Here is a 54248-nt window from a genome sequence, read left to right on the forward strand (position 1 = left end):
CGCTGCAGGCGCGCATCACCGCCGACGACAAGCTGCTGTTCATCACGGACACACGCTATCAGGTCGATCCGCTGAGCGATGCGCGGCAGACCATCGTGCTGAAAATGGTGGCGCCCAGCGGCACGCCGACCTCCGCCTCGCTGGTCGATCAAAGCTGGCTGGTCGAATATATCGACGGCATCGGTGTGATCGCGCAACCGAAGGCGACGTTCAGGGTCAGCGAAGCCGGCAAGGCCGGCGGCAGCGGCCCTTGCAACGCCTATTTCGCCACCGCCAAGGTCGAGGGCTCGACGATCGCCGTCAGCGACATCGGCTCGACCTACAAGGCCTGTGCGCCGGAAGTAATGGCCGAGGAAAAGGCGCTGTTCGAGGCGTTGGTCAAGGCGGCGTCGTACCGTATCGATGCTGGCAAGCTCACCATCGCCGACAAGGACGGCCGCGAGATTCTGCGGTTCAACGCGGCAAGCTGACGTCGACGGACCGGGCGTGGCGGCGGCGCGGGAATCGTCTTCGCGGCTTTTCCGACCCGGATTACGCGACAGCCGGGAATAGTCCGGCCGCGCGAAGCGTTAACTTCCCATATGGCGGGTAGGCAAAAGGGACATGTCCCTTCACTGAAGCCGCCAGACCGAATGCGGCTCGATCTGGCCACTCAAAAGGAGTCCAGACATGAAAAAGCACGCGCTTATCCTTGCCGCCATAGGCGTATCGCTGATTACCTTCGCTGGCTTTGCCAGGGCCGACGACCATTTGTTCAATGCACTTCAGCATGGTCTCAGTCCTGACAGCCAACCCTTCCAGACCAACAAGGCCGGCCATAGTGGCGACCTGGCGCCTGGGCAGGGCAGTCCGTTTGTCGGCGCCGACACCAAGACACCGGCCACCGACACCGAAGCGGCGAACGATCATGCAAATGTGAAAGAGCGCCAAGCGAAGTGACCGCAAACCCGCCGCGAGGGGCGGCGGGAACTCTTGTTCGTCCAATACGCCGCGCCGCGAGTTGACCACTTTGGAGAGCATCACGCCTGCGGTTGCGGCGGTGCCGGCGTCAGGCCGAACCGGCGCATCAGGTCCATGAGCCTGGCGCGGTCGGGCGGGCCGCCGGCGCCAAAGATGGCGAAGGCCTCGCGGAAATAGTCCGGACCGATCGCCGCCGGCGTCACCACGCAAAGCACCTTGGCGTTCTCGGCGGTGTCGTTGTCGAAGCGGTGAACCGCGCCGCGCGGAATGCACAGTGCCTGGCCGGGCCCGATATCGTGCCGGTGTCCGTCGACGGTCAGCGTCAGCATGCCTTCGATCCCGTACATCGTCTCTTCATAGTGGTCGTGGCTGTGTGCCGGGGCGGGCAGGCGCTGCGAGCCGGCGACCGTCAGTTCGAAGGCGGCGATGCTGCCGTTCGACTGGTCGCCGGTCAGCAGGAAGCGGACGGCAAGGCCGCCATGGCTGATTGTCTCCTCCGCAGGATTGACGCGAACCTGGCCGGCTTTGTCTAGCATTCCATCCTCCTATGTGGTAAATCGAATTTACCGAAATGAGTAAACTCAATTTACCCGAGTGTCAATGCCGTCATCCACGGAAGATCCACCAAGGAAGCCACCGTTGATCGGTGCGCTGCTGCGCGTGCCGGCCATGGCCATTCACCGCAAGCTGATTAGGGATCTCAGGGCATCGGGATTCGACGATCTCAGCCCACCACACATGGCAGTCATACAGTATCCTGGTCCGGATGGGATGCGTCCTAGCGCGCTTGCCGAGCGCGCCGGGATGAGCAAGCAGGCTATGAACCAGCTGCTCAAGACACTGGAAGCGATGGGTTACATCATCCGCTCGGCGGCACCCGACGAGAGCGGCGGGACCATCGTCCATTTCACCGACCGCGGTCGCGCCGCCTACCAGAAAATGGCCGACATCTTGCTAGACGTCGAGCGCGAATGGGCCGAGGAGCTTGGTCAGAAGCGTTTCACGGAACTGAAAACGCTGCTCGGCGACCTCTGGGACACGCCGCTCATTCGTTGAGCTCAGACCGGCTTCGCCTTCTCGAACCGCGCCCCATAGTGATAGGGCGGCACCTCGACCAGTTTAACCAGCTTCAGGCCGCCGGCCTCGACATCCGCGCTGGTCTGTCGCGGCGACAGCCTGAGTTCGGTTCGCGGGCCCCGCGGCTCGCCCATCACCGTGGTCGTCTCGCGCGGGTGCCGGTGCCAGTTGACGATGGCAAAGTGTCCACCGGGGGCGAGTGCTTCGCGCACGGCACGTGCCAGCCGCGGCCGGTCGGGCACGCCGTGGAAGGCGTTGGCCATGAAGACGAAGTCGACTGGCCGGGACACCAGGCTCGCGAGTTCGTAGGCGTCGCCGGCAACGAATTCGCAATTGGTCACGCCGGCGCCGATCAGCCGTTGTTGCGCGGCCTCCAGCAGGTCGGCATCGATATCGATGGCTATGACACGGCGGGCGACGGCGGCGATCGGCAGCGTAAACCAGCCGTCGCCGCAGCAGAGGTCGACCACCTCCATGCCCGGCTTCAGCCCGGTTGCCGCAAGCACGCCAGCGGGATCAGGCCACAGCGCCTCCCACCAGCCGCTCGACGGCATCTCGGTGCCCTGGAAGAAACCGGGGATGGCACTGGTCATGGTCGGTCGGATCCGCTGGTGCGCGATCCGACCTTAGCGCAGGCCGATCTTCGGGGGCAGTGCAGCGAGGTCCGACGCCAAAGAAAAAGGCCGGCGAAACGCCAGCCTTTTGCATGCATTCCGTTCGCGTCGGCTCAGCCGACGATCTCGGTGTCGGAGAACCAGTACTTGATCTCCTGTGCGGCGGTTTCCGGCGCATCGGAGCCGTGCACCGAATTCTCGCCGATCGACAGCGCGTGGACCTTGCGGATGGTGCCCTCGGCGGCGTTGGCCGGGTTGGTGGCGCCCATCACTTCGCGGTTCCTGGCAATGGCGTTTTCGCCTTCCAGCACCTGCACAATGGTCGGCGCCGAAGACATGAACTCCACCAGCTCGCCAAAGAACGGGCGATCCTTGTGGACGGCGTAGAAGCCTTCTGCCTCACGGCGGCTCATCCACACACGGCGCGAGGCGATGACGCGCAGGCCGGCCTCTTCCAGCATCCTGGTGATGGCGCCGGTGAGGTTGCGCCGGGTCGCGTCCGGCTTGATCATGGAAAAGGTGCGTTCGATCGCCATTGGTCGTCCTTGTGATGAAGAGAGGAATTGGGTGATGAAGAGTGGAATTGGGAGTGGCGGGCTCTATACAAGCCGCCCGGCCCATTGCCAAGGGGAGGCGCTCGACCGCGCTATTGCGCCGCGACCGGCGCCCTGGCGGCGCCGACGTCGCGCAGCGGCGGCAGGCCGTGGAGCCGGCTGTATTCGCGGCTGAACTGATCGGGTCGCCCCATGTCCTGGTGCGGTGTCGCCGTCGAAGGGCGACAGATCGTCCGGGGCGAAGATGGACGGGTCGCAGGGGCGGGGGTATCATCTCCAGGGAAATCAGTTGGATGGGAAGCCGGATAGGACCTTCGGCGAGATGAACTGGCACGATCTGAGACCCGGCGATATCAAGGGGATCCTGCTGATGGTTGCCCTCTTCGGCGGTCTGGTCGTTGCCATGCTGCTCGGGCTCGGGAAGAATACCAACTTCGGCTTCGGCCCGGAATGGCAATGTACGCCGATGCCGAAGGGCGACCCGATCTGCGTCAGGCTCATCGCCAAGGATGAGGCGAAGTGACTTGTCGCCAAAGAAAATGATCGGCCCTACCGCCTGATCACCACGAGCGGTTGCCGGCGCTCCCAGCCTTCACGCTCCAGCGTCGGCACATCGTGCTCCTCGCTGGGATAGCCAAGGCAGAAATAGCCGATCAGTGTCCATTCGGGCGGTGTGTCGAGGATCTTGGCCATCTCGGCCGCGTCGAGGATCGACACCCAGCCCATGCCGATGCCTTCTGCCCGCGCCGCCAGCCACAGAGTGTGCACCGCCATGACGGCCGAATAGTCGATGGTCGCCGGCATTGTCATGCGGCCGAGCCTGTGGCCCTGTTGCGTTGTGCGGTCGGCGAAAACCGCGAACTGGCAGGGTGCTTCGTTAAGACCGGCAAGCTTCAGCCGGGCATAGAGCGCTGCGCGCTCGCCCGAAAAGCATGTGAGCGCCTCGGCATTGCAGCGCTCGAACGAGCCTCTCACGGCCGCGCGCCGTTCGGCGCTGTCGACGACCACGAAGCGCCATGGCTGGCTGAGCCCGACGGACGGCGCGATGCTGGCAAGCTCCAGCAGCCGTTCCAGCGTCCCCTCGGGCAAGGCCGTCCGCTCGAAGCGCCGCACATCCCTGCGCCAGCGCAGCAGCGTAACGAGCCCGGCGCGAAAATCGGCGGTGAAATCGGGAGGTGACGGCATGGCGGTCTCGCTAGGGGAGTAAGGCAGTAAGGCAGTAGGGCAGTAGGGCAGTAGGGCAGTAGGGGAAGATTTAGTTGAGGCAGTCCGAGCACCGTAACCTACTGTCCTACTGCTTTATTGCCCTATTGCCTTAACGTGCCGCCTCCACCCTACGGCCGAGGCCGTCATGAAGGTCGAGGCAGCGTTCGAACCATTGCGCAACGAGGTCGCTTTCGTCGAGCAAGCGATAAGGCGAGGTAATGCGCGCCCATTGCAGCGCGCCGAAGACGATGTAATCGGCAAAGAGCGGCAAGGCGCCGCCGATGAACGGCTGATAGCTGAGCATCGAACGCAGCGGCTCCAGCGCGGCACGGAAGCCGGCGAGCCCGGCATCGCGGGCCGCCGTCACCGCTTCCAGCGGCTTGCCGAAGCGCTGCTCGCGGCTGGAGCGGAAATAGGCGGCGTTCTCGTCGTCCTGCATGGCGTGGATGTCGAGCAGCGCGGCCGTGGTGACATAGGGATGGATGGTGAGCTGCGACCAGCGCTCGATGAAACGCGCCGTTGCCTTGCCGCCGTCGCCGGCAAACAGCGTCGGCCGCTCGGGATAGGTCTCGTCGAGATAAAGCGCGATGGCGAAGGAATCGGCCACCACACGCTCGCCGTCGCGGATCACCGGCACGGTCTTCGAGATGCCGCCCTCGACCCTGGGTACGTCGAGGAAGCGCGTCGGCATGCTGGATCCGACCAGACCTTTATGTGCAAGCGCCATGGCAATCTTCCAGCAATGCGGGCTGAACGGACGGGCAGCGTCGCGTCCGACGAGTTCATACAACAGAATGGTCATTGGCGGCTGCGTCCTCGCGGTCTAATTAGGCGCCTGCGGCTGAAGCGGAACTCGTCGGCGGGAAGAAAAGATGAAACAGCATTTCATGATGTTTGCGGCCTACAATCAATGGGCCAATGGCCGCATCTACGATGCCGTCGCCGCGCTTGACGAAGAAGAGTTCAACCGCGATGTAGGCGCGTTTTTCGGCTCGATGATGGGCACCCTCAACCATCTGCTTGCCACCGACCGCATCTGGATGAAACGCTTCACCGGTGAGGGCGATGCACCTGCAAAGCTCGACGCTATCCTGCACCGCGCTTTGCCTGGCCTCCGGCTGGCGCGCGAGGCCGAGGACAGACGGATCGTCGACTGGGTCGGCGGTCTGACTGAAAAGGCCTTGTCCGGCCGCTTCTCCTACATGACCGTTTCCGACATGCGCACCGTCTCGCAACGGCTGGCGCCGGCGCTGGGCCACGTCTTCAACCACCAGACCCATCACCGCGGCCAGGCGCACGCCATCCTGACCATTCTCGGCCGGCCTTCGGTATCGCTTGATCTGGCACTTTTCCAGCGCACGGACGAAGGCCGCGCCTACGCCTGATCTCCTGGCCGCGTTTCGGGTTTGAAGACACTGGAGCGACACTGGAGTGGTTCACCGTTTCACGGAACCGATGGCCGTGCTTTCGACGGGCTGTTAACCACATTACAATTGAAAGCAAGGTTTTAGGGTTTCATTTGTGTTCCTACCGCAAAATGGCGGACACGGTGGAGAATGGCATGCGGATCGATCTGTCGCCCACGAGTTGGGGCAGGGTCATAGCAGTCACAGTTGTCGGCACGGCGATCTGTATCGCGGCTGCCTTCTTTGTCGATTCCTACAATTTTCCGTCGCTGTCGCCTGATGCGTTGCGCTGGGCCCAACTCACCGACCTGTTGCTGCCGCTTGTGCTGGGTGGATCGTTCTTCTCTTTCCTGATGTACAAGATGCGTCAGCTGGCCATAGCCCAGAGAGAGCTGAGCATCGTCGCGGCGACCGACAGCCTGACAGCGGTGTTCAACCGCGGCGCGTTTTCAATGCTGGTCGAAGCCTATCTCGACCAGGCGCGCAGCCAGGCAGTCGTCAACGCCGGCGCCTTGCTGATCGTCGACGCCGACCATTTCAAGACCATCAACGATCGGCTGGGTCACGATTGCGGCGATCAGGCGCTGAAGCTGATCGCCGCGACGATCAAGGCCCAGCTGCGCGGCGCCGACATTGTCGGACGCATCGGCGGCGAGGAGTTCGCCGTTTTCCTGCCCGGCGCCGACCCGTCGCAGTCCTGGCTGGTTGCCGAGGGGATCCGGCGGCGCATTCGCGAGGTCGAATTTGCCCCGGGTGGACGACCTTGTCCGCTCTCGGTGAGCATCGGCGGCGTCGCCTTCAGCGGGCCGACAACCTATGCCGACATGTTCCTGACGGCCGACCGGCACCTCTACAAGGCCAAGTCGAACGGGCGCGACCAGGTCAGTTTTGCGACAACCGGGCCGCGCGGCCTGCTGACCGGCGATCCGGCAACGTTCCATTGAGACTGAGCGATAGCGTCGGAGCAGGCCTGATCAGGCGGATCGCTGCAACGCCGACCTGACAAAGCGCAGTGGAGCTGTTACCGTCCACGATGTCGACTGCAGCAGGGCCTCATTCCTTGTCGTGAGCGTCTGAATCTGCCGGTTCACGGCGCGGCCCGTCAACAATCCGTTCATCCCTTGGCTATTAATCTCTGGCGAGCCGATCTCCGGCTGCAGCGAGGGCAGGGGTGTCCGATCTCGTAGACCTCAAGGCGGTGCTGGTCATCGCGCTTATCTTCATTCCGCTGGAGCGGCTGTTGCCGCTGCATGCGGAGCAATCATCGACGCGCCGGCATTGGCTGAACGACGTCGTCTACCTGCTGTTCAACGGCATTATCATCAAGATCGGCCTGCTCATCGTGATCGGCACAGCCATGCTGGTGCTCCACCAGTTTGTTCCGGCCGGGCTTACGCAGGCGGTGCAGTCGCAACCGGTCTGGCTGCAGGCGGTGGAGGTTCTGGTGCTGGCCGATACCGGCTTCTACCTGGCGCATCGCGCCTTTCACGCCGTCCCGTTCCTGTGGCGCTTCCATTCGATCCACCACAGCATCGAGGAGATGGATTGGCTGGCCGCGCACCGCGTCCATCCTGTCGACCAGATCCTCACAAAATCGGCCTCGTTCGTGCCGGTTTTCGCGCTCGATTTTTCGAGCACCGCCATACTGATCTTCACACTGATCTATCAGTGGCAGTCGCTGTTCATCCATTCCAACACGCGTATCAAGGTCGGACCGTTGAAATGGCTTCTGGCGTCACCGCAGTTTCATCATTGGCATCATGCCAATGAGCGTGAAGCCTGGGACAGGAATTTCGCCGGGCAGCTGCCTTTGCTCGACATGCTGGGAGGCACGTTGTTCATGCCCGACAGGATGCCGCAGAAATACGGCACCGATGATCCGGTCCCGCCGCTCTATCATCAGCAGCTTGCCTATCCCTTTGTCGGCAACGCCGATCAACTCTTTGTCGGCAGCACCGAACAGCTCGCGCAAGCTGCAAGGCTGGCCCAAGCCTCACCGACGTCGGCCGGCAAGTCCGATTGATCTTTTCGGCAGCCAGGTTTGATCCGCCGTCTCAGGCAGCGTAGCCGCCATAGCCACGCGCCACCGGCTTGACCGAGATGATCGGCTGGACAGGTGGCCAGAGGATGCCGGCCGTCACCGCAAAGGTGATCAGCGCATCGCGCGCGGCCTCAGTCGAGATTTCGCCGGCGCGTGCCGCCTCGCAGGCCCTCACCGCGGCGCCATAGCTCAAGCGCCGGCGCGACGGCGGAAATTCGGTCAGGAAATCATGCATTTCGGACAGCGAAGCAAGCATGCGTTTGTGGCCGGCGCCAACGGTGACGGCAACCGGGGTGAAGAATATCGCGTCGTGCATTCTGGCCTCTCTGGATGGGCGGAAGGGCGACGGTAGCCGCTCTCCGATCAAGGGTTGGACGCCGAAAAACGCGGCTGGCGGCCCGAGGTTCCCTGAGAGATGCCATGACAGGGAGATTTGCTTTTTGAGGTCGCTCCCCGGTCGGCATCCGCGGCTGCGGCCGGCGGCTATTTCCACATGCCGCGCATGCGGGCGCCAAGGTCGACCCTGACTTCAGGTCTGTGGCGCGGATCGTCCTTTGCGTGGACGCTCGCCCACGAGGTCTGCTCGAAGGCGCCGAGGATCGAGGCCGGGATGAAGCGGCTGCGTGAGGCATAAACGTTGCGGTCGCCGCGCGCCGGCTGGTTGTGCGGATAAAAGCGCTGCGGCGTCACCAGGTGCAGGCCGTCCTTGGCCCGCGTCATTGCGACGTAAAGCAGCCGGCGCTCCTCCTCGATGTCTTCCTTTGTGCCGACGCCGAGATCGGCCGGGATGCAGCCATCGACGGTGTTGAGCACGAAGACGTTCTTCCATTCCTGGCCCTTGGCCGAATGGATGGTCGACAAGATCAGATAGTCCTCGTCGCGATGCGGCAGGCCGGCCTGGTCGCTGGTCGCATCCGGTGGATCAAGCGTCAGTTCGGTCAGGAAGCGCTCGCGCGAGGCGTAGCCGGAGGCGATTTGCTCGAGCTGCATGAGGTCGGCTCGCCGCGTCGTTGCATCCTCATGCATGCGCTCAAGATGCGGCTCGTACCACAGCCTGACCTGTTCGAGATCGGCCGGCCATTTGCCTGACCTGGCGCGCAGGCCGGAAAACAGGGAAACGAAAGCTGGCCAGTCCTCCGCAGCGCGTTGCGGCGGCCGGTAGCGGGCCAGCCCCATCGCTTCATCGAGCGATGTCGCCATGGTCTCGACGACGGCGCTGGCCGCCGAAGGGCCGATGCCAGGCAGAAGCTGCAGCACGCGAAAGCCAGCGACACGGTCGCGCGGGTTCTCGGCAAAGCGCAGCACCGCCAGCACGTCCTTGACGTGGGCAGCGTCGAGGAATTTCAGCCCGCCGAACTTGACGAACGGGATGTTGCGGCGCGTCAGCTCGATCTCCAGCGGCCCGCTGTGATGCGAGGCGCGAAACAGCACCGCTTGCGATTTGAGCACCGTGCCGGCCTCGCGCTCGGCAAGGATCGCCTGGCAGACATAATTTGCCTGTTCGGCCTCGTCGCGCACGCTGACCAGTTTCGGCTTTTGCGAGGATTTGCGCTCCGACCACAGATTCTTGGTGAAGCGCTCCGACGCCTCGGAAATCACCGCATTGGCCGCCGCCAAAATGGTCTCGGTCGAGCGGTAGTTGCGCTCGAGCATGATGACGTCTGCGGCTCGCGCGAATTGCTGGGGGAAATCCAGGATGTTGCGCACCTCAGCGGCGCGGAACGAATAGATCGACTGCGCGTCGTCGCCGACCACCGTCAGTCCGGCGCCGTCCGGCTTCAGCGCTGAAAGGATCGAGGCCTGCAGCCGGTTGGTGTCCTGGTATTCGTCGACCAGCACATGATCAAAACGGGAAGAAAGATGCGTGGCGATTTCAGGCTCAACCGCCATCTGCGCCCAGTAGAGCAGGAGGTCGTCGTAATCGAGCACGTTCTGCGCCTGCTTGGCCTCGACATATCCGGCGAACAGCTTTTTTAGCTGTTCGGCCCACCCCGAGCACCAGGGAAACGCCGCGCCCAGCACCTCGCCGAGCGGCGCCTGCGCGTTGACAGTGCGCGAATAGATCGCCAGGCACGTGCCCTTGGTCGGAAAACGGCTTTCGGTCTTGGAAAAGCCGAACTCATGTCGGGCAAGATTCATCAGGTCGGCGGAATCCTCCCGGTCGTGGATGGTAAAGGCCGGATCGAGGCCGATCGTCAGCGCATAGTCGCGCAGCAACCGGGCGCCGATGCCGTGAAACGTGCCCGCCCAGGCCAGCGCGTCGGCGATGACGGACGCGTCGCGGCCCAGCACCTCGCCGGCAATGCGTTCGACCCGCCTGGCCATTTCGGTGGCGGCGCGGCGCGAGAACGTCATCAGCAGGATGCGCCTCGGATCGGCGCCCTTGACGATCAAGTGCGCAACCCGGTGGGCCAGCGTGTTGGTCTTGCCGGAGCCGGCGCCCGCGATCACCAGCAACGGTCCCGCGATCTGGCCATCGCCATGTTCGACGGCCAGCCGCTGCTCGGCGTTGAGCTTGGCGAGATAGGCGGGCTGCAGGGTCGAATCATTGATGGCGATGGTCATCGCCCATCAAGCATCGTTTCTGCTTTGTTCGCAACGGGCTAGCGCAGCCCGGCCTCTACCGGGCCTTTATCCCTGTGGGGATGGCTGGCCTACCTCCGCGGAGCGACTCCCATTGCCGCCGACTGGCGTCGCAAGGTGCGTTCATCGCCGGGCATCGGCAGCGGATCGAAATCGTCAGGCACCTCGTCGATGACTTTTCTGACGGCACGATAGGCCGCATAGGCGACAAGGCCGGTTATGAGCAGACGGATCATGGCGCGATCTCCTTCGGGCAACCAACCCCGGGGGGCGGCATTTGGTTCCAGCCGGCGGGAGGCGTCGCCTGCGGGCGTGCAACCAAAGCCGAACCACCTCGTTGCCTTTACGAAGGAGAGGGCAGACCCAGGAGGATGCCATGAAGAGGCTTCTGATTCTGTTTGCCGCAGGCCTGGCGCTCGCGGCCTGCGACAGCGACATCCAGCCAACCAAAGCCCCGGTGCTCGATCAAACGCCGCAGACGGATTCGGCGCCAAAGCCGGCAACTGGTGGCGAACAACCGTCACCGGCGCAATAATCGTCTCAAAATAGGGTGAAGCGAAACGGCGCCTGAGTGAAGAAGGCCGGCGCTGCTCGGGAGGAAGCTGAAAGCGCCGGCCAAGCGGGAAAACAGGCCCGCCGCACGACCGAAGATAGCTGAGTCTTTCCTCTGCGTCATGAGGTGGCCCGCATTGACCTGCCTCATGACGGCGCTCCTGCACAAAATCAGCAGAAAACCCTGAAATCCTGCAGCATCTCGCCACGGCTGGTCCGCTATGCACCGGTACAGCCGGAAAGATGAAAAAGCTTCTGCCCGGTGCCCTCATATTCGCCTCGATCACAATCGCGGCGCTGGTCTTGTGGACCGTGGTCTACAACCATTGGGAACGGCTGAGCGACCGTCAGCTGATCGCGATAGCGGTTGCCGATGCTGTAAAATCTGCACATGGCCCGATCAAATACAGTTCCGCTGACGAACTGATGAGGCTCAATCCGGGATGCTGCATTGTCCGGCATTCGGGCCATGAATGGTTGGGGTTCCCGGCGAGGCTGTACGAGGACGACCTCTCGGTGGTGCAGATGAGCTACATGATCGGCGGAATATCCCAGACGTATTATTTGGAAGAATTCGCAATCGACGCCGATGGCAAAATACTGGAGACCAGGGGCATTGAGGAAAATACCCGAAGCCGCTGGGAGGCAACTACGGTGACGCGCGAAAGATAGCAGCGCTGGGCAAGAACTCTCAGTAGGAGCGACCTCAGGCCATAGCCTGCCGCAGCACCGGGCCGCTGGCGATCTCGGCGTCCAGCTGGCACTGCGTCAGCGCCGCCTCGGCCATGATCCACTGCTTGAACAGTTCCACTTTGCGCGCATAGGGCGCGGTGACCGGGCTGACGAAATACCAGCCGGCGGTGTTGGGGTGATGTACGGCAAACGGCGCCACCAGCCGCTCGGCGCGGATGTCACTGGCCATATAGGCGCGGTTGGCGACTGCAAAGCCCATTCCGGCATTGGCCGCCTCATAGGACATCATGCAGGAATCGAAATAGATGCTCTTGGCCTCGCCGAGTACCGAACTCGCGCCGGCAAAACCCAGCCACGACTGCCAGTTCTGCGTGCAGGTGTCGGAATGCAGCAGCGTAAAATGCCTGAGGTCGTCCGGCGTCACCTTTGACACCGGCTTGCCGCCGAGAATCTCCTGGAACAGCTTCCTGCTGCATACCGGCGTCAAATCCTCCTTGAACAAGAGGTCCGCCGCCAGGTCCGGAAAGTTCCCGTCTCCATAGCGGATCTCAAGGTCGAACTCGGAAGTGGCGAACTCATTGGTGGCGTAGGAGGTCGAGACGCGCATCTCGATTTCGGGATATTGCCGCTGGAACAGCGGCAGCCGCGGAAACAGCCAACGCGCGGCGAAAGTCGGCAGCACCGAAATCTTCAGCACATGCGCCTGCGACTGTCCGGTCGCTTCCATGCTGGCCGCCACGATCCGCTCCAATGCCTCGCGAACGCGCGACACATAGGTCTCGCCCTCGGGCGTCAGCGAAACGGCATTGCCGCCACGCTGGAAGATCTTGAAGCGCAGCTGATCCTCGAGGCTCTTGACGCGCTGGCTGACCGCGGAGGCAGTAATGAACTGCTCTTCGCCGGCGCGCGTAAAGTTACGGTGCCGGGCGGCACTTTCGACAATCTTCAGCGAATTGAGGTTGACCTGACTGAGCAGACGCACGTGTTTCGACCTTAAGCTGGGCTTACACTAGCACCAGCATTCCTAATTTTACAGGGGTGGGGAAATTAATCGACTGTTTACCAAGTGATGCCCCCACCCTGGAGAAGTAGAATGAACGCCCATACCATTCCCGATTTGCGCTATGCGATGAGCCGTGAAGCCATTATCGGTCACGAAACAGCCTGGAAAGTGTCGAGTTTTGGCGTTGCGCAGTATCTGCACGGCTACGACCCGGCGTTGCTGGCGGCGATCGAGGAGGCGGCGTTGAAGCTCAAGGCCAGCCACGCCGTGCACAAGCATCTCGATCTGACCTTCATCACCGGCGCCGATCGCTTCATTCCGGAGATCAAGGAACTGCTGCATGACAAGCTGCGCCTGGAGCGTCTGTCCGACATGATGGGCACCAAGCTCGAGCCTTACCCGCTGTCGATCGTCGGCTCGACCGTCACCTTTATGAATCCCAAGGATGGCGCCGTCGATTGGCATTGCGACGGTGTTCCGGTCACCGAACTCATTCCGCTGTCGATCAGCAATCCGCTAGTTGGCGGCCATCTCGAAATCTACTGCGACGATTCCGAGACCGGCCGCGCCATCCTCGAATCCGGCCGCGAAATCCCGCGCAACCGTATCATGCGCATCGACCACAAGATGAACTACGCGACGCTCGGGCAGTTTCTCGGCGTTCTGCACCGGACGGCACCGATCCAGTTCGGTGACCGCGTCACGCTGGTGCTCAACCAGCGCTCGGTGGCCAAGCCCTATGTCGATGACAACCGCATGTTCTATCTCGCAGCCGACAATGATCATGATCGCGAATGGGTCAACGAGCTGGCCGAAGACGTCTGGACAAACCAGTTGCCGGCCTATCGCCGCTTCGAGGAAGAGCGTTCGGTTGCGGCGGCGACCGATGCGCCGTTCCCGGGCGGCTCAAGGGAATCATGGTAGCCAGTGTATAGAAGTGGACACCGGTTTGACCGTCGGTTCGGAAGAAATCATGGTCGGCGACAGGGACAGGGCGCCGTCCCGGCCTTCCCGGGACGGGTCGGGCTCGCCCTCGGCCCTGGTCTTCGCCGCCGGCGCGGTCGCCCTTTGGTCGACCAACGCGCTGGTCGGCAAATCCCTGCTGGCCAGCCATCCGGTGTCGCTGGTTCAGTTGCTGCAGTTTTGCGGAGCGGCGCTGGTGTTCGCCGTTATCCATTTGGCGAGCCGCAAGAACGCGACGCCGGAAAACGCAGCCACAGGCGCCCGGGCGGTCGCGGTCGGCATCATCGGCCTGGTCGGCACCATGGTGCTGCAATACATCGCCTTTGCCTCCATGCCGGTGATCGAGGCCAATCTCGTTGCCTACACCTGGCCGCTGATGGTTGCGGCGGCGGTCATCGTGCTGGCCAAGCCGCAGCGCCCTGTGCTTCTCGGCTTGACTGCCGTGCTCGGCTTTGTCGGCGTGGCGCTGGTGATCTCGGGTGGTCGCGGCCAGCCATTTCTCCAGGGCAGTATCGTCGGCTATCTCGCCGCCTTCGGCTCGGCGCTGTGCATGGCGTTCTATTCGATCGCGGTCGCTCGCCTGGCCATTCCGTCGGAACGTTTGCTTTTGCCTTCGGCACTGGTCGGCGTCGGCCTGACCTTGCTGTGGTGTGTTCACGACGGCACGGCCTGGCCAACTGGCGCGGACCTCCTGCTTGGCCTCTATCTCGGCGCCGGTCCGATGGGGCTGGGCTATTATTTCTGGTCACGCGCCTTGAAGCTCGAAGGCGGCGGCAAGGTTGCGATTGTCGCCTATCTGACGCCGATCGCCTCGACGCTGCTGCTGACGCTGTCTGGTGAAAGGCTGACGCTGACCGCGATAGCCGGTGCGGTCCTCGTCATCGGTAGTTGCATTGCGGTGGGCATAGAACGCTCGGAGGCTGAAAACCATGCTTGACGACGATGAACGCCTCGCCAGACAGGAAGCATGCTGGCTGATCAAGGAGTTCGGCGCCGAGGCGCCGCTCTATGCCGCGATGAAAGCCGAAAAGGCGATCGAGCAAAAAGACTTCGGGCGGTGCGCCCGCTGGAAACGTATTCTAGAGATATTGGCCGACTCCGGACCCGTCAGTTCCGCAACGGCGAAATCAGCTGCTTCGAAGTATTAGATTTTCTAATTTGCAACGTTGCAACCTGATGTGGAAATATCCTCCTGCACCGATTCTTGATGATTTACTGACGCTTAACGACCCGCTGGGGGGGCTGTTAAGTGGATACATCGAGAACACTCTTCAAAAAAAGCCGGCAACTGCATCACCGGCGGGAGAAAAACAAATTGCAAACTCTCGACAATAAGACTGCTATTGAACTGACCGCCGACATTGTATCGGCCTATGTCGGCAACAATCCACTGCCAGCTTCTAGTCTACCGGACTTGATCGCAAGCGTCAGCGCTTCGGTTCGTAAGTTGGGCAGTGCCGCCGCCGTGGAGAGCCCTGTGCTTAACCCGGCCGTCAATCCGAAGCGTTCGGTGTTTCCCGACCACATCGTCTGCCTCGAGGACGGCAAGAAATTCAAGTCGCTGAAGCGCCACTTGATGACCGATCATGGCCTCAGCCCGGACGGGTATCGCACCAAATGGAGCTTGCCGCCGGACTATCCGATGGTGGCGCCGAACTATTCCGCGACCCGTTCGGCATTGGCCAAATCCTCGGGCCTCGGCCGCAAGCCGGCCACGCCTGCGGCTGCAGCCAAGGTGACGAAGCGCAAGACGAAGGCCTGACCTAGGTCGTCTCTGAAAGTTAGCAGTTTGCAGTCATGGACGGCGCGCTTCAGGCGCGCCGTTTTCATGCCTTATGCCCCCGCCGGCCCTCCAAGCCCTTGCGAAGCGCCGCCCTCCCGTGCAAAAGCCCCGGCATGCTTATCATCAACGACCTTTCGCTCCGCATGGCCGGACGCTTGCTTCTCGACCATGCCTCGCTGACCTTGCCGGCCGGCACCAAGGCCGGCCTCGTCGGCCGCAACGGCACCGGCAAGACGACCTTGTTCAAGGCCATCACCGGTGACTTCCCCTCCGAGACCGGCTCGATCAGCCTGCCCAAAAACACCCGCATCGGCCAGGTGGCGCAGGAAGCGCCGGGCACCGAGGATCCGCTGATCGAGATCGTGCTGAAGGCCGACCTCGAGCGCAGCGCATTGCTCGAGGAAGAAAAGACCGCCACCGACGCGCACCGCATCGCCGACATCCACATGCGGCTGGCCGACATCGACGCGCATTCGGCGGAATCCCGTGCCGCGACCATCCTGGCCGGCCTGGGCTTCAACGATGCTGCACAGCGCCAACCGGCTTCATCCTTCTCCGGCGGCTGGCGTATGCGCGTGGCGCTCGCCGCGGTGCTGTTTGCCGAGCCCGACCTTCTGCTGCTCGACGAGCCGACCAACTATCTCGATCTTGAAGGCACGTTGTGGCTGGAAAACTATGTGTCGAAGTATCCGCACACGGTGCTTCTGATCTCGCATGATCGCGACCTGCTTAACCGCGCCGTCAATTCCATCGTCCATCTCGACCAGAAGAAGCTGACCTTCTGGCGCGGCGGCTACGACCAGTTCGAGCGCCAGTACACCGAGCAGAAGGAGTTGCAGGAGAAGGGCCGCGTCAAGCAGGAAGCCGCGCGCAAGCACATGGAATCCTTCGTCGAGCGCTTCCGCGCCAAGGCTTCCAAGGCGAGGCAGGCGCAGTCGCGCATCAAGGCGCTGGAGAAGATGAAGCCGATCGCCGCGATCGTGAACGACACAGTGCGGCCGTTCTCTTTCCCCGAGCCGGTGAAGACGGTGGCGTCGCCGATCGTGGCGCTGAACAACGTCAATGTCGGCTACACCGAAGGCCAGCCGATCCTGAAGAAGATGACGCTGCGCATCGACGCCGACGACCGCATCGCGCTGCTCGGCGCCAATGGTAACGGCAAGTCGACCTTCGCCAAGCTTTTGTCGGGCCGGCTGAAGCAGGAAACCGGCACCATGACGGTTGCGCCCGGGCTGAAAGTGGCGATCTTCGCCCAGCATCAGCTCGACGATCTCAGGCCGGAGGAAAACGCCTACGAGCATGTCCGCCGGCTGATGCCGGAAGCACCGGAATCCAAGGTGCGCGGCCGCGTCGCCCAGTTCGGTCTCACCACCGAAAAGATGAACACGGCGGCCAAGGACCTGTCCGGCGGCGAGAAGGCGCGGCTCCTGATGGGCCTGTCGGCTTTCGAGGGGCCGAACCTGTTCATCCTCGACGAGCCGACCAACCATCTCGACATCGACAGCCGTGAATCCTTGATCCATGCGCTGAACGAGTTTCCCGGCGCCGTCATCCTGATCTCGCACGACCGGCATCTGCTGGAAGCCACCGCCGACCGGCTGTGGCTGGTCAAGGACGGCGCGGTCAATCCGTATGACGGCGACCTGGAGGACTACAAGACGCTGGTCACCGGCGTGTCCGGCGACCGCCGCGGCAAGCGCGAGGCGGAGAAGGCATCAAAAGCCGATCGCCGCCGCGATGCGGCGGCGCGCCGCGCCACCTTCGAGCCGCTGGCCAAGGAAATCCGCGCCACCGAGGCGCTGATGGACCGTATCCGCAAGCGCATCGACCTGATCGAGGACGAACTCGCCAACCCGGCCGTCTATGAGAAGGATCCGTCGACGGCGACCCGGCTGGCCAAGGAACGCTCGCAACTGGCCCAGCAGCTTGCCGGCCACGAGGAAAAGTGGCTGACCATGTCGGCCGAGTATGAGGAAGGCACGGCGGAGTAGGGCAGTTCTTCCCTTCTCCCCCTGTGGGAGAAGGTGGCCGCGAAGCGGCCGGATGAGGGGTGTTCCAGGAAACGCCAACGTCTCACTCCGCTGGAACACCCCTCAACCGTCTCGGCGCTATCGCGCCGATCCACCTTCTCCCACAGGGGGAGAAGGAAGAGGCGCCATCTGGCCCTACACGCCGCGTCCGGAACCGGCTAAGCGGGCGCCATGAACCAGCACGCCAAGCTCCGCATCGGCCATTCGGCCTGTCCTCATGATTGCCCGTCGACCTGTGCGCTCGAGGTCGAACTGCTCGACGGCAACCGCATTGGCCGCGTCCATGGCGCCAGGTCCAACACCTATACTGCCGGCGTCGTCTGCGCCAAGGTCGCGCGCTATGCCGACCGCGTCCACCATCCGGACCGGCTGCTGAAGCCGCTGGTGCGGGCCGGCGCCAAGGGCGACGGCCTCTGGAAGGAATCCAGCTGGGAGGCGGCGCTCGACCTCGTCGCCGAAAAATTCATCGCAGCCGAGGAAAAATACGGCTCCGAGACTGTCTGGCCCTACTACTATGCCGGCACGATGGGACTGGTGCAGCGCGACGGCATTGACCGGTTGCGCCATGCGAAAAAGTATTCCGGCTTCTTCGGCTCGATCTGCACCAATCTGGCCTGGACCGGCTGGATGATGGGGGCGGGTGCCTTGCGCGGGCCCGATCCGCGCGAAATGGCCAAATCCGACTGCGTGGTGATCTGGGGCACCAATGCCGTGGTCACGCAGGTCAATGTCATGACCCACGCCATCAAGGCGCGCAAGGAACGTTCAGCCAAGATCGTCGTCATCGACGTCTACGAGAACGCGACGATGAAGCAGGCCGATATGGGCCTTGTGCTGAAGCCGGGCACCGACGGCGCGCTGGCCTGTGCGGTCATGCATGTGCTGTTCAGGGAAGGCATGGCCGACCGCGCCTATCTCGAAAAATACACCGACGATCCCAAGGGCCTGGAAGCGCATCTGGAGACGCGCACGCCGGAATGGGCCTCCGCCATCACCGGCCTTGCCGTCGCCGAGATCGAGGCATTCGCCTGCCTCGTCGGCACGACGAAGAAAACCTATTTCCGCCTCGGCTATGGCTTTGCCCGCCAGCGCAACGGCTCGGTCAACATGCACGCGGCGTCCTGTATCGCCGCCGTCACCGGCGCCTGGCAATATGAGGGCGGCGGCGCCTTCCATTCCAACTCCGGCATCTTCAAGCTCAACCAGGATGTGCTGGAAGGCACCGCGATGCGCGATCCCAACATCCGCTATCTCGATCAGTCGCGCACTGGCCCGGTGCTGACCGGTGCGGCGGACGCACTCTATGGCGGCCCGCCGGTGACGGCGATGCTGATCCAGAACACCAATCCGGTGAATGTCGCGCCCGAGCAGCGACTGGTGAAGCAGGGTTTCCTGCGCGACGATTTGTTCACCTGCGTGCACGAGCAGTTCATGACCGACACCGCAAAACTTGCCGACGTCGTGCTGCCGGCAACGATGTTCCTCGAGCATGACGATGTCTACAAGGGCGGCGGCAACCAGCACATCACGCTCGGCCCCAAGCTGATCGAGCCGCCGGAAGGGCCGCGCACCAACCATTTCGTCATCGAGCAACTGGCCGAGCGCCTCGGCGTTGCCGACCGCCCGGGCTTCGGCCTGACCGAGCAGCAGCATATCGACATCATCCTGGGCAAGCGCGGGCTGGGCAGTTTCGCCAGCCTGAAGGAAGACAAGTGGGTCGACCTGCAGCCTGATTTCGAAGCCGCGCATTTCATCGAGGGCTTCGGTCACGCCGACAAGAAATTCCACTTCCGCGCCAACTGGAGCGGGCAGGCGGCGCCCAACCGGCCGCCGAAAAGCATGGGCCTGTTCGGGCCGGTGTCAGAACTGCCGGAATTCCCCGACCATGTCGACCTGATCGAGGTGGCGGACGCCGAGCATCCGTTCCGGCTGACGACATCGCCGGCGCGCAACTTCCTCAACTCGACCTTCTCGGAAACGCCGGTGTCGAGGGCCAAGGAGGGTCGGCCAGAGCTCCTGCTGCACCCGGACGATGCCGCTTCCCTCGGACTGGCCGATGGCGACCGTATCGAGGTCGGCAACCGGCGTGGCGAGGTGGTGCTGCACGCAAAACTGTTCGAAGGCATCAAGCGCGGCGTGGTGATCGCCGAGGGCATCTGGCCGAACAGCGCCCATGAGCGCGGCGAAGGGATCAATGTCTTGACCGGCGCCGATGCGCCTGCACCCTATGGCGGTGCGGCCTTCCACGACAACAAGGTCTGGCTGCGACCGGTCGGCTGATATCGGTTATCCCGGCAAAGGCACGGTGAGCCCGACCTTGACGCGGTCCATGGCGACGAAGGTGCGGAATTTTCGCACATTCTTGCTGTCGAAGAACAGTTTGCGCGTCAGCGCCTCATAGGCGCCCATGTCGGCCACGGTGATGACGAGGATGAAGTCGGCCTCGCCGGTGACGTAGTAGCATTGCTGCACTTCGGGCGCCGCCGAGAATTGCCGCTTGGCCGCGTCGATCAGGTCAGAGCGTTCGCTCTCCAGCTCGACCTCGACGAATATGGTGATGGGCTGGCCGACCGCCGCCGGCTCGACGACAGCGACATTGCCGGCAATCACCCCCGTTTGCTCCATGCGCTTGATGCGCCGCTGCACCGCCGGCGCCGACAGGTTGACGGCTTCGCCGATCAGCCGCTGCGGGGTGGTGTTGTCCCGCTGCAGGATGGCAAGGATAGCGAGGTCGAAACTGTCGGGTGAAGGCGATGTAGGCAAAGGCGCTGTCCCGGCGAAACAAACTTGCATTTGGAAGGTCCAATTACAGCGCTCTTTGCGCCTCTGCTGCAATATGATTTCGTCTGACCCTCAAGGAGGCCATCTGTGTTCCTGCTCAACAGCAATACCTTGCACCGCGAACCGCTCGAACCGGTCGATGCCGAAACGCTGGGGGTTGCCGGCGCAGACACGGTCGAGCGCTTTCTGGCCCATCGCGACAATCACCAGGTAACGCCGCTGCATGCCTTGCCGGCGTTGGCCGGCGAACTCGGTCTCAGCACCATCCACATCAAGAATGAAGGCCTTCGCCTCGGCCTCGGCAGCTTCAAGGCGCTGGGCGGCGCCTATGCCGTCTTCCGCCTTGTGCTGGAGGAGGCAAGCCGGTCGCTCGGACGGCCCGTCGACGTGGCTGATCTCGACCGGCCCGACATCCGGGCGATCACTGCCGGCATGACGGTGGCCTGTGCCACCGACGGCAACCACGGCCGCTCGGTTGCGCAAGGGGCGCAGCTCGTCGGCGCCAAGGCGGCAATCTTCGTTCACGCCGGCGTCAGCGAGGAGCGGATTGCGGCCATCGCCCGCTATGGCGCCGAGATGATCCGCGTCGACGGCAATTATGACGACTCGGTGAGGCAGGCCGCCGAGGTGTCCGCCGACAAGGGCTGGACGGTGGTGTCCGACACCTCCTGGCCCGGCTACGAACGCATTCCAGGTCTGGTTATGCAGGGCTATACGGCGATTGTGCGCGAAGCGTTGCACCAGTTGCCGCAGCCGCCAACCCATGTCTTCGTGCAGGCCGGTGTCGGCGGCATTGCCGCAGCGGTGGCAGGCCATCTCGCCATCGTGCTCGGCGATGCCAGGCCTACCTTTACAGTGGTCGAACCCGCCCGCGCGGCTTGCGTTGTCGCGGCCGCCCAGGCGGGTCGCGTGGTCAAGGTCGCGCACGACCGGCCAACCGTGATGGCGATGCTGGAATGCTACGAGGCCTCGGCAGTCGCCTGGCGTGTGCTGGCGCGGGTTGCCGATGCCTTCATGACGGTGGACGAGGATGAGGCCGTCGCGGTGATGCGGCTTCTCGCCCAGCCAAGTGCAGGCGATCCGGCGATCGTTTCAGGTGAAAGCGGCGGTGTCGGTCTTGCTGGGCTAATCCGGGCGGTGGCTGATCACAAGGTCGCTCTGGGGCTCGATAGCCCGTCCCGCGTGCTGCTGATCAATACCGAAGGCGCTACCGACCCGCATCGCTATGCCGAACTGGTCGGCATGACACCGGCCGATGTGCTGGCCGGCAAGATGACAGCCGAGGCAGCATCATGATGGCCATCGATGCGAAGCGCCTGCTAGGCCGCATCCGTGAACTCGGCGCCGTCGGTCGTGACAATGACGGCAGGCTGATCCGGCTCGCCGCGTCCGATACCGACAGGCAAGGCCGCGACCTCTTCGTCGGCTGGCTCAACCAGGCCGGGCTCGATGTCGCGATCGACCGGGTCGGCAATATCTTCGGCATCTGGCAAAGCCCCGACAGTGCCGGGCAGGCGCCCCTGCTGATCGGTTCGCACATCGACACCGTCATCGATGCCGGCATCTATGATGGCTGCTATGGCGTGCTTGCCGGGCTGGAGGTGATCGAGACGCTGAAGGCCTCGGGCTTTTCGCCCTCACGTCCGGTCGCGGCCGCCGCTTTCACCAATGAGGAGGGTGTGCGCTACACGCCCGACATGATGGGCTCGCTGGTCCATGCCGGTGGCGCCGGCGCGGACGCGATGTTGGCCGCCATCGGCACGGATGGCAGCGTGCTCGGCCAGGAACTCGCCCGCAACGGTTATGCCGGCGACCGCGAACCTGGCTTCCTCAAGCCGCACGCCTACCTCGAACTGCATATCGAGCAGGGGCCGGTGCTGGAGCGCGAAGGCGTGCCGATCGGCGCCGTGGAAAATCTGCAAGGCATCTCATGGCAGCGCATCACCATCGACGGCGCCGCCAACCACGCCGGCACCACGCCGATGTCGATGCGCAGCGATGCCGGCCACGCCGCCGCCCGCGTCATCACCTTCCTGCACGATCGAGCCAAGGTTTCGAACACGCCGACGGTCGTCACCGTCGGCACTATGCGCTTCGAGCCGAATGCCATCAATGTCATTCCCGGGCGCGCCGTCTTCACTATCGACCTGCGCGATCCCGATGAACAGCGCCTGCAGGCACATGAGGCGGCGCTTGCCGCATACCTCGAAGAGCTTGCTGTGGTCGAGAACGTGTCGATTTCCGCCGAGCAACTGGCCCGCTTCGAGCCGGTCCTGTTCGATATCGGCATCGTCGAACGGATCGAGGCCGCCGCGAAAAATCGCGGTCTCGGCGTCAGGCGCATGACATCGGGCGCCGGCCATGATGCCCAGATGATGGCCCGCATCGCACCGGCGGCGATGATCTTCGTGCCGAGTGCCGGCGGCATCAGCCACAGTCCGCGCGAACATACCGACGATGCCGAGCTTGTCGCCGGCGCCAACATCCTGCTTGATGTCGCCACCCAGCTTGCGAAATAGGTCGGGGAGAAAAAATGGCTGAACTCGATCGTGATGCGCTGAGACAGGAGATGACGGGCTGGCGGCGCGATCTGCATGCGCATCCTGAATTCGGCTTTCAGGAAAAGCGCACCGCTGCCTTCGTCGCCGCCAAGCTGCGTGAATTCGGCCTGGACGATGTCACCGAGGGTGTCGGCGGCACCGGTGTGGTCGGCACATTGAAGCGCGGCAGCGGCAACCGGGCGATTGCGCTGCGGGCCGACATGGACGCGCTGCGCATCACCGAGCAGTCGACGGCCGCCTATCGCTCGCAAAACCCCGGCTTCATGCATGCTTGCGGCCATGACGGCCACACCACCATGCTGCTCGGCGCGGCAAAACTGCTGGCTACCGAGGGCGGGTTCGATGGCACTGTGCGCTTCATCTTTCAGCCGGCCGAGGAGTGGGGCAAGGGCGCGCTGGCGATGCTCGACGACGGCCTGATGCAGCGCTTCCCCTTCGACGAGATCTTCGGCCTGCACAACATGCCTGGCCTGCCCATCGGGCATTTCGAAACCTGCGCCGGCCCGATCATGTCGGCCGAGGACAATTTCGAGATCATGCTTAAGGGCATCGGCGGCCATGCCGCGCGGCCGCATTCGAGCAATGAAGCCCTGGTTGCCGCCTGCGCGCTGGTCACCAATCTGCAGACCATCGTCTCGCGCCGGCTGAGCCCGGCCGACATATCGGTGGTTTCGGTGACCGAACTGATCACCGATGGCACGCGCAATGCATTGCCCGGCCTTGCCCGCATCCTGGGTGACGCCCGCAGTTTTCGGCCGGAGGTCAGCGCCGAGATCGAGCGGCAGATGCGCATCATCGCCGAGGGTACGGCCGCCGCCTACAATGTATCCGCCGAGGTCACCTACACCAGGGAGTTCGTGCCGCTGCAAAATGATGCTGAACTCGTGGACGAAGCCTTTGCCGCCGCAAAACGCGTGCTCGCTGACGTTGGCGTCGCGGCGGAGCCGATGACCGGTTCGGAGGATTTCGCCCGCTTCCTCGACCACGTACCCGGCTGTTTCGTTTTCCTTGGCAATGGCGAGGCGTCAGTGCCGCTGCACAATTCCAGTTACGACTTCAACGATGACGGGCTGTTGCACGGCACAAATTTCCACGCCGCGATCGTCAGGCAAAGACTGGGCGGCGAGGCCGGCAAATGACGACGGCTTGATTGCCGGTTCGCCTTCGCGGCTGGCCCAAGCGGCTGCGCTGGTCCCAGCCAGCTCCCGGGTTTAGGTCACAAGGCCTGTAGCCGGAGATCGTACGCCAATGGCCAGGGTTTCGCTTCTGGGAATACCGCATGACGAGAACTCGTCCTATCTCAAAGGCGCGGCCGCAGCGCCGGCCCTGATCCGGCGCGAGCTCAAAAGCGACGCCCATAGCTCGTGGAGCGAAACCGGCTTCGATGTGGCGGACAGTTTTCTCGACCATGGCGACATCGATTTTTCAGGCGTTGGCGACCCGTGGGAGCGGATCGAGGCCGAGGCCGGCCGCGCGCTCGATGCCGGCCATCCGCTGATCAGCCTCGGCGGCGACCACGCGATCGCATGGCCGCTGCTGCGCGCCGTGCGCCGCCGCCACCCCAGCCTGACGATCGTCCAGATCGACGCCCATCCCGACATCTACGATGCCTATCAGGGCAACAAACGCTCGCACACCTCGTCCTTCGCTCGCATCCTGGAGGAGGGGCTGGCCGACCGGTTGATCCAGATCGGCTTGCGCACGCTCAACGACGAGCTTCGTGACCAGCTCACACACTTCGGCGTCGAGGTGATCGAGGCGCGCCATTTTAGCGAGGATCTGCGGCTCGACCTCAAGACGCCGGTCTATCTCTCGGTCGATCTCGACGGCCTTGATCCGGCCTGTGCGCCCGGTGTGTCGCACCGCGAACCCGGTGGTCTTACAACCCGGCAAGTGATCGGCCTGATCCAGCGGATCGACCAGCCGATCGGCGCGGCCGATGTCGTCGAGTACAATGCGAGCCAGGACGTCTCCAACCTGACAGCGCTCGTCGCCGCCAAGCTGGTCAAGGAGATCGCCGGCATGATGATCAAGACGCGTGGCGGCTGTTGAATCAATCTGGCAAGGCGGCATGGTAGACAATTGTTCGGACTCGCATTTCCAACGAAAGCCGCCATGCCGCATCCATTGAAGATAGCCATAGCTGGCGCGCTCGGCCGTATGGGCAGGCAGATGGCACTGGCCGTCGAGGCCGATCCCAGGCTGGCGCTCGTCGCGCGATTCCACCGGCCTGGCAGCGCCGGCGGGGGCCTGGTCGAACGCGACGAGGCGCTGGCGATTGCCGATGTCGTCATCGACTTCACCACCCCGGCAGCCTCCGTCGAGCTGGCAAAGGCCTGCGCGGCCCGCGGCGGCCCGGCACTCGTCATCGGCTCGACCGGATTCAATGCCTCTGAACTTGCAGCCATCGCCGAGGCGGCGAAGTCTATCGCGATCATGCGCTCGGGCAGCTACTCGCTCGGCCTCAACATGCTGGCCGGGCTGGTCGAGCAGGCGGCGCGGGCGCTTGGCCCCGACGCCGACATCGAAATCCTCGAAGCGCATCACCGCTTCAAGGTCGATGCGCCGTCTGGCACGGCGCTGATGCTGGGCGAGGCGGCGGCGCGAGGGCGCTGCGTGATCCTCGACGATGTGGCGAGACGCGCTCGCGATGGCGTCACCGGTCCGCGCCCTGCCGACGAGATCGGCTTTGCCGTGCTGCGCGGCGGCAGCATCGTCGGCGAGCACAGTGCGAGTTTCCTCAGCCAAGGTGAGACGCTCACGCTTTCGCACTCAGCCGGCGACCGTTCGATGTTCGCGCGCGGCGCCATTGTAGCGGCACTTTGGGTGATGGAACGCCCGCCCGGCGAATACAACATGCGCGACGTGCTGGGTTTTACCGCCTTTTGAGATGCAGTGGTAACGGCAGCGAAGGGCGGTTGCGATGGTCCTTGAGCCGCCCAATCATTCGAGATACTAAGGAAGCCGAACCGTTCGGTTCGATTCACATTGACGCACTGTATCGTGATCGATGCACGTCGACTCAACGAGTCGGCCGCGCATTATAGCAAGTGCTATAATTTAACTATTTGATATCACCGTAGAAAATTGCCACCGCCGCGTCATTCGGTGGATTTCAAGATCGAACTGAACGGTTCGGTTCACACATTTTAGTGATTGGAAATGGCAGCAAGACAGACCCATCTCGGGGTGGTCCGAGCGACGCGAATTCCTCCCAAGGCACGCCACTAGACGGACAGGACCAGATATCTGGAGTACTTAAAATGACCAAGATCGCTCTTACCGCTGCTGCTCTCCTCGTTGCCACCGGCACCGCTTTCGCAGGTAGCGACCACTATGGCTCTGACGGTGTCAACCAGCCTGCTGTGACCGCTCCGGCCGGCAATATTGACCACAGCTATGGCAATATCGACCACAGCTATACGGCCTCGATCAGCAAGCCCGTCAGCCTCGGCGGCTTCACGATCAAGGGCGACTCTAACCAGCCGCAATCCGGCCAGGGCATCTGGGGCCGCTAAGCCGGCTCCATCCGAATCGATCAGACCGTCAATCTCAGATCAGGAGCATTTAAAAAATGACCAAGATCGCTCTTACCGCCGCCGCCATTCTCGTCGCCACGGGTTCCGCTTTCGCGGGCAGCGACCACTATGGCTCGAACAATGCCAGCCAGCCGGTTGCCAGCCAGTCGACCTCCGTCGACCACATGTTCACCGGCTCGATCCTGAAGTCCGAAAAGGCACAGGCTGACGCCAATGCCAAGGTTCCCGGTGAATCCGGCCAGGGGATCTGGGGCCGTTAATTTCCAGCGAGATCTACGACCACAAAGAGCGGTGGGCTTGGCCCGCCGCTCTTGTTTTTTTGTGCAGCCGGCTGGTTCCGCGAGGTAATCCGTTTCGCCCGGGAATAAAACCCGACCGTTCCGGGTCTTGTTGACAGCGGACCATCCTCCCAAGGCGCCCGCGCAATGAAACGACAGACAAGGAACACTGAAATGACCAGGATTGCATTCGTCGCAGCCGCGATGCTCGTCGCTGCCATGGGCAGCGCCTCTGCCGGCAGCGATCACTATGGCGCCGACAACGCTAACCAGCCGACCGCCGGCGTCGACCGCGGCTTCACCGCCTCGATCCGCAAGCACAGGATGACCAAGCCTGCGGCTAACGTCGATACGTCGACAACGGGATCGGCAGGATCGAAAGCCTCGCCGGATCCTGGCCAGGGCATCTGGGGCAATTGATCATTTGCACCAAAAGCGGCGGGCTGACCCCGTCGCCTTTTTTGGGCAGCGTCAGTTCAAATCCTTCGGCCTGATGCAATGCGTCAGCCGGGCTGTGCCGAAGGCGAGGTCCGCCCAGTTATCGTCGACGACAAAGCGGGCAAGGGCGCCAGTCGGGAATTTCTCTTCAAGCTTCCTGCGAGCCCCGGCATCCGATCGCGGACCGGCAAGCCTGCGCGCAAAATCCTCCAGGCCGGGATTATGGCCAAGCACCAGGAGACAGCCGGCCGATGCGATTGCCTGTTGCACCTCGGCCAGAATGTCGCCGGCTGTGGCGTAGAAGAGCCTCTCGGTAAACTCCACCGGCACTCTCGCCGGCAGTTCTGCCGAGACCAGCCGCCATGTCTCGCGCGTGCGCAGTGCCGGTGACACCAGCGCCAAGTCAGGCAGCCAGTCGCGCCTGGCCAGTTCGCGCCCCATCATCGGCGCTGCCTTCAGTCCGCGCGGGGCAAGCGGCCGGTCGAAATCGGCAAGCGCCGGATCGTCCCAGCTCGACTTGGCGTGGCGCAGCAGAAGCAGCTGTTTCATAGGTTCGGCTCGTTGTGGGTCTAGGCCCTCAAGGCGTGATCCGCGCCAGATGCTCGAGATCGCGCTCTTCGCGCAACGGGTCAGGCGCCATCACAACCGAAGTTGCATTGTCGGCGTCGTCGGCGAAATGGGCGAGAACCGTGCGGCCGCCTTCCATGCGCGCCTTGCCGTCGGCGACGAGGCCGAGCGCCAGCGCGTAGAGCCGGTGTTCGGCCTTCAGCACGCGCGCGGCCAGCGTGTCCTCATTGTCGCCGACCATCACCGGCACCGCGGCTTGCGCTATGATCGGGCCGTCATCCATCTCGGGCGTGACGAAATGCACCGTGCAGCCATGGATGCGCATGCCGGCCCGCAGCGCGCGCGCATGCGTGTCGAGCCCCTTGAAGGCCGGTAGCAGGGCAGGGTGGATGTTGAGCATGCGCCCTTGCCACTTCTCGACCAGGCCGCGGGAAAGGATGCGCAAATAGCCGGCCAGCGCCACGATCTCGGCGTTGAACGCAACCAGTGCGGCGTCGATCGCCGCATCATGGGCTTCCTTGCTGGCATGGTCGGAGCGCACGATGACCTTGGTCGGGATGCCGCCCGCGGCTGCGATGCCGAGGCCGGCGGCGTTCACCCGGTCGGAAATGACGCCGACGATTTCGGCGGGATAGGCCGGATCGCTCGCCGCCGCGATCAGCGCCGTCATGTTGGAGCCGCGTCCCGAGATCAAGACAACCGTGCGTTTCCTGCTCATAGGCCGATCGAGCCCCGATAAATGACGCCGGCGTCGCGGCGCGGTACGATGCGGCCGATCGGCGTCACCGTCTCGCCGGCCTCCTGCAGAACGGCGGCGACCTGCGCTGCCTGGCCGGAGGCGACGACGAGGATCATGCCGATGCCGCAATTGAAGGTGCGCATCATCTCTTCCGGCGCGACGCCGCCGGTTTTCGCAAGCCAGGAAAAGACCGGCGGCACATCGATGGCATTGAGGTCGAGCTCGGCGGAGAAATCCTTCGGCAGCACGCGCGGGATGTTTTCGGGAAAGCCGCCGCCGGTGATATGGGCCAGCGCCTTGATGCCATGGGTGTTGCGGATCGCCTTCAGGATCGACTTCACATAGATGCGCGTCGGTTCCAGCAGCGCCTCGGCCAGCGTCGCCTCATCGTTGAACGGCGCCGGATCGCTCCAGGCAAGCCCACTGACGCCGACGATGCGGCGCACCAACGAAAAGCCATTCGAATGCAGGCCTGAGGAAGCCAGACCCAGGAGCACGTCACCCTCGACAATATCGTCGGTCGGCAGCAACTGGCCGCGTTCAGCCGCGCCCACGGCAAAGCCGGCAAGGTCGTAATCGTTGCCGTGATACATGCCGGGCATTTCGGCCGTCTCGCCGCCGATCAGCGCGCAACCGGCCTGCCGGCAGCCTATTGCGATACCGCCGACGATCGCCGCCCCCTGGTCGGGGTCGAGCTTGCCGGTGGCGAAATAGTCGAGGAAGAACAGCGGCTCCGCCCCTTGTACGACAATGTCGTTGACGCACATGGCGACGAGGTCGATGCCGATCGTGTCATGCTTGCCGGCATCGATGGCGATCTTCAGCTTGGTTCCGACGCCGTCATTGGCAGCAACCAACACCGGGTCCGTGAAGCCTGCGGCCTTCAGGTCGAACAGGCCGCCAAAGCCGCCGATCTCGCCATCGGCGCCCGGCCGGCGCGTCGCGCGCACCAGCGGCTTGATCTTCTCGACCATGAGGTTGCCGGCATCGATGTCGACACCCGCCTCGGCATAGGTGAGCCCGTTCTTGCGCTTGGCCCGGTCGCCCTTGCTCATCGTCGGCGCATCCCTGTTTCCCTTGCGGGCTCTTCGCATGAATGGTTTCGGGGGGCAAGGAGGGTGACAGCCAATCTCCCCCCTTGTGGGGGAGATCAGCTGCTTCGGCGCCTCGCGACTTGCGCCCGCCCGCCATCTCCCTCATCTATCTCCCAACAAGCAAAGCGGGACATGCCTTTTGACGATTCCCAACCTGATCACCATCATGCGCTTCGTGCTGGTCCCGGCCGTGGTGCTGGCGATGCTGAATATGCGGTGGGACTGGGCCTTTGCCGGCTTTCTCGTTGCCGGAATTTCCGATGGCGTCGACGGCTTCATCGCCCGCCGCTTCAACCAGCATTCGAAACTCGGCGCCTATCTCGATCCGATGGCCGACAAGGTGCTCCTGGTGTCGGTGTTCGTGGTCATGGGATTCATTGGCGAACTGCCGCTGTGGCTGGTCGTCACCATGGTTTCACGCGATGCGCTGATCATCTGCGCCGTGCTGTTGTCCACCGTCATGGCGCATCCGGTCGAGATGAAACCGCTCTACGTGTCGAAGGCCAACACCGCCGCCCAGATCGTGCTGGCGGCCGTGGTGCTGGGCGAACTGGCGCTTGGCCTCCACCTCGACCCGCTCAGGCCCGCTCTCATATTGCTGTCCGGGGTCTTGACCGTGGCTTCGGCCGCGGCCTATCTCGTGGCTTGGCTGAGGCATATGAGCGGCTATGGCGAAGGCTCCACCCCGGACACCTGATCGAGAATCCATCGAAGTTGCGGCCGAGGCAGCGGCCGCCGGCGAAGCTGCGTCCCTGGCGTTCCGCCGCCAGATCTTTTTCTGGCTGGGCACGGCCGTCTTCCTGGCGCTGTTCCTCTACATCTTCTCCGGCATCCTCTTACCCTTCGTCGCCGGCATGGTGCTGGCCTATTTCCTCGATCCGGTCGCCGACCGGCTGCAGCGCCTCGGGCTCTCCCGGCTGATGGCGACGGTGGTAATCCTCATTACCTTCATCGTCTTGCTGGTGCTGGCCTTCGTCATCCTGGTTCCGGTGCTGGCGACGCAGATGGCCGACTTCGCCGGCAAGCTGCCGGAATATCTGACCCGGCTGCAGTCGTTGATCACCAGCTTCGACCCGAAATGGCTGGAGCAGAAATTCGGCGTCAACGCCAATGGCCTGCGCGATGGTCTGAATTCGCTGCTCACGTCAGGCTTCGGCCTGCTGAGCACCGTTTTTACCTCGATCTGGAGTTCCGGCGTGGCGCTGGTTGCGGTGGTCAGCCTGTTCGTGGTCACCCCGGTCGTTGCCTTCTACATGCTGCTCGACTGGGACCGCATGGTGGCGGTGGTCGACAGCTGGGTGCCGCGCGATTATGTCGGGACGGTCAGGACGATTTCCAGGGACATCAACACCGCGACCGCCGGCTTCGTGCGTGGCCAGGGCACGCTGTGCCTGGTGCTTGGCGGCATGTACGCCACCGGCCTGACGCTGACCGGGTTGAATTTCGGCATCCTCATCGGCTTGTTCGCCGGGCTGATCTCCTTCATCCCCTATGTCGGCTCGCTGACCGGCCTGGTGCTGGCCGTCGGCGTCGCCTTCGTCCAGTTCTGGCCGGACTGGACCATGGTGGCGTTGGTCGCCGGCGTGTTCTTCATCGGCCAGTTCATCGAAGGCAACATCCTGCAGCCCAGGCTGGTCGGCAAAAGCGTCGGCCTGCATCCGGTGTGGCTGATGTTCGCGCTGTTCGCTTTCGGCGCCCTGTTCGGCTTCGTTGGGCTGCTGATTGCGGTGCCGGCCTCGGCCGCGGTTGCCGTGCTGGTGCGCTTTGCCATTGCCCGCTATCTCGAATCGCCGCTCTACAAGGGGCACGCCACTGAGCCCGTCCCGCCGCTCCCCGCCGATCGTGGCGGGGGCCACCGCTCGCCACGCAGCTGAACGTGGCTGATCAAAAAACCGAACCGCCACGCCAGCTGCCGCTCGATCTCGGCCACGGCACCGGTTATTCGCGCGACGAGTTGGTGGTGTCGGCCACCAACCGCGAGGCGGTGGCCCTTGTCGACCGCTGGCCGGACTGGCCCTCGCCGGTGATCGTGCTGGCCGGCCCGGCCGGTTCCGGCAAGACACATCTGGGGTCGATCTGGCTGGCGCGGGCCAACGCTGTGGTGGTCGATGCCCAGCGCATCGGCAATGCCATCGCCGGGCTCGGCGGCAGGCCGGCGCTGATCGACGATGTCGACAAGACAGCTATCGACGAGGCGGGCCTGTTCCATCTCATCAATGAAGTGCGCGGCGCCGGGTCCACCTTGTTGTTGACGGCGCGGCGCTTTCCTGCCGCCTGGGGGGTGACGCTGCCCGATCTCACCTCGCGCCTGAAGGCGGCGGCGACCGTTGAAATCCACGAACCGGACGACCTGCTTCTGGCCGGCGTCATTACCAAACTGTTCGCCGACCGCCAGGTCGAGGTCGAACAGCATGTCGTGCAATATCTCGTGCGCCGCATCGAGCGCTCGCTGGCCACCGCCATGCGGGTGGTCGAACGGCTGGATCGCACCGCGCTCGAACGCAAGACGCCGATTACAAGGGCACTCGCCGCCGAGATCGTCAGTGCGATGGACGAAGGGCAGGGCGAGTTCGAAATTTAGGCAGTGGAAGGAGAAGACTCCGCTCCTGTCCCATTTCGAGAAAACCTCTGGCATCCATCTTGCAGCACTACGCCTGCCGGCTGACCCCGGTCCTGATCGCGTTCCTCATCGGGTTGTAGGCTCGCCGGGAGTGATGATTGGGGTTCTCGCCCGGCGAGCTTACCTTCAAGCAGAATGGTCGCCAGAGTGCCCAGTAAAAGTTCGCGCGCTCCTGTCACGCCCACAACGGGGCCAGATACCGGACCAGAAGGTAGACCGCTATATGCGCCGCCACGTAACAGGCGGCGACGACGCCAAAGAATGCCAGGCTGGTTGGCCATGAGCGGGGAGCACGCTGCCTCTTGCTCGGCCGGTTGTTCCAGATCCACAGGGCAGCACAGATAATGGCCCAGACGACCACGAACGGAATCGCGATGCCGATATAGGCGAAGTAGGCAGGGCCTATCAGCGACAGCCATGCCTCGAGACCAAGCATCCGGAATCTCCCCTTTTGCCAAGTTCTAGACCGACGGCAGCGATGGAAGCGAGGGGATTATCCGAGCGGGGCACCTTGCGTCAGATCTTCAGCACCACCCGGCCGAACGGGCGCTCCTCGATGAGATACCGCAAGCCTTCGGCGGCATCCTCCAGTGCAAAGACCTTCGCCACGACCGGCTTGACCTTGCCCGATACAAGCAGGTCCGAAATGACTGACTTGACGGCAAGTCTGGCCGACGCGCTTTCGGTGAGCAGCAAAAATCCCTTGATGCCAGTGCGGCGTTCAAAATCTTACGCCGATGCCGTCCATGACGGCGCCATTGCCTTCGCTGATACGATTGAACTCCTCTGCCCAAATGCGGATGCTCGACGGCTTCAATGGGCAGGATCGCGTTCTCGGGAAATGGCAAGCGGACGATCAACGGCGCACCAGCCTTGGCGAAGGTGGTGCGGCCCTCATTGCCGGCGCCTAGGTCAGCCTGGCGCTCCGGCCGGCAACCGACCGGAGCGTGTCTGCGACAACGGATCAACCGCAGACCCTGACCTGCTCGATGACCCTGTGGTGATGGCGCCAGTGCTTGATCACCTCGATATGGCAGCGGTGATGACGGTGGTGGCGGCGCCATTGACCGTCATTGCCCTGATTGTCGCTATATTCATCGTCGTCGTAGACTCTTTGGCGTTCGTGATAACGGCGAATTTGTATTTGATCATTGTCGGGTGAATATTGATCGCCGTCATCCGACTGGATGATCACGCTGGCGGCTTGCGCCGGTGCAATCAAAACTGCCATTCCGGCAAAAGCGATCATGGAAGCGATTATCAGGGTTTTCATTATATCTCTCCTTGGGTCGAATAATACTCAACTCGCGGGAGAGGTTCGCGTTCCAATCCAAATTGCAGGGTAACCCGATGCAGGCCTGCGGGGTGCGAACGCGCACCGCCATGCGCCGGCGGCGAAGCCGCCGTTGGCGACCTTTGACCACAAACAAACTTTGCAGGGAGAAAAATGGTCGGAGTGGAGAGATTCGAACTCCCGACCCTCTGGTCCCAAACCAGATGCGCTACCAGGCTGCGCTACACTCCGAGGCCCTGCGGCGTATAAGGTTCCGGGCCCTGCCGCGCAACCCCTAAAACGTCAAACCGGACTCGGCGGTTTGCGCTCCCGCGCAATCCTGGCAGCGATCGCCTTGGCCTGGATGCGGGCGTTGGCGAAGCAGCCGCGGATGCTCGGCCGCATGCCGGTGAACCACAGGCCAGGCAATTTCGGGTCGCTGTCGGCGCCGTTGAACAGCGGCACGCCCTTTTTGTCGAGCACGCCGAGCTTGCCCAACATGGCCTCGAGACCGGTGCGGTAGCCGGTCGCGGCGATGACGATATCGGGCTGGATCGTCACGCCATTGTCGAAAATGACCGCGTCGCGGGTGAATTCCCGCACCGTCGGCACGACGATGATCCTGCCGTCCTTGATGGCGTCGACGGCGCCGTCATCGGCGGCGATGGCGGTATAATCCGACGCCAGCCGGCTTGCCCCGCCCGAGGGCGTCGGCGGCAGGCCGAAGGCGGCGAGGTCACCGAAGACCAGCCGCTGCGTCGCTGCCATCACTGCATCGGCAAGCTTGAACGGCAGCCGCGCCAGAATCGGCGAAAAGCGGTGGACAGCGATCTGGCCGATGCGCTTGGGCAGCAGCGCCGGGCCGTTTCGCGCTGATAGCCAGATCTGCGCCGTATCCACCCGCGCCAGATGGTTGAGCGCGTCGAAACCGGAATTGCCGGCGCCGACGACCAGTATCTTTCGGCCGGCATAGTCATTGGCGTCGCCGAACTCGGCCGAATGGATGACGCGCCCGGCAAAGGCCTTCATACCTTTCCAGGCCGGAATGACGGGCTGCCGGTCGCGCCCGGTGGCGATGATGACATGGCGCGCCAGTCGCGGCCCGGCGCTTGTCTGCACAAGCCAGTGGTCACCGTCGAGGGCGATCTCATCGACCGAGACGCCGAACTCGACCGGCAGCCGGTGCATGGTGCGGAATTCGTTGAGATGGCGGATGATTGCGCTTCGGTGCGGAAAGGCAGGGGTGCCGGCGGGAAACGCGACGCCCGGAAGTGCCGAGAGATCGCGATGCGTGTTGAGGTGAAGCTGTGGGTGGCGCCGGTGCCATGGCTCGGCCAGCCGGGCCTCCTTTTCCAACACCCTCACTTGTACGCCGGCCTTGAGCAGCGCATGGGCTGCGGTCAGCCCGGCCCCGCCGGCGCCGATGACGATCACGCCGTTGAAAATCGCTTGCTGGCCGGCCTCGGCGTGCAAAATCCCTGCGTCCATGCCTCTATATGTCGCCATCATGACCATGACTTTTGATGCCACGCTAGTGTATCGGGCCTATGCCGCTTCCGAAGCGGCGCGGTTGCAAGCCGCTTCGGCCTTGCCGTCGGCAGTGTTGCACAGTATTGACTGAAATAAGGCGGCGCTACCGCCAACGCAGCCACGAGGTGCCCATGTCCGCGCGTATTTTCAGCCCAGCCAAAACCGCGATGCAGTCCGGCAAGGCCAAGACCGGCCATTGGGTGCTGGAATTCGATCCCGCCCAGCGTAAGAAGATCGACCCACTGATGGGCTACACCACATCGGGCGACATGCTGAGCCAGATCCGGCTCACCTTCGACACCAGGGAAGAGGCGGTGGCTTATGCCGAAAAGCAGGGGCTGACCTTCCGCGTCGAGGAGCCGAAGGAGACCAAGCGCCGGCAGATTTCCTATGCGGAAAATTTCCGCTATGACCGCAGGATACCCTGGACGCATTGACCGGCATCGCCGGGCAGCGTCCGGCACATAGACATCAGCCGGCCGAGATATCAAATGGCTTGTCCGGCCAGCGGTCCCGTAGCTCAGCTGGATAGAGCACCGGCCTTCTAAGCCGATGGTCACAGGTTCGAATCCTGTCGGGATCGCCAATAATTCAACGGTTTAGCTCAGGCGCTGCTCCAAAGTTCCAACATCTCACCTGTTTCCGCGGGGCGCGAAGTGGACGTCAACATCATCTCTGCGTGCTGCCTGAAAGCAGGTCGCCGGCAGATATCGTTATGGTCTTGTAGAAAGAGCGCGGCGCTGATAGTCTTTGGTCTGACATTGGCTAGGACTTTGGTCTGATGATTCTGACTGGAGTCTTGGTTTATGCCGACTGGAACTTGGCGCTGGTTTTCGCCGCATAGGTCGCCTCGGTGGGCGAAATGCGACGAAATCATCGTAACGGTGTATCCAAAGGTCGCGTTTGGCACGGCGCCGGATGAGCGCGAAAGTAAGAGATCTGGAATCGATGATTTCGAGAACACTTGCCGCCAATGCAGAAACTGTCGCCGCCTTTCTCAACTTGATGGGAAATGAGAAGCGGCTTTTGATCATGAACCACCTGGCCGGCGGCGAACTTTCGGTCGGTGTTCTTGCCGAGAAAGTTCTGCTGAGCCAATCGGCCCTGTCGCAGCATCTTGCCAAGCTCCGCGCCTTCGGCCTTGTCGACACCCGTCGCGACGGCCAGATGGTCTACTATTTCTGCTCGTCCGGTGCGGCGCGCGAACTGCTTTCCATGCTGGATGGCTTCCTGGCGACCGAAAGACCGCTCACGGGGCCGGGCCCGCATTACGTCGCCGAAAGGCTGCGCCGGGCGCGAGCAGCCTGAGGGCATCGGCCTGGATTGGTTGACCCTTATGGCCGGACTTCATTGTCGCTAACGCGACGTCGATGTCGGCACCATCCCGGCGCTGATCGCCAGTATTTTCGACGTTTCTGCGCCTCTCCAGCGTTGGGCCGTCCATGCCGGCCAGACCGCACGTCGTTGGGTGCCAACATGGGCGCAGCACCGGTCCGTGCAAAACTTGCGCGAGTTCTAATATAAGCGCACAGTTCGAAGCGTTGGGGGAGAACGGCTCACAAACAAAAAATCGGGAGGAAACAACCATGAACAGCATGAGCCTCACCACGCTTGAACGCGGCAAGACGACCGTCGACGCTGCGGTCGTTGAAGCGCTTTCGGCACAATTGCGCGGCACACTGCTTCAGGCGGGCGACACCGCCTACGACGAAGCGCGCACCGTCTGGAATGCCACGGTCGACCGGCGCCCCGGTCTCATTGTGTGTTGCGTCGGCGCCTCCGACGTCATCAGTGCCGTGAATTTCGCCCGGGAAAACAGGCTTCTCGTCTCCGTGCGCGGCGGCGGCCACAACATTGCTGGCAGTGCCGTCTGCGATGGCGGCCTGATGATCGATCTATCGGCGATGAAATCGGTGCGGGTCGATGTCGCGGCGCGGCGGGCATGGGTCGGGCCCGGCGCCACGCTCGTCGATGTCGACCGGGAAACACAGGCTTTTGGCCTGGTGGTGCCGACGGGTATCAACTCGACCACCGGCATATCAGGCCTGACGCTGGGCGGCGGCTTCGGCTGGATCACCCGCAAATTCGGCCTGACCATCGACAATCTTGTTTCAGCCGATGTGGTCACCGCCGATGGCAAGTTGCTGCGCGCCAGCCAGAAGGACAATCCGGACCTGTTCTGGGCGCTGCGTGGCGGCGGCGGTAATTTCGGTGTCGTCACGGCGTTCGAGTTCCAACTCCACCAGATGGGTCCGCAGGTTCTGTCGGGGCTCGTCGTCCATCCCTTCGCCGATGCCGAAAAGGTGCTGCGGGACTATCGCAAGGCGCTCGAAACCGCGCCCGACGAACTGACCTGCTGGGTGGTCATGCGGCAGGCGCCGCCGCTACCGTTCCTGCCGACCGAATGGCATGGCAAGGAGGTGCTGGTTTTGGCCATGTGCTATTGCGGCGACATCCAGGCGGGCGAAAAGGCGACGCAGAAGCTTCGCGCCATCGGCACACCGATTGCCGATGTCGTCGGCCCCAACCCGTTCACCGGCTGGCAGCAGGCCTTCGACCCGCTGCTGGCGCCCGGCGCCCGCAACTATTGGAAGAGCCATGACCTGACCGGGCTTTCGGACGGCGCGATTGGTGCCACCACTGCGGCGATTACCACGCTTCCCGGCCCCGAATGTGAAATTTTCTTCGGTCATGTCGGTGGCGTGGCGGGCCGGGTGGCGGCAGATGAAACGGCGTTTCCGCAGCGCAACTCGCATTTCGTCATGAATGTCCACGCCCGCTGGCGCGAACCGGCAATGGACAAGGCCTGTATCGATTGGGCTCGTGGTATCTACGAGGCGACCAAGCCCTATGCCGCCGGCACGGCTTACGTGAACTTCATGCCGGAGGACGAAGTCGACCGGGTCGAAGCGGCCTATGGCGGCAACTATCGCCGGCTTCTGGAAATCAAGCAGCGCTACGACCCGCTGAATCTGTTCCGCATGAACCAGATTCTGCGGCCGAAAGAAAGCCAGCGCGCTGCTTGAGATGGCAGCGCGTGATCCCCAACCGGAGATCCGTGCGGGCGAATATCGGAATCGACTTTGCTGCATTGACCTTCAGTTCGGAGCGGGTTGAGGCCTGGTTGTCGCCTATGGCGCCGGCCTGGACGGCCGGCCTCAAAGCCCGGGTCTCAATACCCCTGAGGCAAGCTGATTGTCACAAGTCCGAATCCTGTCGGGATCGCCTTTCCTGCGGCCCTTTTGTCAGGAGCTTCAGCTGACCGCTGGAACGTGGCTCGCGCTCACGTGTTTATGGGAGATGGCACCGACCACTCCGACAATCGCCCGCATCTGGCGCGGCAAGACTCTGCCCGACAGAGCAGACGCCTACGAGCGCTACAATTACGAGGTCGGCATCAAGCCGCTGATCGAGAAAGCGCTCGGCGTGCAGACCTTTCGCGAGGACGCGCCGACGCATTCGGAATTCGTCACGATCTCCTATTGGGGAAGCGTCGAGGCGATGGCGGCCTTCACCGGCGGCGATCCGAGGGATATCCACCATCTCGACCGCGACAAGGAGTTCCTGATCGAATTGCCGAAGGGTGTCCAGGTTCTTCGCATCCGCTCCAGTCATGGCATGGTCGGCGACGACTGATGTTTTCGGGCTTTGGGGCCAGAACCGTTCAAGTGGAGGAGACATCGATCTTCGTCAGGGTCGCTGGCTCAGGGCCGCCTTTGCTGCTTCTGCACGGCTTTCCCGAAACGCATGTGATGTGGCGCGACATTGCCGTGGCTTTGGCACAGCACTTCAGCGTGGTCGTCGCCGATCTCAGGGGCTACGGCCAAAGCGGTTGTCCGGGTTCCGATGCTGATCACACTGCCTACTCCAAGCGCGCGATGGCGCACGACATGGTGCAGGTCATGAACGCGCTGGGCTTCGACCGCTTCATGCTTGCCGGCCATGATCGTGGCGGCCGCGTCGCCTATCGGCTGGCGCTCGACCATCCCGAGACCGTTTCGAAACTCGCCGTCCTCGACATCATTCCGACGGCCGCCGCCTGGGATCGCGCCGATGCCAGGCTGGCGCTTGCCTTCTGGCCATGGAGCCTGCTTGCCCAGCCCGAGCCGCTGCCGGAGCGTCTGCTGGCCGCAGCCCCGGATGCTGTCGTCGACAATGCGATCGCCGGCTGGGGCTCGGCGCCCGATGCTTTCCCCGCCGAAGTGAGAGAGGCTTACATCGAGGCGTTGCGCGATCCCGCCCATGTGCACGCCATTTGCGAGGAATACCGCGCCGCCTCCGGTATAGACCGCGAGCACGACGCGCAGGATCAGGCTGACGGCCGTCGTATCAAATGTCCTATGCTTGCGCTGTGGAGCGGCGAGGGCGGCCTGGAAAACTGGTATGCGGACGAGGGCGGCCCGCTGGCGATCTGGCGGCAATGGGCCGACCGCATCGAAGGCGGCCCGGTCAAGGGCGGGCATTTCTTCCCGGAGGAGCATCCTGGCGAGACGGCGGCTGCGCTCTCGAAATTCTTTGCGGTGGAAACTCAGGTCGGCAATGAGGCGCCCGGTTGAACCATCAGTTCCCGCGCGCCTTCACCACCACACTCCGCAGCGCCAGCACCAGCACGGTAATGATGATCAGGATCACCGAAAGGGCTGCGATCGCCGGGTCGATGTTGTCGCGCAGGCCCATCCACATCAGCCTGGGCAGCGTGATGGCGTTGACCGAGGTGATGAACAAAGTGACGCCGATTTCTTCCCAGGACAGTACGAAGGAGAGCAGGGCAGCGGTGACGATGCCGAACTTGATGTTGGGCATGATGATGCGCGTGGCGCGCTCCCACACGCTGGCGCCGAGGCCACGCGCGGCGAGGTCGATGCGGCGATCGAGCTGGCTGAGCGAGACCAGAATCAGCACCGTGGCGAAGGGCACTGTCATCACCGAATGCGCCATGGCGACGCCGAGCCAGGTGTCGTAGCCGAAGAACGAGCTCATGCCCGAGATCGAGGTCAGCAGGAAGTAGAGCGTGATCGCCGACACCACCGGCGGCACCACCATCGGCAACAGCACGAAGCCAACGAGCGCTGCGGTAAAGCGCGGCTGGAACATCCAGACGCCAAGGCTGAAGCAGAGCGCCAGCACGGTGGAGATGACGCTGCTGACGATGCCGATGCGGATCGACAGCAGGATGGCGTCGAGCCAGCGCGGATCCTCGATCAGCGAGCGGTAGTGGCGCAGCGAGAGTTCTCCCGTCGGCATTGCCAGCATGCGGCTTGGCGTGAGCGACACCGGAATGACCGCGAGCAGCGGCAGCAGCAGGAACAGCGCCACCAGCACGGCCAGGATCAGCGAGACGGGACCGGGGCGATAGGTCGGCATCAGATCAGCTGCTTCGGTCTGACATAGCGGAACAAGAGCGCCATCAGCGCGCCGACGAACAGCACCAGCACGACGCTGATTGCCGCGCCCAGCCCCCAGTCGGGGCTCTGGAAGATCCTGAGATAGATCAGTTCGGCGATCATCACGCTGCGGCCGCCGCCGAGGATCGCCGGCGTGACGAAGAAGCCGAGCGAGAAGACGAAGACGATCATCGCCGAACCGATGATGCCCGAGCGCGTCATCGGCACGAACACGGTCCAGAAGGTGCGCATGCGGCTGGAGCCGAGCCCGCGCGCCGCCAGAAGCACGCGCTCGTCGAGGCTGCGCATGGCCGACGCCAGCGGAAACACCGCGAAAGGAATGAGGAAATGCGTCATGCCGACGATGACGCCGAATTCGTTGCGCACCAGCGCCAGCGGTTCGGAGATGAAGCCGATCGATTGCAGCCAGGTGTTGATCAGGCCGCGGTTGGAGAGCAGCGCCACCCAGCCGAAGGCGCGCGTCAGCACCGAGATCCAGAAGGGGACGAGAATGCAGAATTCAGCGACTATGCGCTGCGCCGGGCTGCCGCGCACCCACACCATGGTGATGGCATAAGCTGCCGCCACCGAAACCACGGTGACGATCAGCGCAATGCGCAGCGTGCGGATGAACACCGACTGCACCAGCGCGTCGGTGGCGAGCGCGCTATACTGGCCGAGGCCAGGCGTCGGCAGCGTGACGCTCCATTTGACGACGCCGAGGAACGGCCAAGCGTACGCCAGCACAAGAAACAGGAGCAGCGGCGCCATCAACAGCGCCGCGCCCATCCTGTCGGAGAGGGTGCCTCTCACCTGAGGGTCACACCCGGCTTGGTCAGGCCGAGATGATCTTAGTGTACTCGTCGAGCGCCGGCCCGTAGTTCTTGGCGTACCAGTCCATGTCGAGCGCGATCTGCTTCTTCATGTTTTCGGGATCGACCGGGTTGATACGCTTCTTGTCGGCGGGGATCAGCGCATCTGCGGCCGGATTGGCCGGACCTTGTCCGAGCTTGTCGAACATCACCAGCTGCTTTTGCGGGTCCTGGGCGCTGGCGATGAATTTCATCGCCGCGTCCTTGCCGCCGGGGTTGCCCTTGAGCACGGCGAGCGCGCCGGGCGAGATCAGGCCCTGGTCCCAGATGAACTTGATCTTGCCGCCCGAGTCCTGCTCGATCAGCGAGGCGCGCGTCGACCAGACGATGGCCATCGAGGCTTCGCCGTTGAGCAGCACGCTCTGGCTCTCGGCGCCGCCGCCCCAATAGGCCACGACGTTTTCCTTGAAGGCGGCGATCTTGTTATGCGCGCGCTTCAAATCGAGCGGATAGAGCGAGGCCGGCGCGATGCCGTCGGCAAGCAGTGCGGCTTCCCAGCTCGACACGCCCCATTTGTAGAGCGAGCGCTTGCCCGGGAATTTCTTCACGTCGAAGAAATCGGCCATGCCGGTCGGCGCGTCCTTGCCGTATTTCTCGGAATCATAGGCGATGACATAGGAGAAGAAATAGGTCGATGCCGCGTATTCCCAGCCGAAGCCCTCACGCATCTTCTTCTTGTCGACGATGGTGTAATCGATCGGCTCGAGCGCGCCCTGGGCGCCGAGCGTGATGGCCGAGAACGGGTCGACGTCGACGAGGTCCCAGGTCGGGGCGCCGCTCTTGAACTGTGCGGCAATCGCGCCTTCGGTCGGACCCGAGCCGTCCATCTTGACGGTGATGCCGGTCTCCTTGGTGAAGGCCTGGCCATAGGCGGCATCGTAAGCCGTGATGGCATCGCCGCCCCAGTTCACCAGCACCAGCTCCTTAGCCGCGGCAAAGGCACCGGTCGAGCGCAACAGCATCGGCGTGCCGGCCAGTACAAGAGCGGCAAGCTGCGTGAATTGCCGGCGCGAAATCTCGCCGCGCGCTGCCCTGGCGGACAGGCCGTCCATGGCTTGTTTCTTGGTTTCGTTTGTCATGTCAGTTCCCCTTTTTTCGTTGATAGTTCCGGTGGTTGTGGCGCGCTCCAGATTCTTTGCTGGAAGACTTCGCCGGTTTGGTCGTCATCCTCCGTCCGGAAGGAGGAAACCTTTTTCCGCCGGCCAGGTCAGCCAGACGGAATTGCCTTTGCTCAGCGCGGCGGCCGCGACCTCGTTCGGCACCGACACCGTCACCTTGGCGCCCTGGCGCGTCGTCAGGTCGAGCTTGGTCGCCGCACCGAGATAGGTCGAGCCGACGGCGGTGGCAGCAATGCCGTTTTCACCGGCGGCTGCTTCGCGCGCGATCGACATATGCTCGGGGCGGATCGCAAGGATGGCGTTGCCGTTGACCGCCTCAGCATTGCCGCGCAGCGTGATCGCGCGGTCCTCGCAAAGTGCTGTGGCGCCATCGTCGGCGCGCTTCACACCCTTCAGCGGCAGCATGTTGATTTCGCCCAGGAACTCGGCGACGAAGCGGTTGGCGGGACGGTCATAGACCTCGTCCGGCGCGCCGACCTGCAGCAATTTGCCGTGGTTGAAGATGGCGACACGCGACGACAGCGCCAGCGCTTCGCTCTGGTCGTGGGTGACGAAGACGAAAGTGGTGCCGGTCTCCTGGTGCAGCCGCTTCATCTCGGCCTGCATCTGGCCGCGCAGGCTCTTGTCCAGCGCCGAGAAAGGCTCGTCGAGAAGCAGCACGCCTGGCTCGAACACCAAAGCGCGGGCCAGCGCCACACGCTGCTGCTGGCCGCCGGAAAGCTGAGCCGGCAGTTTCGTCTCATGGCCCTTTAGTCCGACGCGCTCGATCATCTCGGCGACGCGGCGCTTGATCTCGGCTGTCGATTTCTTGCGCACCTTGAGCGGGAAGGCGATGTTGGCTTCCACTGACATATGCGGAAACAGCGCATAGCCTTGGAACACCATGCCGGCGGCGCGCTGCTCGGCCGGCCGCTCGGTGATGTCGACGCCGTCGCTGAAAAGCTTGCCCTCGGTCGGCTGCACGAAGCCGGCCAGGATCATCAGGAAAGTGGTCTTGCCGGAGCCGGAGGGACCGAGCAGGGTCAAAAACTCTCCGCGGCCGATGTTGAGCGACAGATTGTCCAGTGCACGGAACGAGCCGAAGCTCTTGCCGATCCCGATTGCCTTGATCTCTGCGGCCCGGCCGGGTTGCTGCATCCTGCCTCTTCCTTGGTCGTGGCTTGAGCGTAGGGCAGGGCGGCGGCTCACCGCAACCGAATAGTTTTCGCCTGATCGGCAAATTTGATTCACGGATGGCGCCAAATCTCCCCCCTTGAGGGGGAGATGGCCGCGAAGCGGCCAGAGGGGGTCGGTTCGACTGGGCTCTACATCGTGCCGCAGATGGAGGTTGGCGCTTCACGCGCGGCGACCCCCTCTGTCGCTTTCGGCGACGTTTCCCCCTCAAGGGGGGAGATCAGCTAATCTCCGACAGCTTCGACCGCAGCCACCCCGCAAACGCCTCCAGCACCGGGTGGCTGGCCTTGGCATGCTCCGAAACCAAAAAATAAGAGCGCGGCGAGGGGATCGCGATGTCGAACGGCTTCACCAGCCGGCCTTCGCTGAGCGCCCGGCGGCTGGTCAGCTCGTCGCCCATGGCGATGCCCTGGCCAGCGATTGCGGCCGAAAAAACGAGGTTCATGTCCGAGAAGAAAATGCCGCCTTCAGTGTCGGGGTTTTCCACCTTGGACAGCGCCAGCCAGCGCGCCCAGTCCTCGGTGTCGCCGAGATGCAGGAGGTTGGCGCGCAGCACGTCGGCCGGTTTGGAAAAGCCGCCGACCTTGTTGAGCAAGGTCGGGCTGCAGAGCGGCGTGAACGAGATTTCGCACAGCAACTCCACCGCCCGGTTCGGCCAGTTGCCGACGCCGAAGGCGATGAAGGCGTCGGCGTCGGGATTGCTGACATCGTCCAGCCGCCTTGGTGTCAGGATCGACAGCGCCACATCCGGATACATCTGCCGGAATTCGCCAATATGGGTGCATAAAAACAGCGAGGCGAAGCCCGGCGTGCAGGAGACGGCGAACGAGCCGCCGACGCCGGTGCCGGCCTGGCGTGTCACCGCGTCGCCAAGCACGGTCAGCGCCTTGCGCACGTCAGCGGCATAGCGCTGGCCGCGTGGCGTCAGCGCGACGCCCTTGCCGATGCGCTCAAGCAGGTCGAAGCCGAGGTCGCGTTCGAGCAGCCGCAACTGATGGCTGACCGCGCTGCGGGTCAAGTGCAGTTCGTCGGCGGCGCGCCAGACGCTGCCGTGGCGGGCAAAGCTATCAAGGGCGCGCAGCGCCTGTGTGGAGGGTATTCGCAAGAGGCCTCAGGTGAACCGAATTTGCACGAACCGGGAAAACATATCACTTTTTGGAAAGCCGCTTCACTGCTTTCTTGGGCTGCATGGAGAAACCGGTGACGATCTCGGCGCAAGCCACCGCGCTTGCCTGTCTCGATGGCATCCAGCCGTCGCTGTCGGCGTGGACGCGCACCATTTTCGATTTCGGCGAGACCGCCTGGCGCGAGTACCAGTCGGCAGCCTGGTATGTCGCGCGTCTGAGGCATGAGGGGTTTTCGGTCGAGGAAGGCTCCGGCGGCATGCCGACCGCCTTTTGCGCTCATTGGACGAATGGTCCGGGGCCGACCATCGGCATGTACGCCGAATATGACGCGGTGCCCGGCAACTGCCAGGACGCAGCCACGGTGAAGCGGCCGCGCCCGGGCCTGGGCAGCGAGGCCGGCGGCCATACCGATCCGCATTCCGGGCTTGGCATTGCCAGCCTCGGCGGGCTTCTGGCCACCAAGGCGGCAATGCAGCGCCACGGCATCGAAGGCACGCTGCGCTTTACCGGTGAGCCGGCCGAAAAGGTGAGGGGCTCAAAGCCGATCCATGCGGCCAAAGGTTATTATGATGGCCTTGCCGGGATGATCTCGTTCCACCCCTTCTACATGCTGCCGCTCTGCAACACGGCGCGCTGGGACACGCATTGCGGTGCCGCTTATGCGATGATCTACCGTTTCGTTTGCGACGAACCCGAAAACTGGGTGCGCGCGGGTGATGGCGCGCCGATCCCGCAGGCGCATTCGGCGGTGCGGGCGCCCGGCGCCAACGATGCGCTGATGACGATGTACATGGCCTCCAAGGCGCTGCGTGATTCCATGCTGCCGCACCAGGGCGGCTGGTCGATCAGCGAGGCGATCCTCACCGCAGGACAAGCGACGGCCGACAATCTGCCGGCGGGGCTCTCAGAGATCCAGTACATGATCCGCGTGCCGACCATTGCCATGGCCGAACAGGTTACCGCCGTGCTCGACCGCAACGCGCAAGCCGCCGCTACGATCAGCGGCTGCCGCTACGAGCGCCATTGGGTGTCGAAGTCGCGGCCGGGGCTCACCAATCACGCGATGGCCGGGATCGCCTATGAAGCGCTGTCCACGGTCGGCCCGCCGCACTGGGATGAGGCAGCGAAGACGGTCGCCCGCGAGGTGCAGGTCAATGCCGGCGGCACGGCGAGCGAAAACCCGTTCATCGACGAGATGGAGCGGCTGATCACGCCGCAAGCCGCCGAGGCCATCCTGCGCCGCGATTTGCCGCCCTCGCAGATCAACTCCACCTCCGACGATTACACCGACATGTCGTGGCACGCCCCGACGGCCCGCTTCTATATCGCCCGCCCGGCGCTGCGCTCGGCGGATGGCCACGCCTATCCGTCCTGGGCGATGAATGCGCTGGGTGGCATATCGGCCACCATCGATCCGATGGTCATTTGTGCCGCCAAGACGGTTGCGCTTGCAGCCCTCCGCTTGCTTGAAGACAAGACCGCGCGCGATGCGGCGATGGATGAATTTACCACCCGCACCGGCGGCGGCATCGGCGGCTCGAACTGGATCGCGCCGCTTTGCGACTACGACCCACCGATCAATTTCCGCTGGCCGGAATATGTCACCACCGCGCGCGGGCTCGACTGGTGGATTCCGTCCGCCGGCACCGCATGATCGACCACCGATATCACCAAGAGGAGAACCCCATGACCGTCCATGACCGCATCGTCGCCGAACCGTTCTCGCTGCAGCGCCGCAATCCCGCCGGCGGCACCAAGCCGCTCACCGCCTGGGGTTTTGCCAACGAGACCGATGTCTTGACCGACGTGCTGCTCGGCTCGCCGAATTTCCTGCGCCATCTGTCGACCAGCTCGCTGTCGCGCAAACATCTGCGCGAGGCGCCCTGTAACGTCCAGATCGCGCAGGCGCAGCACAAGGACCTTGTCGCCGCCTACGAGCATTTCGGCGTCAACATCCACTGGCACGAGCCGACGCCGGAACTGCCGATGCAGGTCTATTCCCGTGATTCCAGCGTCATGACACCTTATGGCGCCTTCATCACCGCTATGGCCAACTGGTGGCGTCGCGGCGAGAACTATGCTGCCATCCGCACCTATGAAAAGCTCGGCATCCCGATCTACGACATGGTCACATCAGGTACCTTCGAGGGCGGCGACTTCAACGTCATCGAGGAGGGCGTGGTGCTGATCGGCTGCGGCGGCGCCCGTACGCAGGAAGAGGGCGCCCGTCAGGTGCAGTCCTGGTTCGACAAGGAGGGCTGGGAGACACGGCTAGCCTTCATCGACGAATACTACGTCCATATCGACCTGATGGTGGTTCCAATCGCCGAAAAGCTCACCGCCGTCTGCCTCGCCTGCACCGAGCCGGGCATCGTCGACTGGCTGAAGGGCAAGGGCCACGAGATCATCGACGTGCCGTTCCAGGACACGATGGCGCTCGGCTGCAACTTCATGTCGCTCGGCAAGGACAGGGTCATCGCCCCGACGTCGAGCCAGTCGCTGATCGGCCAGCTCAAGGCGCGCGGCTTCGAGGTCGCGGCGATAGACATGAGCGAAATCTCCAAGACGGGAGGCGGCATCCATTGCATGGCGCAGGCGCTGAAGCGCGAGCCGGCGTAAGGGCGGGAATCTTGACCTGTTAGTACACTATTTCCCTGCATATTTGACAAAGCAGGCTCGGCAATGGAAACATTGCACGGACATTTCGAGGAGAGAATCTATGAAAAAAGCCTACGAAAAGCCGAGCCTGGCCAAGGCGGGAAAGCTCGGATCGCTGGTCGCCTCGATCTCATCGAAGCCAGCCCCCTGAGCCGCCAGCCGATGAAGGCTGAAATTCGGTTGTCTTGGCTTTGGTGACAGCCGGACCTATTGTTTGACAGCAGCCCGCTGGCTTTGAACGGCGGGCTTTTGTTTTGGCTGAGCACTATCGTGCCGAAACCAGAAACGGCGCGTTATGCGTCAGCTGGCTAGTCCGATCTGCCCGAACCTGAATTGAACTTGCGCCTGGCGTTTTCCAGATGCGCACGCATCGCCTGGCCGGCCGATTCCGGCTCGTGGCGCTCGATCGCCTCGAACACCGCCTGGTGGCCGGCGAAACTCTTGCGATTCTCGATTTCGGTGTTGGCCATGTGGATGCGCTGATTGATCAGCCATTCGACCAGCGCCTCATGCGCGGCGAGGAAGATCGGATTGCCTGGGATGACGGTCAGGACGCGGTGAAACGCGACATCGGTGACGGCGAAGGCCCGCGCCCGGGGAATGGCACGCTCGTTTTCGGCCAGTGCGGCGGTCAGCGCATCGATCTGTTCGCGGGTCGCCACCTCGGCGGCGTGGCGGGCAATCGAGACCTCGAGAAACAGCCGCAACTGCTCGAAATGGCCGATGCCGTCGGGCTGGTCCATCAAAAGATGCGCCGTACCCGTCAGCTGCTCCAGCATGTTCTTCGGCGTCGGCCGCGTCACCTTCGGGCGCTCGCCGCTGTTGATGCGCACCAGCCCCATCTTCTCCAGCGCAAACAGCGCCTCGCGCACCGAGGGGCGACCGACGTCGAACATCGACATCAAGTCACGCTCGGACGGCAGCGAGGCGCCGACTGGATAGACCTCGTCGCGGATCATCGCCTCCAGGCGAAGGCGAACTTCATCCGACAGTTTTTTTCGTACTGGCATATTGTGCATGGTCTACCTTTTAAGCTATTAGACCAGTCGTCGCAAGCGAGGATCTTGCGCAACCGAAGGGATGGAGGGCGCCGTTTTGCCAATGGGCGCGGCGGTCGCGCGACAGGCGAAGATCTGGCGCGAAATCGACCTGGAGTAGGGGCGTCGCCTCGATTTCGGCCGGCGACAGCAACGGGAGGAAAATTCCATGAGAAGACTGTTGATGAGCTTTCTGTCGGCGCTGGCGCTGACCTTTGCGGCCGGCGCCGCGAAGGCTGCGGATGGCGGCACGTTCCGTTCCGCCATGCGCACCGGTTGCATCGAGATGGGCACGCTGCACACCACCTGCGGCCACAGGCTCGACGAGACGGTCCTGCAGGGCCTCGTCCACATCAAATGGACGGGCGACGGCGTGCAACCGATGCTGGCCGAGAGCTGGAAGACGCCCGACGGCGGCAAGACCTACGTCTTCAGCTTGCGCCACGGCGTCAAATGGCATGACGGCACGCCCTTCACCGCCAAGGACGTGGTGTTCAGCCTCAACCTCTACGCCAACCCCAAGGTCGGCTCGCCCTGGGCGCAGAAGCTTGGCGCGGTCGCCGGATACAAGGCTTTCCAGGATGGCTCGGCCTCCTCGCTTGCCGGAGTGAAAGCACTCGATGACATGACCGTCCAGGTCGAGCTCGACAGCGCCAAGCCGCTCTGGGTCGAGCTGCAGCTTATCGCCATCAGCATCTTTCCCGAACACATTCTGGGCAAGGTCGCACCCGGCGACATCAAGGGGAACGCCTTCTGGGTCAACCGTGTCGGCACCGGCCCGTTCATCTGGAAGAAATACGAGAGCGACCAGTATGTCGAGGTCGACCGCAATCCCGACTATTTCCTCGGCGCGCCCAAGCTCGATCGCATCATCTACCAGATTTACAAGGACGTGCCGCCGATCATCGCAGCACTCGAGACGCAGGAGGTCGACGCCATGTCCTATGAGGGCGGCGGCGTGCCGGTCTCCGAACTCGCCCGCCTGCAGAAGCTCGACTATCTCACCGTGCTGCCGAAGTTCTCCGCCGGCCTGCCGACCTACCTGCAGTTCAACCTGGAGAACAAGCGCTTCGCCGATGTGCGCGTGCGCCAGGCGATGCTCTATGCCATCGACCGCAAGGCCATTATCGAGACGGTCAAGCAAGGCGCCGGCGAACTCCTGAACACGCTGTTCCCGCAGGACTGGGCGCGCGCCAAGGACCTCGAAGCCTACGACTACAATCCCGACAAGGCCAAGCAGCTGCTGACCGACGCCGGCTGGGACGTCGGCCAGCCGGTCGATTTCATCTACTACTATTCCGACCAGATGAACGTCGACACCGTCACCGCCATCCAGAGCTATCTGGCCGCGGTCGGCGTCAACATCCAGCCGCGCCTGCTCGACCCGGCGGCGATCAATCAGGTCTATGCCGACGGCAGCTTCCAGATGGGCTTCTTCGCGCAAGGCATGGGGCTCGATCCCTCGCTCGGCTCGCCGCTGGTCGTCTGCGGCGCCAAGCCTCTCGCCATGGGCTATTGCAACCCGAAGGTCGACGAACTCTTCAACAAGGGGCTGGAATCCAACGACCGCGCGGTGCGCGCCGCGAGCTATCAGGAAGCCTCGCGCATCCTCAACCAGGACCTGCCAAAAGCCTGGCTGTGGAACGAGGTGCGGCCGCTGGCCTTCAACAATCGCATCGTCGGCCTGGCTCAGCACTTCAAGGAACAGCCGCTCGTGATCTTCAATCACCCGGTCTACAACGAAGTCGAGAAGTGGGAAGTGGCGAAATAGTCACCGCCCTTGCCGATGAGGCTCTGTCCGAGCCTCACGATCTGATGTCTCAGAACCGCCTTCAACCATAGGAGAGGCCGGTGCTCAGCTATCTCCTGCGAAAACTGCTCTTCAGCATTCCGGTGCTGTTCGGCGTCACCGTGATCGTCTTCGCCATCGCGCATGCCATGCCGGGCGACGCGGTGCTGGCGATGATCACCGCGGAGGCGCCGTCAAGCGAGGAACTGATCGCCATGCGACGCGGCGAACTCGGCCTCGACCAGCCGCTTTACGTCCAATACCTCAACTGGATCGGCCAGATCCTGCACGGCAATCTCGGCCGCTCCTTCGTCAATGGCCGCAGCGTCGGCGAGATCATAGGCGAGCGCTTGCCGATGACGCTGGAGCTGATGGGCGTGGCGCTGCTGATAGCCTTCCTTCTCGGGACCACACTCGGCGTGATCTCGGCACTGCGGCAATACAAGCTCACGGACTATTCGCTGACGCTTGCCGGCTTTGTCGGCGTCTCCATCCCGGACTTCTTCATGGGGCTGCTGCTGGTCTATGTCTTTGCGCTGGAGCTGCGCTGGCTGCCGTCGTCCGGCATCTCGACCGCCGGCGACAGTTTTTCGCTGCTCGACAATCTCAAGCATCTGATCCTTCCGGCGGCGGCGCTCGCTTTGTTCCGCGCCGCCATCTTCATGCGCTATGCCCGCGCCGGCATGCTCGAAGTGCTGAACCAGAGCTATATGCGCACTGCCAAGGCCAAGGGCTTGCGTCCCAGCACCATCACGCTGCGCCACGGCCTGCGCAATGCGCTGATCCCGCTGGTCACCGTCTTCGGCCTCGCGCTGCCAACCTTGTTCGGCGGCTCGGTTGTGATCGAGACCATTTTCCAGTGGCCGGGCATCGGCCTGATGTTCATCGATTCCGTGGTCAACCGGGACAGCCCCGTCATCATGGGCTACGTGCTGATCACCGCCATCATCGTGATGCTGGCCAACCTCGCCACCGACCTGGCCTACAGCGTGCTCGACCCCAGGGTGAGCTATGACTGACGCCACCGCCGCCGACATGACCATTGCCGCCGGTGCCTCGCGCGGCCTGTGGGGTGAGGCGGCGCGCCGCTTCCTGCAGCACCGGCTGGCGACGCTCGGGCTGATCATGCTCGCCATCATCGTGCTCGCTTGCGTTTTGGCGCCGCTGATCGCGCATTACGGGCCAAACGATATCGACCTCAGGGGCCGCAACCAGCCGCCCGGCGGCATGCATTGGCTGGGCACCGACGGCACCGGCCGCGATATCTTTGCCCGCATCCTCTATGGCGGCCGCATCTCGCTGACGGTCGGCTTCGTCGCCGTGGCGATCTCGGCGGCGATCGGCATCTTCATCGGCTGCGTCGCCGGCTATTTCGGCGGCAAGGTCGACCTCTTGCTGATGGGCCTGATCGACATGGTGCTGACCTTTCCTCGCCTGGTCATCATCATCGCTTTCGTCGCTGTCGTCGGACCGAGCATCTTCAACACCATGGTGGTGATCGGGCTGCTCAGCTGGCCGTCCATCGCCCGGCTGACGCGTGGCGAGATCCTGGCGCTGCGCAACCAGGAATTCATTCTCGCCGCACGCTCGCTCGGCACCTCGCCATCGGTCATCATTCTCGAACACATATTGCCCAATGTGCTGAGCCCGATCCTGGTGGCGATCACGCTCGACGTGGCGACCGTCATCCTGCTCGAGGCCTCGCTTTCCTTCCTTGGCCTCGGCGCGCAGGCGCCGGCGGCAAGCTGGGGCAACATGCTGCGCGATGCGCGCACTTTGTCGATCCTGGAGAGCCAGCCCTGGATGTGGATCCCGCCCGGCGCCATGATCGCCATGGCCGTGCTCAGCATCAACTTCGTCGGCGATGGCCTGCGCGATGCGCTCGACCCGCAGCACATTATGGGCGGGGGCGGCAAATGATGGGCGCCGACGCACTTGCCGTTGAAAGGACCACCAAGGGGATCGGACAGCAGTCGGTGCTTTTCCGTGCAAGGGTTGAGCGTCGAGTTCGGTCCGCACGGCAGCGCCGTTTATGCCGTCAACGACGTCTCCTTCGAGCTTGCCGAGGGCGAGTCGCTGGCCATTGTCGGTGAGAGCGGTTCGGGCAAATCCGTCACCGTGCAGACGCTGATGGGCCTGATCCGCAAGCCGCCGGGACGTGTCACCGCGGGCCGCGCGCTGTTTCGCGGCCGAGATCTCCTCGCCATTCCCGACAGCGAATTGCGCCAGATCCGCGGGCGCGACATCGCCATGATCTTCCAGGACCCGATGTCGTCGCTGAACCCGGTGCTGACCATCGGCCTACAACTGACCGAGGCGCTGCGCGAGCATCAGGAATTGAGCGAGGCCGAGGCCGAACGCCAGGCGCTCGACATGCTGGAACTGGTCGGCATCGCCAACGGGCCGCAGCGCATGCGCGCCTTTCCGCACCAGTTCTCCGGCGGCCAGCTGCAGCGCATCGGCATCGCCATGGCGCTGGTCTGCAAGCCGTCGATCCTGATCGCCGACGAGCCGACCACGGCGCTCGACGTCACCATCCAGGCGCAGATCGTCGAGCTGGTCAGCCGCCTGCAAAAACAGCTCGGCATGGCGATCATCTGGATCAGTCATGACCTCAGCCTGGTCGCCGGCTTCGTCGACCGCGTCGCGGTGATGTACGCCGGCTCGATCGTCGAATGCGCTGACGTCGATGAGCTCTTTTCGACAACGACGCACCCCTACACGATCGGCCTGTTGAACTCGATCCCGTCGCTGACGGCTGAGAACACCAGGCTGGTGCCGATCAAGGGCACACCGCCCAACGTCACGCTGCCGCCGACCTTCTGTGCCTTCGCGCCGCGCTGCGATTATGCCGAGGCGCGCTGCCGCGAGCAAAAGCCGCCGCTGGAAACGGTCAACGCCGGCCACACTACTGCCTGCTGGCGCTGGCGCGAGGTCGACCATTTGCCACGATCGCCCGCCGCCGCTCAAAGGGTGAAACCGGCTGGTGCGGCCGGGCAGGAGGCGCTGCTCACCGTTACCGATCTCAAGGTGCATTTCCCCATCCGGCGCGGCGTTTTGCGGCGGCAGGTCGGCGCGGTGCATGCCGTCGACGGCGTCAGCTTCGAAGTGCTGCGCGGTGAGACACTGGCGCTGGTCGGCGAGAGCGGTTGCGGCAAGTCAACGACAGGCCGTGCCGTGCTCGGTCTCGAGCGGCCAAGCGCCGGCAGCATCGTGTTCGAGGGCAGGGATTATGCCGGTGCGACGGGCGAAGAGCTGAAGCAGCGCCGCCGCGACATGCAGATGGTGTTCCAGAACCCGTTCGGCTCGCTCAATCCGCGCATGACCGTGGGCCGCATCATCGGTGAGGGGCTGCGCGCGCAGAAGATCGGCACCCGCGCCACGCGCGATGCAAGGGTCGGCGAGTTGCTGGCGCTGGTCGGTTTGAGGGAAGCGCTGCGCAACCGCTACCCGTTCGAGCTCTCCGGCGGCCAGCGCCAGCGCGTGGGCATTGCTCGCGCGATTGCCACCAATCCGAAATTCATCATTGCCGACGAGCCGATCTCGGCGCTCGACGTCTCGATCCAGGCGCAGATCGTCAACCTGCTTGACGACCTGAAGGTGCGCCTCGGCCTGACCTATCTGTTTGTCGGCCACGATCTGTCCATGATCCGCTATCTCAGCGACCGCGTCGCGGTGATGTATCTCGGCCGCATCGTCGAGATTGGCACCACGGCTTCGGTGTTCGGCAGCCCGCTGCACCCCTATACGCGCGCGCTGCTGTCGGCGATTCCGGTGCCCGACCCGAAGGCCGGCGGCACGCGCCGGCGCATCGTGCTTGGCGGTGGCGTGCCTGATCCGTCGAAGCCACCGTCCGGCTGCCATTTCCATCCGCGCTGCCCGAAGGCGACCGACATATGCAGCAAGGTGGATCCGCAACCGCGCGATTTCGGCTCGACTACCACAGGGCGGCATCTGGTCGCCTGCCACCATGCCGGGGAGGCCTAGCCAATGCCTCCGAACCCAAGTCGGCGGTCGAAAAAGATCATGCTGAAACAACGCCATAGAGCCGGAACCGGAATCAGTGGTTCAGGCGCCGATCTCCCCGAGACAATCCTGACAGCACCGAGGGCTTAGCAATGACCAGAGAATTGGCGGGCATGTATGCCGCCTTGATGACCGGCCTCAGCGACGCCGGCGAGTTCGACCCCGAGCGCCAGCGCAAC

General features: G+C 63.5%; 62 protein-coding genes and 2 tRNA genes (2 of these 64 cut by a window edge). 40 read left to right on the top strand and 24 right to left on the bottom strand.

Annotation, left to right across the window (positions count from 1 at the left end; translation table 11 throughout):
* Positions 1–470: the 3' portion of a YbaY family lipoprotein gene (locus JQK88_RS09230; protein WP_203278120.1), read on the top strand. The gene continues 298 nt to the left of window position 1, outside the view; 470 of the gene's 768 nt are visible here — the last part of the coding sequence; the start codon falls outside the window, past its left edge; the stop codon is at positions 468–470.
* A gap of 199 nt (positions 471–669) precedes the next feature.
* Complete coding sequence (locus JQK88_RS09235; protein WP_203278121.1) at positions 670–939, top strand: hypothetical protein; 270 nt, start codon at positions 670–672, stop codon at positions 937–939.
* A gap of 80 nt (positions 940–1019) precedes the next feature.
* Here the strand turns inward: JQK88_RS09235 and JQK88_RS09240 are convergent, their stop codons facing one another.
* A complete protein-coding gene (locus JQK88_RS09240) occupies positions 1020–1496 on the bottom strand; it encodes a cupin domain-containing protein (protein WP_192259005.1) in 477 nt (158 codons plus the stop codon).
* Between the two features lie 103 nt (positions 1497–1599).
* Here JQK88_RS09240 and JQK88_RS09245 point away from each other — a divergent pair, with 103 nt between their 5' ends.
* The gene (locus JQK88_RS09245; protein ID WP_246501875.1) at positions 1600–2016 is read left to right on the top strand and encodes a MarR family winged helix-turn-helix transcriptional regulator; all 417 of its coding nucleotides are present in this window, start codon (positions 1600–1602) and stop codon (positions 2014–2016) included.
* Between the two features lie 2 nt (positions 2017–2018).
* On the opposite strand, the gene JQK88_RS09250 is transcribed toward JQK88_RS09245, so the two are convergent.
* A complete protein-coding gene (locus JQK88_RS09250; protein ID WP_203278122.1) occupies positions 2019–2630 on the bottom strand; it encodes a class I SAM-dependent methyltransferase in 612 nt (203 codons plus the stop codon).
* Between the two features lie 134 nt (positions 2631–2764).
* On the bottom strand, positions 2765–3187 hold the full coding sequence (gene ndk, locus JQK88_RS09255) for a nucleoside-diphosphate kinase (protein ID WP_192259008.1): 423 nt from the start codon (positions 3185–3187) through the stop codon (positions 2765–2767).
* 262 nt (positions 3188–3449) lie between these two features.
* On the opposite strand from ndk, the gene JQK88_RS09260 reads away from it, so the two are divergent.
* Positions 3450–3728, top strand: coding sequence for a hypothetical protein (locus tag JQK88_RS09260; RefSeq protein WP_192259009.1), 279 nt, complete (start codon positions 3450–3452; stop codon positions 3726–3728).
* A gap of 26 nt (positions 3729–3754) precedes the next feature.
* Here JQK88_RS09260 and bluB read toward each other — a convergent pair whose 3' ends face one another.
* Positions 3755–4390: a 5,6-dimethylbenzimidazole synthase gene (bluB, locus tag JQK88_RS09265; RefSeq protein WP_203278123.1), complete on the bottom strand. Its 636-nt coding sequence runs from the start codon at positions 4388–4390 to the stop codon at positions 3755–3757.
* A 130-nt stretch (positions 4391–4520) separates the two neighbouring features.
* Complete coding sequence (locus tag JQK88_RS09270; protein WP_203278124.1) at positions 4521–5213, bottom strand: glutathione S-transferase family protein; 693 nt, start codon at positions 5211–5213, stop codon at positions 4521–4523.
* Positions 5214–5283: 70 nt separating this feature from the next.
* Between JQK88_RS09270 and JQK88_RS09275 the strand changes: the two genes are divergently transcribed.
* The 3 genes from JQK88_RS09275 to JQK88_RS09285 all read left to right on the top strand — a co-directional run bounded on the left by JQK88_RS09275 (position 5284) and on the right by JQK88_RS09285 (position 7840).
* Complete coding sequence (locus JQK88_RS09275; RefSeq protein ID WP_192259011.1) at positions 5284–5796, top strand: DinB family protein; 513 nt, start codon at positions 5284–5286, stop codon at positions 5794–5796.
* Positions 5797–5972: 176 nt separating this feature from the next.
* Positions 5973–6761 carry a GGDEF domain-containing protein gene (locus tag JQK88_RS09280; RefSeq protein WP_192259012.1) on the top strand — a complete coding sequence of 263 codons (789 nt, stop codon included), beginning with the start codon at positions 5973–5975 and terminating at the stop codon, positions 6759–6761.
* A gap of 227 nt (positions 6762–6988) precedes the next feature.
* Positions 6989–7840 (top strand): sterol desaturase family protein, encoded by an 852-nt coding sequence (locus tag JQK88_RS09285; protein WP_203278125.1) that lies wholly within the window; start codon positions 6989–6991, stop codon positions 7838–7840.
* 31 nt (positions 7841–7871) lie between these two features.
* Here the strand turns inward: JQK88_RS09285 and JQK88_RS09290 are convergent, their stop codons facing one another.
* From JQK88_RS09290 to JQK88_RS09300, 3 genes are all read right to left on the bottom strand, one after another.
* The gene (locus tag JQK88_RS09290) at positions 7872–8174 is read right to left on the bottom strand and encodes a DUF982 domain-containing protein (protein WP_203278126.1); all 303 of its coding nucleotides are present in this window, start codon (positions 8172–8174) and stop codon (positions 7872–7874) included.
* 167 nt (positions 8175–8341) lie between these two features.
* Entirely contained in the window at positions 8342–10423 is a 2082-nt protein-coding gene (locus JQK88_RS09295) for an ATP-dependent helicase (protein ID WP_203278127.1), read from the bottom strand.
* 89 nt (positions 10424–10512) lie between these two features.
* On the bottom strand, positions 10513–10677 hold the full coding sequence (locus JQK88_RS09300) for a hypothetical protein (protein WP_203278128.1): 165 nt from the start codon (positions 10675–10677) through the stop codon (positions 10513–10515).
* Positions 10678–10817: 140 nt separating this feature from the next.
* Between JQK88_RS09300 and JQK88_RS09305 the strand changes: the two genes are divergently transcribed.
* Together JQK88_RS09305 and JQK88_RS09310 are read left to right on the top strand one after the other, a co-directional pair.
* Complete coding sequence (locus JQK88_RS09305; RefSeq protein WP_203278129.1) at positions 10818–10976, top strand: hypothetical protein; 159 nt, start codon at positions 10818–10820, stop codon at positions 10974–10976.
* Between the two features lie 260 nt (positions 10977–11236).
* Entirely contained in the window at positions 11237–11665 is a 429-nt protein-coding gene (locus tag JQK88_RS09310; protein ID WP_203278130.1) for a hypothetical protein, read from the top strand.
* Between the two features lie 34 nt (positions 11666–11699).
* On the opposite strand, the gene JQK88_RS09315 is transcribed toward JQK88_RS09310, so the two are convergent.
* The gene (locus JQK88_RS09315) at positions 11700–12668 is read right to left on the bottom strand and encodes a LysR substrate-binding domain-containing protein (RefSeq protein WP_192259019.1); all 969 of its coding nucleotides are present in this window, start codon (positions 12666–12668) and stop codon (positions 11700–11702) included.
* Between the two features lie 111 nt (positions 12669–12779).
* On the opposite strand from JQK88_RS09315, the gene JQK88_RS09320 reads away from it, so the two are divergent.
* The 6 genes from JQK88_RS09320 (at position 12780) to JQK88_RS09345 (ending at position 19745) form a co-directional block, all read left to right on the top strand.
* Positions 12780–13613: a hypothetical protein gene (locus JQK88_RS09320; protein WP_203278131.1), complete on the top strand. Its 834-nt coding sequence runs from the start codon at positions 12780–12782 to the stop codon at positions 13611–13613.
* Positions 13614–13662: 49 nt separating this feature from the next.
* Positions 13663–14589 (top strand): DMT family transporter, encoded by a 927-nt coding sequence (locus tag JQK88_RS09325; protein WP_203278132.1) that lies wholly within the window; start codon positions 13663–13665, stop codon positions 14587–14589.
* Positions 14582–14800 (top strand): hypothetical protein, encoded by a 219-nt coding sequence (locus tag JQK88_RS09330; RefSeq protein ID WP_203278133.1) that lies wholly within the window; start codon positions 14582–14584, stop codon positions 14798–14800. The genes JQK88_RS09325 and JQK88_RS09330 overlap by 8 nt, the downstream gene beginning before the upstream one ends.
* Positions 14801–14967: 167 nt before the next feature.
* Positions 14968–15414 (top strand): Ros/MucR family transcriptional regulator, encoded by a 447-nt coding sequence (locus JQK88_RS09335; protein ID WP_192259022.1) that lies wholly within the window; start codon positions 14968–14970, stop codon positions 15412–15414.
* Positions 15415–15548: 134 nt separating this feature from the next.
* Positions 15549–17426 (top strand): ABC-F family ATP-binding cassette domain-containing protein, encoded by a 1878-nt coding sequence (locus JQK88_RS09340; protein ID WP_203278134.1) that lies wholly within the window; start codon positions 15549–15551, stop codon positions 17424–17426.
* Positions 17427–17636: 210 nt separating this feature from the next.
* Positions 17637–19745 (top strand): molybdopterin-containing oxidoreductase family protein, encoded by a 2109-nt coding sequence (locus tag JQK88_RS09345; protein WP_203278135.1) that lies wholly within the window; start codon positions 17637–17639, stop codon positions 19743–19745.
* Positions 19746–19751: 6 nt separating this feature from the next.
* On the opposite strand, the gene JQK88_RS09350 is transcribed toward JQK88_RS09345, so the two are convergent.
* On the bottom strand, positions 19752–20228 hold the full coding sequence (locus JQK88_RS09350) for an Lrp/AsnC family transcriptional regulator (protein ID WP_376740391.1): 477 nt from the start codon (positions 20226–20228) through the stop codon (positions 19752–19754).
* A gap of 105 nt (positions 20229–20333) precedes the next feature.
* Here JQK88_RS09350 and JQK88_RS09355 point away from each other — a divergent pair, with 105 nt between their 5' ends.
* The 8 genes from JQK88_RS09355 (at position 20334) to JQK88_RS09390 (ending at position 27044) form a co-directional block, all read left to right on the top strand.
* Complete coding sequence (locus tag JQK88_RS09355) at positions 20334–21542, top strand: diaminopropionate ammonia-lyase (protein ID WP_192248515.1); 1209 nt, start codon at positions 20334–20336, stop codon at positions 21540–21542.
* Positions 21539–22765: a Zn-dependent hydrolase gene (locus JQK88_RS09360; RefSeq protein WP_192248518.1), complete on the top strand. Its 1227-nt coding sequence runs from the start codon at positions 21539–21541 to the stop codon at positions 22763–22765. The genes JQK88_RS09355 and JQK88_RS09360 overlap by 4 nt, the downstream gene beginning before the upstream one ends.
* 14 nt (positions 22766–22779) lie before the next feature.
* Positions 22780–23946 carry a M20 aminoacylase family protein gene (locus JQK88_RS09365; protein WP_203278136.1) on the top strand — a complete coding sequence of 389 codons (1167 nt, stop codon included), beginning with the start codon at positions 22780–22782 and terminating at the stop codon, positions 23944–23946.
* Positions 23947–24055: 109 nt separating this feature from the next.
* Positions 24056–24859 carry an agmatinase family protein gene (locus JQK88_RS09370; RefSeq protein ID WP_192248524.1) on the top strand — a complete coding sequence of 268 codons (804 nt, stop codon included), beginning with the start codon at positions 24056–24058 and terminating at the stop codon, positions 24857–24859.
* A gap of 63 nt (positions 24860–24922) precedes the next feature.
* Positions 24923–25696: a 4-hydroxy-tetrahydrodipicolinate reductase gene (dapB, locus tag JQK88_RS09375; protein WP_203278137.1), complete on the top strand. Its 774-nt coding sequence runs from the start codon at positions 24923–24925 to the stop codon at positions 25694–25696.
* Positions 25697–26070: 374 nt separating this feature from the next.
* Positions 26071–26325: a DUF680 domain-containing protein gene (locus tag JQK88_RS09380; RefSeq protein WP_203278138.1), complete on the top strand. Its 255-nt coding sequence runs from the start codon at positions 26071–26073 to the stop codon at positions 26323–26325.
* A gap of 56 nt (positions 26326–26381) precedes the next feature.
* Positions 26382–26606 (top strand): DUF680 domain-containing protein, encoded by a 225-nt coding sequence (locus JQK88_RS09385; RefSeq protein ID WP_203278139.1) that lies wholly within the window; start codon positions 26382–26384, stop codon positions 26604–26606.
* A 192-nt stretch (positions 26607–26798) separates the two neighbouring features.
* Entirely contained in the window at positions 26799–27044 is a 246-nt protein-coding gene (locus JQK88_RS09390; protein WP_203278140.1) for a DUF680 domain-containing protein, read from the top strand.
* Between the two features lie 51 nt (positions 27045–27095).
* Here the strand turns inward: JQK88_RS09390 and JQK88_RS09395 are convergent, their stop codons facing one another.
* The 3 genes from JQK88_RS09395 to purM are packed head-to-tail and all read right to left on the bottom strand — an operon-like array spanning position 27096 to position 29423.
* Positions 27096–27611, bottom strand: a complete 516-nt coding sequence (locus tag JQK88_RS09395; protein WP_192248538.1) for a SixA phosphatase family protein — start codon at positions 27609–27611, stop codon at positions 27096–27098.
* 28 nt (positions 27612–27639) lie between these two features.
* On the bottom strand, positions 27640–28347 hold the full coding sequence (gene purN / locus JQK88_RS09400) for a phosphoribosylglycinamide formyltransferase (protein ID WP_203278141.1): 708 nt from the start codon (positions 28345–28347) through the stop codon (positions 27640–27642).
* Positions 28344–29423 carry a phosphoribosylformylglycinamidine cyclo-ligase gene (gene purM, locus JQK88_RS09405; RefSeq protein WP_192248544.1) on the bottom strand — a complete coding sequence of 360 codons (1080 nt, stop codon included), beginning with the start codon at positions 29421–29423 and terminating at the stop codon, positions 28344–28346. The genes purN and purM overlap by 4 nt, the downstream gene beginning before the upstream one ends.
* A 178-nt stretch (positions 29424–29601) precedes the next feature.
* Between purM and JQK88_RS09410 the strand changes: the two genes are divergently transcribed.
* From JQK88_RS09410 to hdaA, 3 genes are read left to right on the top strand one after another with little or no spacing between them, the layout of a single operon-like run.
* A complete protein-coding gene (locus JQK88_RS09410) occupies positions 29602–30159 on the top strand; it encodes a CDP-alcohol phosphatidyltransferase family protein (protein ID WP_192248547.1) in 558 nt (185 codons plus the stop codon).
* Complete coding sequence (locus JQK88_RS09415; RefSeq protein WP_203278142.1) at positions 30131–31336, top strand: AI-2E family transporter; 1206 nt, start codon at positions 30131–30133, stop codon at positions 31334–31336. Before JQK88_RS09410 ends, JQK88_RS09415 begins: the two co-directional genes overlap by 29 nt.
* A gap of 2 nt (positions 31337–31338) precedes the next feature.
* Positions 31339–32043 (top strand): DnaA regulatory inactivator HdaA, encoded by a 705-nt coding sequence (hdaA, locus tag JQK88_RS09420; protein WP_203278143.1) that lies wholly within the window; start codon positions 31339–31341, stop codon positions 32041–32043.
* 214 nt (positions 32044–32257) lie between these two features.
* Here hdaA and JQK88_RS09425 read toward each other — a convergent pair whose 3' ends face one another.
* Together JQK88_RS09425 and JQK88_RS09430 are read right to left on the bottom strand one after the other, a co-directional pair.
* Positions 32258–32518, bottom strand: coding sequence for a hypothetical protein (locus JQK88_RS09425; protein ID WP_192248553.1), 261 nt, complete (start codon positions 32516–32518; stop codon positions 32258–32260).
* 80 nt (positions 32519–32598) lie between these two features.
* Positions 32599–32778 (bottom strand): zinc-binding dehydrogenase, encoded by a 180-nt coding sequence (locus tag JQK88_RS09430; RefSeq protein WP_210388261.1) that lies wholly within the window; start codon positions 32776–32778, stop codon positions 32599–32601.
* Positions 32779–32828: 50 nt separating this feature from the next.
* On the opposite strand from JQK88_RS09430, the gene JQK88_RS09435 reads away from it, so the two are divergent.
* Positions 32829–32993: a hypothetical protein gene (locus JQK88_RS09435; protein ID WP_203278144.1), complete on the top strand. Its 165-nt coding sequence runs from the start codon at positions 32829–32831 to the stop codon at positions 32991–32993.
* Positions 32994–33046: 53 nt separating this feature from the next.
* Here JQK88_RS09435 and JQK88_RS09440 read toward each other — a convergent pair whose 3' ends face one another.
* From JQK88_RS09440 to JQK88_RS09450, 3 genes are all read right to left on the bottom strand, one after another.
* Positions 33047–33355 carry a hypothetical protein gene (locus tag JQK88_RS09440; protein ID WP_203278145.1) on the bottom strand — a complete coding sequence of 103 codons (309 nt, stop codon included), beginning with the start codon at positions 33353–33355 and terminating at the stop codon, positions 33047–33049.
* Between the two features lie 175 nt (positions 33356–33530).
* Positions 33531–33607, bottom strand: a tRNA-Pro gene (locus tag JQK88_RS09445).
* Positions 33608–33658: 51 nt separating this feature from the next.
* The gene (locus JQK88_RS09450) at positions 33659–34843 is read right to left on the bottom strand and encodes a flavin-containing monooxygenase (protein WP_203278146.1); all 1185 of its coding nucleotides are present in this window, start codon (positions 34841–34843) and stop codon (positions 33659–33661) included.
* 173 nt (positions 34844–35016) lie between these two features.
* Here JQK88_RS09450 and JQK88_RS09455 point away from each other — a divergent pair, with 173 nt between their 5' ends.
* The 6 genes from JQK88_RS09455 (at position 35017) to JQK88_RS09480 (ending at position 39441) form a co-directional block, all read left to right on the top strand.
* Positions 35017–35322 (top strand): ETC complex I subunit, encoded by a 306-nt coding sequence (locus JQK88_RS09455; RefSeq protein ID WP_112560867.1) that lies wholly within the window; start codon positions 35017–35019, stop codon positions 35320–35322.
* A 72-nt stretch (positions 35323–35394) separates the two neighbouring features.
* A tRNA-Arg gene (locus JQK88_RS09460) sits at positions 35395–35471 on the top strand.
* Positions 35472–35833: 362 nt separating this feature from the next.
* Positions 35834–36193 carry an ArsR/SmtB family transcription factor gene (locus tag JQK88_RS09465; RefSeq protein ID WP_203278147.1) on the top strand — a complete coding sequence of 120 codons (360 nt, stop codon included), beginning with the start codon at positions 35834–35836 and terminating at the stop codon, positions 36191–36193.
* A 278-nt stretch (positions 36194–36471) separates the two neighbouring features.
* Entirely contained in the window at positions 36472–37911 is a 1440-nt protein-coding gene (locus JQK88_RS09470; RefSeq protein ID WP_203278148.1) for an FAD-binding oxidoreductase, read from the top strand.
* 274 nt (positions 37912–38185) lie between these two features.
* Positions 38186–38521 (top strand): hypothetical protein, encoded by a 336-nt coding sequence (locus tag JQK88_RS09475; RefSeq protein ID WP_192248571.1) that lies wholly within the window; start codon positions 38186–38188, stop codon positions 38519–38521.
* A complete protein-coding gene (locus JQK88_RS09480) occupies positions 38521–39441 on the top strand; it encodes an alpha/beta fold hydrolase (RefSeq protein WP_203278149.1) in 921 nt (306 codons plus the stop codon). The genes JQK88_RS09475 and JQK88_RS09480 overlap by 1 nt, the downstream gene beginning before the upstream one ends.
* 4 nt (positions 39442–39445) lie before the next feature.
* Here JQK88_RS09480 and JQK88_RS09485 read toward each other — a convergent pair whose 3' ends face one another.
* The 5 genes from JQK88_RS09485 to JQK88_RS09505 form a co-directional block, all read right to left on the bottom strand.
* Entirely contained in the window at positions 39446–40249 is an 804-nt protein-coding gene (locus tag JQK88_RS09485; RefSeq protein WP_192248577.1) for an ABC transporter permease, read from the bottom strand.
* Positions 40249–41082, bottom strand: a complete 834-nt coding sequence (locus JQK88_RS09490; protein WP_192248581.1) for an ABC transporter permease — start codon at positions 41080–41082, stop codon at positions 40249–40251. Before JQK88_RS09490 ends, JQK88_RS09485 begins: the two co-directional genes overlap by 1 nt.
* A 22-nt stretch (positions 41083–41104) precedes the next feature.
* Positions 41105–42220, bottom strand: coding sequence for an ABC transporter substrate-binding protein (locus JQK88_RS09495; protein WP_203278150.1), 1116 nt, complete (start codon positions 42218–42220; stop codon positions 41105–41107).
* A gap of 84 nt (positions 42221–42304) precedes the next feature.
* On the bottom strand, positions 42305–43396 hold the full coding sequence (locus tag JQK88_RS09500; protein WP_192248587.1) for an ABC transporter ATP-binding protein: 1092 nt from the start codon (positions 43394–43396) through the stop codon (positions 42305–42307).
* A gap of 256 nt (positions 43397–43652) precedes the next feature.
* The gene (locus tag JQK88_RS09505; protein ID WP_192248590.1) at positions 43653–44537 is read right to left on the bottom strand and encodes a LysR substrate-binding domain-containing protein; all 885 of its coding nucleotides are present in this window, start codon (positions 44535–44537) and stop codon (positions 43653–43655) included.
* Between the two features lie 83 nt (positions 44538–44620).
* On the opposite strand from JQK88_RS09505, the gene JQK88_RS09510 reads away from it, so the two are divergent.
* Both JQK88_RS09510 and JQK88_RS09515 read left to right on the top strand, forming a co-directional pair.
* Positions 44621–46213: a zinc-binding metallopeptidase family protein gene (locus JQK88_RS09510; protein ID WP_203278151.1), complete on the top strand. Its 1593-nt coding sequence runs from the start codon at positions 44621–44623 to the stop codon at positions 46211–46213.
* Between the two features lie 32 nt (positions 46214–46245).
* Positions 46246–47178 (top strand): dimethylarginine dimethylaminohydrolase family protein, encoded by a 933-nt coding sequence (locus JQK88_RS09515; protein ID WP_112560964.1) that lies wholly within the window; start codon positions 46246–46248, stop codon positions 47176–47178.
* A 347-nt stretch (positions 47179–47525) separates the two neighbouring features.
* Here JQK88_RS09515 and nanR read toward each other — a convergent pair whose 3' ends face one another.
* Positions 47526–48236 carry a transcriptional regulator NanR gene (gene nanR / locus JQK88_RS09520; RefSeq protein WP_203278152.1) on the bottom strand — a complete coding sequence of 237 codons (711 nt, stop codon included), beginning with the start codon at positions 48234–48236 and terminating at the stop codon, positions 47526–47528.
* 187 nt (positions 48237–48423) lie between these two features.
* Here nanR and JQK88_RS09525 point away from each other — a divergent pair, with 187 nt between their 5' ends.
* The 5 genes from JQK88_RS09525 to JQK88_RS09550 all read left to right on the top strand — a co-directional run.
* Positions 48424–50025 (top strand): ABC transporter substrate-binding protein, encoded by a 1602-nt coding sequence (locus JQK88_RS09525; RefSeq protein WP_203278153.1) that lies wholly within the window; start codon positions 48424–48426, stop codon positions 50023–50025.
* A gap of 80 nt (positions 50026–50105) precedes the next feature.
* Positions 50106–51062 carry an ABC transporter permease gene (locus JQK88_RS09530; RefSeq protein WP_192248602.1) on the top strand — a complete coding sequence of 319 codons (957 nt, stop codon included), beginning with the start codon at positions 50106–50108 and terminating at the stop codon, positions 51060–51062.
* Positions 51055–51963 carry an oligopeptide ABC transporter permease gene (gene opp4C, locus JQK88_RS09535; RefSeq protein WP_203278154.1) on the top strand — a complete coding sequence of 303 codons (909 nt, stop codon included), beginning with the start codon at positions 51055–51057 and terminating at the stop codon, positions 51961–51963. The genes JQK88_RS09530 and opp4C overlap by 8 nt, the downstream gene beginning before the upstream one ends.
* A 66-nt stretch (positions 51964–52029) precedes the next feature.
* Positions 52030–54030 (top strand): ABC transporter ATP-binding protein, encoded by a 2001-nt coding sequence (locus tag JQK88_RS36025; protein ID WP_312037254.1) that lies wholly within the window; start codon positions 52030–52032, stop codon positions 54028–54030.
* A gap of 131 nt (positions 54031–54161) precedes the next feature.
* A protein-coding gene (locus JQK88_RS09550) for a dihydrodipicolinate synthase family protein (protein WP_246749784.1) crosses the window boundary here: on the top strand, positions 54162–54248 show its start. 810 nt of this gene lie beyond the right edge of the window; the window shows 87 of its 897 coding nt (coding positions 1–87); it begins with the start codon at positions 54162–54164; its stop codon lies off the right edge, out of view.

This window comes from Mesorhizobium caraganae, from assembly GCF_016836705.1.
In the GTDB taxonomy this organism is placed as follows: domain Bacteria; phylum Pseudomonadota; class Alphaproteobacteria; order Rhizobiales; family Rhizobiaceae; genus Mesorhizobium; species Mesorhizobium caraganae.

Bases quoted from the DNA above. Each gene is read 5' to 3' on its own strand.
- JQK88_RS09475 (WP_192248571.1), top strand. From the start codon at position 38,186: ATGGCACCGACCACTCCGACAATCGCCCGCATCTGGCGCGGCAAGACT.
- purM (WP_192248544.1), bottom strand. From the start codon at position 29,423: ATGAGCAAGGGCGACCGGGCCAAGCGCAAGAACGGGCTCACCTATGCC.
- JQK88_RS09485 (WP_192248577.1), bottom strand. From the start codon at position 40,249: ATGCCGACCTATCGCCCCGGTCCCGTCTCGCTGATCCTGGCCGTGCTG.
- JQK88_RS09295 (WP_203278127.1), bottom strand. From the start codon at position 10,423: ATGACCATCGCCATCAATGATTCGACCCTGCAGCCCGCCTATCTCGCC.
- JQK88_RS09250 (WP_203278122.1), bottom strand. From the start codon at position 2,630: ATGACCAGTGCCATCCCCGGTTTCTTCCAGGGCACCGAGATGCCGTCG.
- JQK88_RS09515 (WP_112560964.1), top strand. From the start codon at position 46,246: ATGACCGTCCATGACCGCATCGTCGCCGAACCGTTCTCGCTGCAGCGC.
- JQK88_RS09305 (WP_203278129.1), top strand. From the start codon at position 10,818: ATGAAGAGGCTTCTGATTCTGTTTGCCGCAGGCCTGGCGCTCGCGGCC.
- JQK88_RS09290 (WP_203278126.1), bottom strand. From the start codon at position 8,174: ATGCACGACGCGATATTCTTCACCCCGGTTGCCGTCACCGTTGGCGCC.
- dapB (WP_203278137.1), top strand. From the start codon at position 24,923: ATGCCGCATCCATTGAAGATAGCCATAGCTGGCGCGCTCGGCCGTATG.
- JQK88_RS09480 (WP_203278149.1), top strand. From the start codon at position 38,521: ATGTTTTCGGGCTTTGGGGCCAGAACCGTTCAAGTGGAGGAGACATCG.
- JQK88_RS09470 (WP_203278148.1), top strand. From the start codon at position 36,472: ATGAACAGCATGAGCCTCACCACGCTTGAACGCGGCAAGACGACCGTC.
- JQK88_RS09440 (WP_203278145.1), bottom strand. From the start codon at position 33,355: ATGAAAACCCTGATAATCGCTTCCATGATCGCTTTTGCCGGAATGGCA.
- JQK88_RS09275 (WP_192259011.1), top strand. From the start codon at position 5,284: ATGAAACAGCATTTCATGATGTTTGCGGCCTACAATCAATGGGCCAAT.
- JQK88_RS09325 (WP_203278132.1), top strand. From the start codon at position 13,663: ATGGTCGGCGACAGGGACAGGGCGCCGTCCCGGCCTTCCCGGGACGGG.
- nanR (WP_203278152.1), bottom strand. From the start codon at position 48,236: ATGCACAATATGCCAGTACGAAAAAAACTGTCGGATGAAGTTCGCCTT.
- JQK88_RS09450 (WP_203278146.1), bottom strand. From the start codon at position 34,843: ATGGACGCAGGGATTTTGCACGCCGAGGCCGGCCAGCAAGCGATTTTC.
- JQK88_RS09270 (WP_203278124.1), bottom strand. From the start codon at position 5,213: ATGACCATTCTGTTGTATGAACTCGTCGGACGCGACGCTGCCCGTCCG.
- JQK88_RS09435 (WP_203278144.1), top strand. From the start codon at position 32,829: ATGACGGCGCCATTGCCTTCGCTGATACGATTGAACTCCTCTGCCCAA.
- JQK88_RS09385 (WP_203278139.1), top strand. From the start codon at position 26,382: ATGACCAAGATCGCTCTTACCGCCGCCGCCATTCTCGTCGCCACGGGT.
- JQK88_RS09360 (WP_192248518.1), top strand. From the start codon at position 21,539: ATGATGGCCATCGATGCGAAGCGCCTGCTAGGCCGCATCCGTGAACTC.
- JQK88_RS09390 (WP_203278140.1), top strand. From the start codon at position 26,799: ATGACCAGGATTGCATTCGTCGCAGCCGCGATGCTCGTCGCTGCCATG.
- JQK88_RS09395 (WP_192248538.1), bottom strand. From the start codon at position 27,611: ATGAAACAGCTGCTTCTGCTGCGCCACGCCAAGTCGAGCTGGGACGAT.
- JQK88_RS09510 (WP_203278151.1), top strand. From the start codon at position 44,621: ATGGAGAAACCGGTGACGATCTCGGCGCAAGCCACCGCGCTTGCCTGT.
- JQK88_RS09320 (WP_203278131.1), top strand. From the start codon at position 12,780: ATGAACGCCCATACCATTCCCGATTTGCGCTATGCGATGAGCCGTGAA.
- JQK88_RS09425 (WP_192248553.1), bottom strand. From the start codon at position 32,518: ATGCTTGGTCTCGAGGCATGGCTGTCGCTGATAGGCCCTGCCTACTTC.
- bluB (WP_203278123.1), bottom strand. From the start codon at position 4,390: ATGCCGTCACCTCCCGATTTCACCGCCGATTTTCGCGCCGGGCTCGTT.
- JQK88_RS09260 (WP_192259009.1), top strand. From the start codon at position 3,450: ATGGACGGGTCGCAGGGGCGGGGGTATCATCTCCAGGGAAATCAGTTG.
- JQK88_RS09310 (WP_203278130.1), top strand. From the start codon at position 11,237: ATGAAAAAGCTTCTGCCCGGTGCCCTCATATTCGCCTCGATCACAATC.
- JQK88_RS09365 (WP_203278136.1), top strand. From the start codon at position 22,780: ATGGCTGAACTCGATCGTGATGCGCTGAGACAGGAGATGACGGGCTGG.
- JQK88_RS09340 (WP_203278134.1), top strand. From the start codon at position 15,549: ATGCTTATCATCAACGACCTTTCGCTCCGCATGGCCGGACGCTTGCTT.
- JQK88_RS09415 (WP_203278142.1), top strand. From the start codon at position 30,131: ATGGCGAAGGCTCCACCCCGGACACCTGATCGAGAATCCATCGAAGTT.
- JQK88_RS09465 (WP_203278147.1), top strand. From the start codon at position 35,834: ATGATTTCGAGAACACTTGCCGCCAATGCAGAAACTGTCGCCGCCTTT.
- JQK88_RS09300 (WP_203278128.1), bottom strand. From the start codon at position 10,677: ATGATCCGTCTGCTCATAACCGGCCTTGTCGCCTATGCGGCCTATCGT.
- ndk (WP_192259008.1), bottom strand. From the start codon at position 3,187: ATGGCGATCGAACGCACCTTTTCCATGATCAAGCCGGACGCGACCCGG.
- opp4C (WP_203278154.1), top strand. From the start codon at position 51,055: ATGACTGACGCCACCGCCGCCGACATGACCATTGCCGCCGGTGCCTCG.
- JQK88_RS09455 (WP_112560867.1), top strand. From the start codon at position 35,017: ATGTCCGCGCGTATTTTCAGCCCAGCCAAAACCGCGATGCAGTCCGGC.
- JQK88_RS09525 (WP_203278153.1), top strand. From the start codon at position 48,424: ATGAGAAGACTGTTGATGAGCTTTCTGTCGGCGCTGGCGCTGACCTTT.
- JQK88_RS09495 (WP_203278150.1), bottom strand. From the start codon at position 42,220: ATGACAAACGAAACCAAGAAACAAGCCATGGACGGCCTGTCCGCCAGG.
- JQK88_RS09500 (WP_192248587.1), bottom strand. From the start codon at position 43,396: ATGCAGCAACCCGGCCGGGCCGCAGAGATCAAGGCAATCGGGATCGGC.
- JQK88_RS09370 (WP_192248524.1), top strand. From the start codon at position 24,056: ATGGCCAGGGTTTCGCTTCTGGGAATACCGCATGACGAGAACTCGTCC.
- JQK88_RS09380 (WP_203278138.1), top strand. From the start codon at position 26,071: ATGACCAAGATCGCTCTTACCGCTGCTGCTCTCCTCGTTGCCACCGGC.
- JQK88_RS09240 (WP_192259005.1), bottom strand. From the start codon at position 1,496: ATGCTAGACAAAGCCGGCCAGGTTCGCGTCAATCCTGCGGAGGAGACA.
- JQK88_RS09235 (WP_203278121.1), top strand. From the start codon at position 670: ATGAAAAAGCACGCGCTTATCCTTGCCGCCATAGGCGTATCGCTGATT.
- JQK88_RS09345 (WP_203278135.1), top strand. From the start codon at position 17,637: ATGAACCAGCACGCCAAGCTCCGCATCGGCCATTCGGCCTGTCCTCAT.
- JQK88_RS09330 (WP_203278133.1), top strand. From the start codon at position 14,582: ATGCTTGACGACGATGAACGCCTCGCCAGACAGGAAGCATGCTGGCTG.
- purN (WP_203278141.1), bottom strand. From the start codon at position 28,347: ATGAGCAGGAAACGCACGGTTGTCTTGATCTCGGGACGCGGCTCCAAC.
- JQK88_RS09280 (WP_192259012.1), top strand. From the start codon at position 5,973: ATGCGGATCGATCTGTCGCCCACGAGTTGGGGCAGGGTCATAGCAGTC.